Origin of the sequence: Methylopila musalis (assembly GCF_042679725.1) — a bacterium.
GTDB lineage: Bacteria > Pseudomonadota > Alphaproteobacteria > Rhizobiales > Methylopilaceae > Methylopila > Methylopila musalis.
Window position 1 is genome coordinate 1 of sequence record NZ_JBHTMX010000008.1, and the last position, 44,225, is coordinate 44,225.

General features: G+C 69.0%; 38 protein-coding genes, 3 tRNA genes, 2 pseudogenes and 1 riboswitch. Of the genes and pseudogenes, 27 read left to right on the top strand and 16 right to left on the bottom strand.

Translation table 11 applies throughout. The features are described 5' to 3' along the window. Positions 1 to 1,074, top strand: a 1,074-nt coding sequence (locus ACFQ4O_RS02540; protein WP_378774074.1) for a hypothetical protein, incomplete at its 5' end; no start/stop codon positions are given. Between the two features lie 108 nt (positions 1,075 to 1,182). Here ACFQ4O_RS02540 and rpsI read toward each other — a convergent pair. Together rpsI and rplM are read right to left on the bottom strand one after the other, a co-directional pair. Next, a complete protein-coding gene (rpsI, locus tag ACFQ4O_RS02545; protein WP_378774075.1) occupies positions 1,183 to 1,659 on the bottom strand; it encodes a 30S ribosomal protein S9 in 477 nt (158 codons plus the stop codon). 2 nt (positions 1,660 to 1,661) lie between these two features. Next, the gene (rplM, locus tag ACFQ4O_RS02550; protein ID WP_378774076.1) at positions 1,662 to 2,141 is read right to left on the bottom strand and encodes a 50S ribosomal protein L13; all 480 of its coding nucleotides are present in this window, start codon (positions 2,139 to 2,141) and stop codon (positions 1,662 to 1,664) included. A gap of 352 nt (positions 2,142 to 2,493) precedes the next feature. On the opposite strand from rplM, the gene ACFQ4O_RS02555 reads away from it, so the two are divergent. Next, positions 2,494 to 3,192 (top strand): hypothetical protein, encoded by a 699-nt coding sequence (locus ACFQ4O_RS02555; RefSeq protein ID WP_378774077.1) that lies wholly within the window; start codon positions 2,494 to 2,496, stop codon positions 3,190 to 3,192. A gap of 582 nt (positions 3,193 to 3,774) precedes the next feature. Here the strand turns inward: ACFQ4O_RS02555 and ACFQ4O_RS02560 are convergent. From ACFQ4O_RS02560 to aroA, 6 genes are all read right to left on the bottom strand, one after another. Continuing rightward, the gene (locus tag ACFQ4O_RS02560) at positions 3,775 to 4,122 is read right to left on the bottom strand and encodes a LapA family protein (RefSeq protein WP_378774078.1); all 348 of its coding nucleotides are present in this window, start codon (positions 4,120 to 4,122) and stop codon (positions 3,775 to 3,777) included. Next, positions 4,119 to 4,430: an integration host factor subunit beta gene (locus ACFQ4O_RS02565; RefSeq protein ID WP_271203657.1), complete on the bottom strand. Its 312-nt coding sequence runs from the start codon at positions 4,428 to 4,430 to the stop codon at positions 4,119 to 4,121. The genes ACFQ4O_RS02560 and ACFQ4O_RS02565 overlap by 4 nt, the downstream gene beginning before the upstream one ends. Positions 4,431 to 4,480: 50 nt before the next feature. Then, a complete protein-coding gene (gene sppA / locus ACFQ4O_RS02570; protein WP_378774079.1) occupies positions 4,481 to 5,443 on the bottom strand; it encodes a signal peptide peptidase SppA in 963 nt (320 codons plus the stop codon). A 136-nt stretch (positions 5,444 to 5,579) separates the two neighbouring features. Next, complete coding sequence (gene rpsA, locus ACFQ4O_RS02575; protein ID WP_378774080.1) at positions 5,580 to 7,286, bottom strand: 30S ribosomal protein S1; 1,707 nt, start codon at positions 7,284 to 7,286, stop codon at positions 5,580 to 5,582. Positions 7,287 to 7,609: 323 nt separating this feature from the next. Beyond that, positions 7,610 to 8,242 carry a (d)CMP kinase gene (locus ACFQ4O_RS02580; RefSeq protein WP_378774081.1) on the bottom strand — a complete coding sequence of 211 codons (633 nt, stop codon included), beginning with the start codon at positions 8,240 to 8,242 and terminating at the stop codon, positions 7,610 to 7,612. Continuing rightward, positions 8,239 to 9,588 carry a 3-phosphoshikimate 1-carboxyvinyltransferase gene (gene aroA, locus ACFQ4O_RS02585; protein WP_378774082.1) on the bottom strand — a complete coding sequence of 450 codons (1,350 nt, stop codon included), beginning with the start codon at positions 9,586 to 9,588 and terminating at the stop codon, positions 8,239 to 8,241. The genes ACFQ4O_RS02580 and aroA overlap by 4 nt, the downstream gene beginning before the upstream one ends. A 169-nt stretch (positions 9,589 to 9,757) precedes the next feature. Here aroA and ACFQ4O_RS02590 point away from each other — a divergent pair, with 169 nt between their 5' ends. From ACFQ4O_RS02590 to ACFQ4O_RS02635, 10 genes and pseudogenes are all read left to right on the top strand, one after another. Continuing rightward, complete coding sequence (locus ACFQ4O_RS02590; protein WP_378774111.1) at positions 9,758 to 10,159, top strand: TIGR02300 family protein; 402 nt, start codon at positions 9,758 to 9,760, stop codon at positions 10,157 to 10,159. Positions 10,160 to 10,321: 162 nt separating this feature from the next. Then, positions 10,322 to 10,397 (top strand) — tRNA-Ala (locus ACFQ4O_RS02595). 164 nt (positions 10,398 to 10,561) lie between these two features. Beyond that, positions 10,562 to 10,637: transfer RNA gene (locus ACFQ4O_RS02600), tRNA-Ala, on the top strand. A gap of 172 nt (positions 10,638 to 10,809) precedes the next feature. Then, positions 10,810 to 11,305 (top strand): annotated as a pseudogene (locus ACFQ4O_RS02605) (IS3 family transposase); the annotation flags it as partial. Between the two features lie 314 nt (positions 11,306 to 11,619). After that, positions 11,620 to 12,483, top strand: coding sequence for an ABC transporter ATP-binding protein (locus ACFQ4O_RS02610; RefSeq protein ID WP_378774083.1), 864 nt, complete (start codon positions 11,620 to 11,622; stop codon positions 12,481 to 12,483). Then, positions 12,480 to 13,256, top strand: coding sequence for an ABC transporter permease (locus tag ACFQ4O_RS02615; protein WP_378774084.1), 777 nt, complete (start codon positions 12,480 to 12,482; stop codon positions 13,254 to 13,256). Before ACFQ4O_RS02610 ends, ACFQ4O_RS02615 begins: the two co-directional genes overlap by 4 nt. Continuing rightward, positions 13,253 to 14,224 (top strand): ABC transporter substrate-binding protein, encoded by a 972-nt coding sequence (locus ACFQ4O_RS02620; protein WP_378774085.1) that lies wholly within the window; start codon positions 13,253 to 13,255, stop codon positions 14,222 to 14,224. Before ACFQ4O_RS02615 ends, ACFQ4O_RS02620 begins: the two co-directional genes overlap by 4 nt. Positions 14,225 to 14,318: 94 nt before the next feature. Beyond that, a complete protein-coding gene (locus ACFQ4O_RS02625) occupies positions 14,319 to 15,488 on the top strand; it encodes a metallophosphoesterase (protein WP_378774086.1) in 1,170 nt (389 codons plus the stop codon). Beyond that, a complete protein-coding gene (locus tag ACFQ4O_RS02630; protein WP_378774087.1) occupies positions 15,485 to 16,270 on the top strand; it encodes a Crp/Fnr family transcriptional regulator in 786 nt (261 codons plus the stop codon). The genes ACFQ4O_RS02625 and ACFQ4O_RS02630 overlap by 4 nt, the downstream gene beginning before the upstream one ends. A gap of 44 nt (positions 16,271 to 16,314) precedes the next feature. Then, a pseudogene (locus tag ACFQ4O_RS02635) lies at positions 16,315 to 16,431 on the top strand (transposase); the annotation flags it as partial. Positions 16,432 to 16,745: 314 nt separating this feature from the next. Here ACFQ4O_RS02635 and ACFQ4O_RS02640 read toward each other — a convergent pair. From ACFQ4O_RS02640 to ACFQ4O_RS02650, 3 genes are all read right to left on the bottom strand, one after another. Further along, positions 16,746 to 17,864: a ribonucleotide-diphosphate reductase subunit beta gene (locus tag ACFQ4O_RS02640; RefSeq protein ID WP_378774088.1), complete on the bottom strand. Its 1,119-nt coding sequence runs from the start codon at positions 17,862 to 17,864 to the stop codon at positions 16,746 to 16,748. 194 nt (positions 17,865 to 18,058) lie between these two features. Beyond that, positions 18,059 to 20,926 carry a ribonucleoside-diphosphate reductase subunit alpha gene (locus ACFQ4O_RS02645; RefSeq protein WP_378774089.1) on the bottom strand — a complete coding sequence of 956 codons (2,868 nt, stop codon included), beginning with the start codon at positions 20,924 to 20,926 and terminating at the stop codon, positions 18,059 to 18,061. Positions 20,927 to 21,045: 119 nt separating this feature from the next. Continuing rightward, positions 21,046 to 21,256: riboswitch (cobalamin riboswitch) on the bottom strand. Between the two features lie 75 nt (positions 21,257 to 21,331). Beyond that, positions 21,332 to 22,750, bottom strand: a complete 1,419-nt coding sequence (locus ACFQ4O_RS02650; RefSeq protein WP_378774091.1) for a short-chain fatty acyl-CoA regulator family protein — start codon at positions 22,748 to 22,750, stop codon at positions 21,332 to 21,334. A 161-nt stretch (positions 22,751 to 22,911) separates the two neighbouring features. Between ACFQ4O_RS02650 and aceA the strand changes: the two genes are divergently transcribed. From aceA to ACFQ4O_RS02675, 5 genes are all read left to right on the top strand, one after another. Next, positions 22,912 to 24,213, top strand: coding sequence for an isocitrate lyase (aceA, locus tag ACFQ4O_RS02655; RefSeq protein WP_378774092.1), 1,302 nt, complete (start codon positions 22,912 to 22,914; stop codon positions 24,211 to 24,213). Further along, positions 24,210 to 24,488 (top strand): hypothetical protein, encoded by a 279-nt coding sequence (locus ACFQ4O_RS02660; RefSeq protein ID WP_378774093.1) that lies wholly within the window; start codon positions 24,210 to 24,212, stop codon positions 24,486 to 24,488. The genes aceA and ACFQ4O_RS02660 overlap by 4 nt, the downstream gene beginning before the upstream one ends. A gap of 105 nt (positions 24,489 to 24,593) precedes the next feature. Next, the gene (gene prpC / locus ACFQ4O_RS02665) at positions 24,594 to 25,775 is read left to right on the top strand and encodes a bifunctional 2-methylcitrate synthase/citrate synthase (protein WP_378774094.1); all 1,182 of its coding nucleotides are present in this window, start codon (positions 24,594 to 24,596) and stop codon (positions 25,773 to 25,775) included. Then, the gene (locus ACFQ4O_RS02670) at positions 25,772 to 26,305 is read left to right on the top strand and encodes a GlcG/HbpS family heme-binding protein (RefSeq protein WP_378774095.1); all 534 of its coding nucleotides are present in this window, start codon (positions 25,772 to 25,774) and stop codon (positions 26,303 to 26,305) included. The genes prpC and ACFQ4O_RS02670 overlap by 4 nt, the downstream gene beginning before the upstream one ends. Then, on the top strand, positions 26,232 to 26,966 hold the full coding sequence (locus tag ACFQ4O_RS02675; protein ID WP_378774097.1) for an iron chelate uptake ABC transporter family permease subunit: 735 nt from the start codon (positions 26,232 to 26,234) through the stop codon (positions 26,964 to 26,966). Before ACFQ4O_RS02670 ends, ACFQ4O_RS02675 begins: the two co-directional genes overlap by 74 nt. 259 nt (positions 26,967 to 27,225) lie before the next feature. Here the strand turns inward: ACFQ4O_RS02675 and nikR are convergent, their stop codons facing one another. Continuing rightward, positions 27,226 to 27,762, bottom strand: a complete 537-nt coding sequence (nikR, locus tag ACFQ4O_RS02680; protein WP_378774098.1) for a nickel-responsive transcriptional regulator NikR — start codon at positions 27,760 to 27,762, stop codon at positions 27,226 to 27,228. A gap of 59 nt (positions 27,763 to 27,821) precedes the next feature. Between nikR and ACFQ4O_RS02685 the strand changes: the two genes are divergently transcribed. The 7 genes from ACFQ4O_RS02685 to ACFQ4O_RS02715 all read left to right on the top strand — a co-directional run bounded on the left by ACFQ4O_RS02685 (position 27,822) and on the right by ACFQ4O_RS02715 (position 33,405). Continuing rightward, entirely contained in the window at positions 27,822 to 28,799 is a 978-nt protein-coding gene (locus tag ACFQ4O_RS02685) for an ABC transporter substrate-binding protein (protein ID WP_378774099.1), read from the top strand. A 5-nt stretch (positions 28,800 to 28,804) separates the two neighbouring features. Further along, a complete protein-coding gene (locus ACFQ4O_RS02690; protein ID WP_378774100.1) occupies positions 28,805 to 29,812 on the top strand; it encodes an ABC transporter permease in 1,008 nt (335 codons plus the stop codon). Beyond that, complete coding sequence (locus tag ACFQ4O_RS02695; protein ID WP_378774101.1) at positions 29,809 to 30,696, top strand: ABC transporter ATP-binding protein; 888 nt, start codon at positions 29,809 to 29,811, stop codon at positions 30,694 to 30,696. Before ACFQ4O_RS02690 ends, ACFQ4O_RS02695 begins: the two co-directional genes overlap by 4 nt. Continuing rightward, entirely contained in the window at positions 30,696 to 31,469 is a 774-nt protein-coding gene (locus tag ACFQ4O_RS02700) for a creatininase family protein (RefSeq protein WP_378774102.1), read from the top strand. Before ACFQ4O_RS02695 ends, ACFQ4O_RS02700 begins: the two co-directional genes overlap by 1 nt. 36 nt (positions 31,470 to 31,505) lie before the next feature. After that, positions 31,506 to 32,837, top strand: a complete 1,332-nt coding sequence (glnT, locus tag ACFQ4O_RS02705; protein WP_378774112.1) for a type III glutamate--ammonia ligase — start codon at positions 31,506 to 31,508, stop codon at positions 32,835 to 32,837. Between the two features lie 130 nt (positions 32,838 to 32,967). Next, the gene (locus tag ACFQ4O_RS02710) at positions 32,968 to 33,192 is read left to right on the top strand and encodes a hypothetical protein (protein WP_378774103.1); all 225 of its coding nucleotides are present in this window, start codon (positions 32,968 to 32,970) and stop codon (positions 33,190 to 33,192) included. A gap of 138 nt (positions 33,193 to 33,330) precedes the next feature. Then, a tRNA-Gln gene (locus ACFQ4O_RS02715) sits at positions 33,331 to 33,405 on the top strand. A gap of 246 nt (positions 33,406 to 33,651) precedes the next feature. Here the strand turns inward: ACFQ4O_RS02715 and ACFQ4O_RS02720 are convergent. The 4 genes from ACFQ4O_RS02720 to ACFQ4O_RS02735 form a co-directional block, all read right to left on the bottom strand. Further along, positions 33,652 to 35,625: a sensor histidine kinase gene (locus ACFQ4O_RS02720; protein WP_378774104.1), complete on the bottom strand. Its 1,974-nt coding sequence runs from the start codon at positions 35,623 to 35,625 to the stop codon at positions 33,652 to 33,654. After that, a complete protein-coding gene (locus tag ACFQ4O_RS02725) occupies positions 35,618 to 37,000 on the bottom strand; it encodes a sigma-54-dependent transcriptional regulator (protein ID WP_378774105.1) in 1,383 nt (460 codons plus the stop codon). Before ACFQ4O_RS02725 ends, ACFQ4O_RS02720 begins: the two co-directional genes overlap by 8 nt. A gap of 119 nt (positions 37,001 to 37,119) precedes the next feature. Beyond that, positions 37,120 to 38,751 (bottom strand): OFA family MFS transporter, encoded by a 1,632-nt coding sequence (locus tag ACFQ4O_RS02730; protein WP_378774106.1) that lies wholly within the window; start codon positions 38,749 to 38,751, stop codon positions 37,120 to 37,122. 384 nt (positions 38,752 to 39,135) lie between these two features. Further along, positions 39,136 to 40,422 carry a hypothetical protein gene (locus ACFQ4O_RS02735; RefSeq protein ID WP_378774107.1) on the bottom strand — a complete coding sequence of 429 codons (1,287 nt, stop codon included), beginning with the start codon at positions 40,420 to 40,422 and terminating at the stop codon, positions 39,136 to 39,138. A gap of 249 nt (positions 40,423 to 40,671) precedes the next feature. On the opposite strand from ACFQ4O_RS02735, the gene ACFQ4O_RS02740 reads away from it, so the two are divergent. The 3 genes from ACFQ4O_RS02740 to ACFQ4O_RS02750 all read left to right on the top strand — a co-directional run. Beyond that, positions 40,672 to 41,304: a hypothetical protein gene (locus tag ACFQ4O_RS02740; protein ID WP_378774108.1), complete on the top strand. Its 633-nt coding sequence runs from the start codon at positions 40,672 to 40,674 to the stop codon at positions 41,302 to 41,304. Positions 41,305 to 41,422: 118 nt separating this feature from the next. Then, positions 41,423 to 42,949 (top strand): acyl-CoA carboxylase subunit beta, encoded by a 1,527-nt coding sequence (locus tag ACFQ4O_RS02745; RefSeq protein ID WP_378774109.1) that lies wholly within the window; start codon positions 41,423 to 41,425, stop codon positions 42,947 to 42,949. 155 nt (positions 42,950 to 43,104) lie between these two features. Next, a partial coding sequence (locus ACFQ4O_RS02750; RefSeq protein WP_378774110.1) for a glycosyltransferase occupies positions 43,105 to 44,225 on the top strand: 1,121 nt, incomplete at its 3' end.

Here is a 44,225-nt window from a genome sequence, read left to right on the forward strand (position 1 = left end):
GGCGGCGTCCGCCCGGAGCGCGGCCCGGCCGATGGTCGCGAGCGCGGCTTCAGCTACGGCGGCAGCTTCACCGGCCGCATGAACCTGATCGGCCCCGAGGCCACCAAGGCGCCGGACCTGCTGTCGCCCCGGCCGCAGCTGGCCCCTCCCCCGCTCGGCGGCCGCAGCCTGCGCCCCAACGCGCAGGACCCGCTCGGCGGGCTGAACCTTCCCAAGATCGCGCCCCAGCCGAAGACCGGCGCGCCCGCTTCCCCCATGGCGCCCGCCGCGCCGTCCGGCGTCGCGACGCTGCCCCCCGCCACGGCCGCGCCGATCCTCAAGCAGACGCTCGCGCTCCGCGCCGCCTTCGACGCCAAGGGCGGCCGCATTCCGAACGGGCTGAAGTGGCGGGTGTTCACCGACCGGCCGGACGCCAATGGCGAGCACATGCTGGTGGCCGAATCCTCCGCCGCCGCGCCGCGGTTCGATCTCGATCCCGGCGGCTACATCGTTCACGCGGTCTACGGGCTGGTGAGCACCGCCCGCTACGTGGTGGTGGGGCCGCGCGCAGGCCGCGAGGAGACCGTCGTCATGCCGGCCGGCGCGGTGCGGCTGACCGCGCTCGTGGGCGACGTGAAGATCCCGGCCGACCGCATCACCTTCACGCTCACCCGCGACGAAGGCGGCGTGACGCGCACCGTGACCGACAAGGCGCCCCCCGGCGAGGTTCTGCGCCTGCCCGCGGGCGCCTATCACGTGGTCTCGTCCTACGGCGACGCCAACGCCATCGTGGAGGTGGATCTGGACGTGCCGGCGGGCAAGTTCGTCGAGGCGCAGCTGCACCACAAGGCCGCGCGCATGACGCTGAAGCTGGTGGACGCGCCCGGCGGGCCGGAGCTGTCCGACACGTCGTGGACCATCCTGACGCCGGGCGGCGACGTGATCCGGGAATCGATCGGCCAGCTGCCGCCGATCGTGCTGTCGGAGGGCGAATACACCGCCATCGTCCGCCGCTACGGCCACACGCTGCAGAAGACCTTCGAGGTGCGCGCCGGCTTCGACGCGACCGTGGAGATCCAGGCCGCGGACGGCTGACGGCCCGGCAGAAGCCCCTTGGCCGCCGTCCCCGCCGTCGCGCATAAAAAAAAGGCCGCCCCGAAAGGCGGCCTTTTCCGTAAACCGTGGACCCGAAGGGTCCGCCGATCAGCGCTTGGAGAACTGGAAGCTCCGACGCGCCTTGGCGCGGCCGTACTTCTTGCGCTCGACCACGCGGCTGTCGCGGGTGAGGAAGCCGCCCTTCTTGAGGACGCCGCGCAGCTCCGGCTCGTAATAGGTCAGAGCCTTGGAGAGGCCGTGACGCACCGCGCCCGCCTGACCCGACAGGCCGCCGCCGGCGACGGTGACGGTGATGTCGTACTGGTCCTTGCGGTTGGCGACGCCGAGCGGCTGCTCGAGGATCATGCGCAGCACCGGGCGCGCGAAATAGACCTCGAGCGGACGCTTGTTGACGGTGACCTTGCCGGAGCCCGGACGGATCCAGACGCGGGCGACGGCGTCCTTACGCTTGCCGGTCGCGTAGGCGCGGCCCTGGGCGTCGACCTTCTTGACGTGCTTGGGGGCTTCGGAGGACGCGGTCAGCGCGCCGCCCAGATCGCCGAGGGACTGCAGGTTCTCGGCCATGATCAGGCGCTCCGGCTGTTCTTGCGGTTCAGGGACACGACGTCCAGCGCGACCGGCTGCTGAGCCTCGTGCGGGTGGCTCTCGCCGCCGTAGACGCGGAGGTTGCCGAGCTGCTTGCGACCGAGCGGGCCGCGCGGGAGCATGCGCTCCACAGCCTTCTCGACCACGCGCTCCGGGAAGCGGCCGTCAAGAATCTGGTGCGCCTTGCGCTCCTTGATGCCGCCCGGATAGCCGGTGTGCCAGTAGTAGGTCTTGTCCTGGCGCTTCTTGCCGGTGAACACGACCCGGGACGCGTTGATGACGATGACGTTGTCGCCGTCGTCCACGTGCGGGGTAAAGGAGGGCTTGTGCTTGCCGCGAAGACGCATCGCGATCAGAGAGGCGAGACGGCCGACGACCAGGCCCTTCGCATCGATCACGACCCACTTCTTCTCGACCTCGGCGGGCTTGGCCACATAGGAGCGGGCCAGTTGGGGTCGCATGGGATCAACCTCGATTGGAAACGAAAGCGCGCGAAGGCCAGGCTCCGCGCGACGGCGGTTTGATACCGAACGGCCGATCAAAAAGCAACTGCGGCATGACACAATAAACCGTTCGAAAACAACGACTTATAAAAATGGTATCAATTTACCCCTCTCAACGCCCCTGAATCTCTCGGCTTACGGGCGTCGATCGACCGTCGCTGTCGTACACAAGCGCCGCGTGCGCGAAAGAAGCCCCGCGCCCGTGGCATTTCCGTCATGGCCGCGCCACGCGCGAGCGGGCATAGTCTCGAATCGAACGAGGCCGCCGCGCCATCTCTTGGGGCAGGCGCGCACGTGTCTGGAGGACGTCATGCTCATCGCCGCTCCGCGCCGCGCGCTCCGCGTCGCCTTGCTCCCCCTCCTGCTCGCAGGCGTCGCCGCGCCCGCGGCGGCCCTTGAGCAGCAGGCGCCTGCGGCGGAGCAGTCCGCGGCCGACGGCGCCGCCGCCGTGGAGCTTGAGCCGAAGCAGATCCCGCTGACGCCCGCGCTGGTGGAGGCGTTCCTCGCCGCATGGCCCGAGTTCGAGACGCTGCGCGAGAAGCTCGCGGCGCAGGAGCCGGAGTCCAAGGCGCAGGACTCCAACCCGAAGGACCAGCCGGAAAGCGACGAGGCCGAAGTCGGCGAGGCCGAGGATCCGGTCGGCGCGCTGGCGGCTTATCTCGACAAGCCTGAAACCAAGGCCGAAATCGACGCCGTGCTGAAGAAGCACAACTTCGCGGCTTACGCGGACTGGGCCAACACCGCCCAGTCGGTGCTGCTGGCCTTCGGCGCCAGCGACCCGGAGGGCGGCGAGACCGACCTCGCCGCGGAGAAGCGCAAGGTCCAGTCCGAGATCGAAAACGACGCCGCGCTGTCCGACGACGAGAAGCAGGCGGCGCTGAAGGATCTGGACGAACAGTTCGCCGCGCTCGAAAGCTTCCAGCCCATCCCCGGCAACGTGGACGTGGTGAAGCCCTACATCGAGAAGATCAAGGCGCTGTTCGGCGAAGACGAGCAGAACGCAAACTGACCGCGGCGCGCGGGGCGGGCCTCAGGCCCGTCCGCCCGCGCGGAGCGACAACGTCGCAAACACCGTGCGAGCCCCGCCACGGCCAAACGCAGCGCGCCTCTTGTCCCGGCCTCGAGCCGGGACCTAGAGACGTTTGCGCTTCAGAACAGGACGCGACAGCCGGGCCGCTTGAACTCCCACACGTCGGCGTCTCTGGGTCCCGGCTCAAGGCCGGGACAAGGGAAGATGGCGGTCACCGCGTCCTTTGTTCGAATGTTTTGAGAGATCGCGTCGCATGCGGCGCGCAATTCCGTCAGTAACCGGACGCTCCGCCCCTCTTGTCCCGGCCTTGAGCCGGGACCCAGAACCTCTGAGCTCTCAGAACAGGACGCGACGGCAAGGTCGCTCAAAACCCCACACGTCGGCGTGTCTGGGTCCCGGCTCAAGGCCGGAACAAGGTTTTCCCGCCTCAACCATTGGGAAGCCCAAAAGCCCCGACGGGCGAACGCCATCCTGCGGCTCGCTCCGCACGTGCTGTTTCAGCGCTGACGCGAAAACACCGTCCGCCGCACGACCCGCGGCGGAGCATCAGACAGGCTAGTGTCAGGCCGCCTTCTGCGGCGACGGGAGGGCGGCACGGGCCACGGCAACGTCGCGATGGGCGCGCTCGTTCTCGTTCTCGAGCCGGGTGACCTCGACGCGGCGGTGCTTGGCCTCCTTGCGCCACTTGCCCTGCCGCAGCCAGGCGGCGACGCCGCCCACCAGCACGCCGAGCATGACCGACAGCAGGATGACGGCGAACAGCGGCAGGCTGAACGCCAGCGCCGGCGCCTCCGCCGAGAACGGATCGAAGTTCACCGACACGGGCCCACGATTCGCCACCGCGAACAGCACCAGCAGCAGGGCGAGCGGAAGGCCGATCAGGCCGGTCAGAAGCCGCCGGAAGCTCATGCCGAGGCCTCTTCAGCCGCCGCCGGATTGTCCTTGTTCAGCCTGAGACGCATTTCTTTTCCCGTCTTGAAGAAGGGCGCCGCCTTGCCCTCCACCGAAACATGCTCGCCCGTGCGCGGGTTCCGTCCGACGCGCGCCGGGCGCGTCTTGACCGAGAAGGCGCCGAAGCCGCGCAGCTCCACCCGATCGCCCCGGGACAGCGCCCCCACGATCTCGTCGAGGATCGCGTTGACGATGTTCTCCACGTCCCGCTGGTAGAGATGGGGGTTGGCGGCGGCGATGCGCGCGACAAGCTCGGACTTGATCATAAGGCGCTCCGCAGGGCCGAGGGCCCTTAAGTCACGGTATAATCTGATTATTATTGGGCGGCAGGTTGCCAGACGGCCAACAGCCCGTCAAGGACGAGCCCATCCTGTCCCGCGCCGCGCAGGGCGGCGCCGAGCGCCGGCGCGCCGAGGCCGTCCGCGAGGCTCGCCGCCGCCGAACGGGCGAGGCCGAGCGCGCCGAGCCCGGAGCCTTCCGGCTTCCACTCCCGCACCGGCAGGCCGGCGTCCACGCCTTTGGTGGCGAGCCAGGCGATGGCCTCGTCCTCGCCGCCGAGCTCGTCCACCAGCTTCAGCCCGATCGCCTGACGCCCGGTGAACACCCGGCCGTCGGTCACCGCGGCGAGCTGCGGGCCGGACAGCTTCCGGCGCTCGGACACCAGATCCTTGAACCAGGCGAAGCTGTCGAGGATCAGCGCCTCCAGCGCCTTGCGCGCCTCGGGGCTGGTGGGCTCCACGCCGCTCGGCGCGGCCTTCAGCGGCGACGACTTCACGGACTCCACCTCGACGCCGAGCTTGTCGAGCAGGCCGGAGAAGTTCGGATACTGCGCCAGCACGCCGATGGAGCCGGTGATGGAGTTCTGCCGCGCCACGATGTGATCGGCCGCGATCGCCGCGATGTAGCCGCCGGAGGCCGCCACCGTCTGCACCACCGCCACGACGGGGCGCGTCTCGGCGATCTTGCGCACGGCGACATAGATGTCTTCGGAGGCGGTGACGCCGCCGCCGGGGCTGTTCACCACCAGCAGCACGCCCTTGGCCTCGCTCTTGTCGAGGCTCTTGAACAGCTTGGCGCGCTTCTCGTCGTCCATGATGACGCCGGAGAGCTCGACCCTGGCGATGTGGGCGCTGCGCGGCCCGGGCTTGCCGGCGCCTCGGCTCGCAAGGGCGCCGACGGCGAGCGCCACGCCCACCAGCACGATGGCCGCCACCCGCCAGAACGCCACGCGGCGCCGCAGGGAACGTCGCTCGAGTATCGCTTCGGCGTTGAGGGCCATGGCGGTCTTCCGGATGCGGATCAGCTGGACCCGTCCCTAACACGACGAAGGCCCGCGCGGAACACCCGCGCGGGCCTTCGAAATCGCTGCTCCCGCGACCGGCGGAGACCGCCGGCCGCGCAAGGTTTCCGAGAGATCAGTCCTCGGAGCCTTCCGAGCGCTTCTTGAGCGCGGCGCCGAGGATGTCGCCGAGCGAGGCGCCGGAGTCGGACGAACCGTACTGCGCGACGGCCTCCTTCTCTTCCGCGATCTCCAGAGCCTTGATGGACACGGAGATCTTGTGCGCCTTCTTGTCGAACTGGGTGATGCGGGCGTCGAACTTCTCGCCGACCGAGAACCGCTCGGGGCGCTGGTCGTTGCGCTCGCGGGCCAGATCGGCGCGGCGGATGAAGGCGGTCAGGTCGGTGTCCTGAATGCGGACCTCAAGACCACCTTCCTTCACCTCGACCACCTCACAGGTGACCACGGCGTTCTTGCGGATCTCGCCGGTCTCCACGAACGGATCGCCGCCGAGCTGCTTCACGCCGAGCGAGATGCGCTCCTTCTCCACGTCCACGTCGAGGACCTGGGCGCGAACGATGTCGCCCTTCTTGAACTCCTCGATGACCTGCTCGCCCGGACGGTTCCAGTCGAGATCGGACAGGTGGACCATGCCGTCCACGTCGCCGTCGAGGCCCAGGAACAGGCCGAACTCGGTCTTGTTCTTGACCTCGCCCTCGACCTCGGAGCCCACCGGATACTTCTCGATGAAGGCTTCCCACGGGTTCTGCATGGTCTGCTTCAGGCCGAGCGAGATGCGGCGCTTCACCGGATCGACCTCGAGCACCATCACCTCGACCTCCTGGGAGGTGGCGACGATCTTGCCCGGGTGCACGTTCTTCTTGGTCCACGACATCTCGGAGACGTGGATCAGACCCTCGATGCCCGGCTCCAGCTCCACGAAGGCGCCGTAGTCGGTGATGTTGGTCACGCGGCCGGTGAACTTCACGCCCGCCGGATACTTGGCCTCGATGCCCTGCCACGGATCGGCGAGCAGCTGCTTCATGCCGAGCGAGATGCGGTGGGTCTCGTGGTTGATCTTGATGATCTTCACCTTCACCTGCTGCCCGATCTGGAGCAGCTCGGTCGGGTGGTTCACGCGGCGCCACGCGATGTCGGTGACGTGCAGCAGGCCGTCGATGCCGCCGAGGTCCACGAACGCGCCGTAGTCGGTGATGTTCTTGACGACGCCCTCGATGACCTGGCCCTCTTCGAGGTTCTGGACCAGCTCCTGGCGCATCTCGGCGCGGGACTCTTCAAGCACGGTGCGGCGCGACACGACGATGTTGCCGCGGCGGCGATCCATCTTGAGGATCTGGAACGGCTGCGGCGTGCCCATGAGCGGGCCGACGTCGCGCACCGGACGGATGTCCACCTGGCTGCGCGGCAGGAAGGCGGTCGCGCCCTCCAGGTCGACGGTGAAGCCGCCCTTGACCTGGTTGAAGATGACGCCTTCGACCTTCTGGTTGTCGTTGAAGGCCTGCTCGAGCTTGACCCAGCTCTCCTCGCGGCGCGCCTTGTCGCGCGACAGCACGGCCTCGCCCAGCGCGTTCTCGACGCGCTCGAGATAGACCTCGACCACGTCGCCGACCTTCAGCGGGTTGTCGCGGCCGTGGCCGGTGAATTCCTTGACGGCGACGCGACCCTCGGTCTTCAGGCCGACGTCGATGACGGCCATGTCCTTCTCGATCGCGGTGACGGTGCCCTTGACAACGGAGCCTTCGGCGACGTCGGCGGTCGCAAATGACTCTTCGAGCAGCGCGGCGAAATCATCGCGCGAGGGGGCGGCGGCAGTGGCGTTCATGAAATCTCCTGCCCGATCTTCGGGCGTTCTAAGCGCCGGCGTTGGTGTGGGTCGAGAAGCGCCGCGCGGCGGCGGGTCGGTTGCGCGCCGTCCGGCCCCTGAGAGGCGCGAACGACGGGCCGGCGCCTGGACGCCGCGACCGCGGAAGCTTCATCCGTTCGGGGAAGACGCCCACGGGGACCTGCGACACGCCTCATGCGGGCGCGCACGGCCGCCCACATGAAGCGCGGGCGAAGCCGGCAGGTCCCGGCGACGAACACGCCCCGGACCGGAGTGCGGCGGTGGTTAGCAGATCAAGGCCTTGGGCGCAATCGCCGGCGCGCTCAAACCGTCTTGAGCGCGCGGGCGTCCACGATGGCGGCCGCGGCGGCGAAGGCGGCGTCCGCGTCGAGCGCGGTGGTGTCGAGCAGCGCGGCGTCGGCCGCGGGCTTCAGGGGCGCGGCCGAACGGTTCATGTCGCGCTCGTCGCGGGCGCGGATGTCGGCGAGGATCGCGGCCTCGTCCACGGCCTCGCCGCGACCCAGCAGCTCGCGCGTTCGGCGCCGGGCGCGCTCCTCCGGCGAGGCGGTGACGAAGATCTTCACCTCCGCCTGCGGGCAGATGACCGTGCCGATGTCGCGGCCGTCGATGACGGCGCCGGGAGGCGTCGCCGCGAACTGGCGCTGGAAGTCGAGCAGCGCGGCCCGGACCGGCGGATAGGCCGAGACCACCGAGGCCCCCGCCCCCGCCGCTTCGCTGCGCAGCGCCGGATCGCCGAGCGCCGCCGCGTCGAGCCCGCGGGCCGCGGCCTCCGCCTGGCCTGCGTCCTCGAGCGCCACGCCGCGGGCGATCAGCGACCACGCCACCGCCCGGTAGAGCAGCCCCGAATCCAGATGCGGCAGGCCGTAGGCGGCCGCGATGCGCCGCGCGAGCGTGCCCTTGCCCGACGCCGCCGGTCCGTCGATCGCGATGATCACGCCTTGGTCTCCATCTCGGCGCCGAGGCCGGTCATCAGGGGCAGGAAGGTGGGGAAGCTGGTGGCGATCATGGTGGCGTCGTCCACCGTCACCGGCGCGTCGGCGCCGAGCCCCATGACGAGGAAGCTCATGGCGATGCGGTGGTCGAGATGGGTGCGCACCGGCGCGCCGCCCCCGGGCGCCCGCGCCTGGCCCCGCACGATCAGATCGTCGCCCTCGATGCGGGCGTCGACGCCGTTGGCGACGAGCCCGGCGTGCACGGCGGCGAGGCGGTCGCTCTCCTTCACCGTCAGTTCGTGCAGGCCCCGCATGCGGGTCTCGCCTTCCGCGAAGGCGGCCGCGACCGCGAGGATCGGATATTCGTCGATCATGGTCGGCGCGCGCTCGGGCGGCACGTCCACGCCCTTGAGCGGCCCGGCGCGGACCACGAGATCGGCGACCTCCTCGCCGCCCTCCTCACGCAGGTTCTCGGCCGTGATGTCCGCGCCCATCTCCGTCAGCGTGAGCATCAGCCCGGTGCGCAGCGGATTGGTCATCACCCCTTCGAGCGTCACCTTGGAGCCCGGCGCGATCAGCGCCGCCACCAGCGGGAACGCGGCCGAGGACGGGTCCGCCGGCACGCGCACCTCCGCGGGCTTCAGTTCGGGCTGGCCCACGAGACGGATGAGCCGGCCATGGGCGCCATGCGGCTCCACCGTCACCTCGGCGCCGAAGGCGCGCAGCATGCGTTCGGTGTGGTCGCGGGTCGCCTCGCGCTCGATCACGGTGGTGACGCCCGGCGCGTTGAGACCGGCGAGCAGCACCGCCGACTTCACCTGCGCCGAGGGCATCGGCGTCTCATAGGTGATCGGTAGCGCGGTTTCAGGCCCTTTCAGCGTCAGCGGCAGCCGGCCGCCCTCGGCGCTCGCCGTCACCTCGGCGCCCATCAGCGCCAGCGGATCGAGGATGCGGCGCATGGGGCGGGAGCGCAGCGAGGCGTCGCCGTCGAAAGTGGCGGAGATCGGATGGCCGCCGACCACGCCCATCATCAGGCGCGAGCCCGTGCCGGCGTTGCCAAAATCGAGCGGCGCGTCCGGGCTGCGCAGCCCGCCCACGCCGACGCCGCGCACCCGCCAGCTGCCCTCGCCGAGACGCTCCACCTCGGCGCCCAGCGCCGCGCAGGCGCGGGCGGTCGCGAGCACGTCCTCGCCCTCCAGCAGGCCCTCGATTCGGGTCTCGCCCACCGCCAGCAGGCCGAAGATCAGCGCCCGGTGGGACATGGATTTGTCGCCCGGCGCGCGCAGGCGGCCCTTCAGCGGACCAGAGCGGCGGGCGACGGCGACGAGGGGTTCGGAAACCGAGGACACGGACGCGACAGGCTCCCCCAGATGGCGCGAAAACGACGGCCGGGCGCGACGGATCGCGCATGTCTCCGCAGCCGCCGCGGCGGCCCGGACGGGCGTTTGGCTCTTGACAGCCCTGCCCGCCCGCGTCAATCCACCGGCTCGTTTTCTCGACCACTGCAGGATGAACGCCTTGGCCAAGCCTGAACTCGGCGTTAAGCGCGTGTGCCCCGAAACCGGGCGCAAGTTTTACGACCTTAACCGCGACCCGATCGTCTCGCCCTACACCGGCGTCGCCTACCCGGCGAGCGCCTTCGAGCCGATCACCTCGAAGAAGCTGCGCGCCGTCGCCGACAAGGCGGCCGAACGCGCCGACGCGGACGACGACGAGGAGGTCGCCGAGGACGTCGACACCATCTCGCTCGAGGACGCCGACGCGGAGACCTCCAGCGGCAAGGAGAGCGCCGACGACGACGCGGACGACGTGGACGTCGACGGTGACGACGACGCCGAAGCTTTCCTCGAGGCCGACGAGGATTCCGACGACGACGTGACGGAAATCATCGGCGATCGGGAAAAAGACGAAGAGGCTTGAACCGCGCATCGAATCGTGGTTCTAGGAGCGCCGCCCCGGTCCACATGGGGCGGCGGCCTCGCCGGCCTTAAAGCCCAGGCGAGGCGCTTCCCGTTTCGGCGGGACGCACTGACTGTCCGGTCCGCGGCTCAATCCCAACGCCGCAGCGGACCGCACCCCGGTGGGGCCATAGCTCAGTTGGGAGAGCGCTTGAATGGCATTCAAGAGGTCGGCGGTTCGATTCCGCCTGGCTCCACCACTTTTCCGTCACGCCCTCGCAAGAGGCTGACTTGAGGCGGGGACCGCTAAGGTTCACGCTTGCGGCTCCGACTTCGCCGACACCCGGCGGCAACGGAGCCGACTGCGAGTTCTACGTCCGGTCCGCGGCTTAAATCCCAACGCCGCAGCGGACCGCACCCCGGTGGGGCCATAGCTCAGTTGGGAGAGCGCTTGAATGGCATTCAAGAGGTCGGCGGTTCGATTCCGCCTGGCTCCACCAAACACTCCCTGCGAACTCCGAAATTTTCAGGCTGGGCAAGTTGTCCTGTCTTTCCCGCGACTTAGCGGACGGGTGGCCCGACCTTTTCGTCTCTCGCCCGCGTCGAACACTGGCGCCCCCTGAGAAGGGGTCCTCCCTGCTGTACGGCTTTTGGCCAGTGGAGGACTGTTTGATGCCGAGGAGGAGGCGCGCGCCTGAAGAGATCGTCGCGAAGCTGCGGCAGGTCGAGGTTCTGACGGCGCAGGGTCGTCCGGTCGCTGAGGCGATCCGTTCGATCGGCGTGATTGAAGTCACGTCTACCGCTGGCGCACCGAGTATGGCGGCCTGAAGGGCGACGCGGAAGGTCCCAAGACGGCCCGAAGACGAGGCCGCGTTTACCGCTGACATCGTGACGCTCGCCGTCCAGTAGAGCCGCTACGGCTACCGGCGGATTGCGGCTCTGCTGCGCTTCGCCGGCTGGAGCGTGAACCTGACCCGCGTCGAACGGATTTGGCGACGGGAGGGGCTGAAGGCCCCGGCGAAGCAGCCCAGGCGCGGGAGACTGTGGCTCAACGACGGCTCGTGCGTCCGGCTTCGTCCGGAGCGACCCAATCACGTCTGATCCTACGACGTTCGAGGATCGCACGCACGACGGCCGCAAGTTCAGGATGTCCACCGTGATCGACGATCGAAGGCTGGCGGCGGCACTACAACGCCGTAAGCCCACACTCGGCGCTCGGCTAAAGGACGCCTGCGCCCGAGGTCGCGCTGTGGCCGGCTGCGCAACCCCGACCAGCTCCGCCAGCCACTCCAGCTGTCGCGTCAGCGTCGGTCATGAACCAACATTGATACCGGACCGCTCGATGGGGGCCGGCCATGACCACGGAACGCCGGGCGTCCGAAGGCAATTTATTGTCATTCTATGGACGAAATAGGTTTATCGGGATCGGCTGCGTCTCTAAGAGTGAGCTCAGAGCGACGACACGTCGCGTGACGAGCGATCATGAACGCCCTGCCAGCCCCAACGCCATCATCGGCGGCTCCTCTCTCCGAGCTCCCCGTCACTGAGGATCGCGGGAGCGGGCGCATCGCCGGGACAGATCTGACGGTCGCCTTCAAGAGCCGCGCGGGGCGGAACACGGCTCTGGAAAATGTCTCATTCGCGGTGGGCGGGGGCGAATTCGTAGCCCTGCTTGGTCCCTCGGGATGCGGAAAGTCGACGCTGCTGAACGTCATCGCGGGGATCGTTCAGCCAACCGGCGGCTCCGTCGCCATCGACGGCGTCGCCGTCTCCCGGCCGCAGCCCAAGTGCGGCGTCGTCTTTCAGCAGCATTCGCTGTTTCCGTGGATGACCGTGCTGGAGAACGTGGCCTTCGGGCCGCAAATGCTCGGCTTCGCCGATCCTCTCGGCGCCGCCCGCAAGCTCCTCAGGACAGTCGGCCTGGAAGGCTACGAGGCGGCCTGGCCAGAAAGCCTTTCAGGCGGGATGAAGCAGCGGGTCGGCATCGCCCGCGCGCTCGCGGTCAATCCTCCCGTTCTCCTGATGGACGAGCCGTTCGGAGCGCTCGACGCCCAGACGCGCTCCATCATGCAGGAGGAACTGCTCAAGCTCTGGTCCGAGTTCCACTCGACGATCGTCTTCGTCACCCACGACATCGACGAGGCGATCTTCCTGTCGGACAGGATCCTCGTCATGAAGACCTCGCCGGGCGGCATCCGGCAGGAGATCGTCGTCGACATCCCGCGTCCACGCGGTCCCGAGGTCATCGGATCTGAGGCGTTTCGCAGGATCAGACAGAGAATCTTCGGCCTCATCCGGGAGGAAACCCTGAAGGTGTTCCGCGCAGGCGGCGCGTCGGGGTCATGAGCGGCTTCGCTCGATCCCGGGACCTCGTCGCGCGCCTGGCTTGGTCGGCTGCGGGCGTCGCGCTGTTCGTAGCGCTCTGGAGCGTGGCGTCGGTCGGCCTGGGCAACGCCGTGCTGCTGCCGCCGCCGAGCGAGGTCGCGGTCGGCTTCGCCGCGCTGCTGGCGGACGGAACGTTGCTGGCCGACGTCGCCGCGTCGCTCAAGCGCGTCGTCGGCGGGTTTGCGATCGCCGCGTCGATCGCCGTGCCGCTCGCGCTGACCATGGCGTCGTTCCGTCCCCTCAGCCTGCTGTTGTCGCCCATCGTGCTCTTTCTGCGGCCGATACCGCCGATCGCGTGGATCCCGATCGCGATCCTCTGGTTCGGCGTGGGCGACCCGCCGAGCCTGTTCATCACGGCGCTCGCAGCCTTCTTCCCGATCTTCATCAATTCCTACGCCGGAGGCGCATCCGTCCTGCCGCAGCACGTGCACGCCGCGCGCACGCTCGGCGGCCGGGGGCGCCATCTTCTGCTGCGGATCTACCTGCCGTCGGCGATGCCGATGATCGCCACCGGGCTCCGCATCGGGCTCGGACAGTCGTGGATGGCGGTCGTCACGGCCGAACTGATCGCCGCCCATTCCGGCCTTGGCTACATGATCCAGGCGAACCGGCTGGCGCTGGAGACCGGCTACGTCCTGGTCGGCATGTGCGTCATCGGCCTGCTTGGCGCCGCCATGTCCCTGCTTCTCGAGGCCATCGAGCGCCGCGTGCTCGTGCCTTGGAAAAACGTATGACCCTCCACACGTCCACGAGCCTCGCCATGCGCACATCACGTCTCTTCCGGGGCGCCCGCCTCATCGCCCTCGCGTTCGCCCTGACCGCCGCCGGCGGCGCCGGCGCCGAAACCAACCAGATCCGGATCGCCTATCCCAGCGGCATGAACGGCCAGATCGTCGTGACGATGGAGAAGGCCGGGATCGCCAAGAAGGTAGGTCTCGACGCCACCTTCACGCCGTTCCAGTACGGCCCGCCCATGATGGAGGCACTCGCCGCCGGGTCGATCGACGCGGTCGTCACGAGCGTCCTTCCTGTGGCGGCCTATACCTCGAAGCTGCCGGGCGACGTCAAGATCGTCTCCATCCTTGGCCAGTCGAGCCATTCGCTTGTCACGGCGAAAGACAGCCCCATCAAAAGCGCCCCCGACGTGTCGGGCCGAAAGCTCGGCGTGTCGTTCAACTCCGACAGCCACCTCGACACGCTGATCTGGCTCAAGGAAGAGAAGCTGGAAGGCAAGGTCTCGCTCGTCAACATCGCGCCGAGCGAACTCGCGGCCGCGCTCTCCAACGCGTCCGTGGACGCCGTGGTGATCCGGCAGCCGCAGGTCTTCCGGCTGCAGCAGCAGACCGGCGCCCGCGTGGTCCACACCTGGCCGATCAAGTTCGTCGGCATCGTGAAGGCCGACTATCTCGCCAGGAACCCGGAGACGGTGGGGAAGTACCTGACGGCGCTTCGCGACTCGATCTTCTACATCGGCCAAAATCGCGAGCAGGCCGCCGGCTGGTTCGGCGAAGCGCTTCGCGTTCCCGCATCCGTGGTGAGCGAGGTCTCGAAGGAAGATCCGAACTACGACGCCAAGACGGTCGAGGACATCAACGTCGCCGTCACGCCGGCCGAGCGGACCGCCATCGAGATCCGGGCCGCCGCCGCCTTTGAGAACGGCCTGATCCGGGCCAAGGCCGATACGAGTCGGCTGTTCCAGTAACCGCCTCTGCGGCGCGGCCGGGATCATCCGGGAGGCGCCGCGCCGCCCGGAAGCGCGATCGGCGCGGCGACGCCGTTTTTTCAGGACATCCGATATGACGAGTTCATCCAGGCCGGCGAGCCGAACCTTCGCGCTCTGGGTCTTTTCAGACGCTCACGTCGCGACGGACAAGGCGGTCTCCGCTGCGATCCGTCACGGCATGTCCTTCACGCCGCCCGCCGGTTATCCGGAAAGCTTGGCGACGGCCTTGCGCCAGTCGGAGGAAGGCGGCGATCTCGGCGGCCCGCCGTTTCATTGGGAGATCGCCCTCGACCTCGGCGACAACGCGGGCCATTGGGACTTGCCCGACGACGAGCAGGGCGTCGAGGTGGTCCGGCAATACGGGGCGCTCCGCGCCCACCGTCGCGAGCAGATCTACCCCATCGCCGGCAACCACGACGCTTCGGCCGGGAGCGCGGCCTCCAGCCAGGGGAAGCCGGCGAACTGGTGGTTCCGCAAGTATGTCGATCCCCTGGGCGAATTCCCCGAGACGTCGGGAGTCCATGCGTCGCGGCGGCCCTATCCCGTCACGGGCGAATGGGACCGGTACGCGTTCCAGGTCGGCAACATCCGCTTCCTGATGATGAGCGACCGCAACGACCTGCCCTATCCCGTCGGCCGCCAGGATTTCGGCGGAGGCTCGCCCGCCGGCGCGGTCACCGGCGAGACCTGGGAATGGTGGCGCGACGAGGTGGAGGCGGCCGGCCGGCGCGGCGACGTGGTCGTCAGCTGTCACCATCACATGCTGCGGGAGACGACTGTCGGCTCCGGGGACTATGAGGGCGTGTCGCGCTATCCGGACGGGCGCTACAGGCACGGTCTCTACCACGGCGTCGACGGCGTCCCGGAAGGCGCGTCTTATCTCTATTTCGTCGACGACGAGCCGAAGGCGCAGCGGTTCGAGCGTTATCTGGAGGCCAATCCCGGCGCCGTAGACCTTTGGCTCGGCGGCCACACCCACACGTATCCGGACGACGTCGTTTCCGGCCGCAGTCACGTCGAGCGGCGCTGGGGCACGAATTTCGTCAACTGCGCGCAGCTCTCAAAGTACCACTCCTTCGTGACATGCCCTCCCATGAGCCGGCACTTCACGTTCACCAATGGGTCGCCGCTGGTGCGTGTTCGGTGCTACCTCCACGATGACAGCCACGCGGCCCAGGGCTGGTATCCGCCGGCGGAGCGCGTGCTGGAGCTCAACCGACCGTTCCAGATCGAAGCCGAATGATAGGCACAGACGCTGGCGGGGACGGCAAGGCGACGCAGCTCGCGGTCGAACGAAAGCCTGGACCCAAACAGGGCCCAGGCGACCGACGCGCGCTGATATTATCGAGCGCAGGAGGCGTCGATGATCCACGCGCGAGCATCTTCGGCCGGCTGACGGAAAGCGAGCGTCTGGCCGTTGCGCCGTATTGCGAACATCGCCTCGCGCGGCGTCATTCTCTCGTTTTCCGCCAGGGACAGCGGCAAGACGGTATTTTCATCATACAATCCGGCGGCGTGCGGGTGTTCTTTGAGGCGGACACTGGCCGGAGGATCACACGCGCGATCTGGTTCACCGGACACTTCATCGGGGGGCCCGACGTCTTCGGTCACAACCCCCACATGTGGTCAGGTATCGCCATCCGAGACACCAGTCTGGTGTTTCTACCTACGGACACGCTCCAAATGCTATGCGGGCGGATTCCGAACCTGGCTTTGGGCCTGATTGATGCGCTCGCTTTCAAGGGCCGATGCTACGCGGCAATGTCCCAGGCGCTCGGCACGCGCTCGGCCTCGGAGCGCATCAGCGGTCTGCTCGAGCATCTGGGCGAGCTTTATGGCGTTAGGACCGAACACGGCCTGGAGATCCAGTTCCCGATCACCGGTTCGGAGATCGCCGACATGGTCGGCGTGAGCCGGCAATGGGTCACGATGGGTCTCAAGAAATTGCAGGCGGCAGGAGCGATCGAGCTTCAACGTGGCAAGATTACGATCCTGGACCACGCGGCGTTGGCGGCTCGGTCCTGACCCCATAACGGTGGCGCTACGATCCGAGCAAGGCCGAGTGGCGGCTGATAGAACCGCTGCTCCCGAACAAGCCACGGGGCGTCGCCCGGCTCCACGACCGGCGGCTGATGAACGGCGTCTTCCACGTGCTGCGGACCGGCTCGCCTTGGCGCGACCTGCCAGCGGCGGACTCCTCGCGTAGCCTCGAACTGGGCACGTTCACCGCCATCGCGATCACGTCGAGCACCGGCACGGTCGGATTACCGAGCTGTTGGTCGGCGATCAGATCGACAGCCAGTCTCATCGCCGCTTCATCCTCGTGTCGCGCAAGCAGTCGATCGCCGGTCAGGACGGCGGCGGAGGCCGTTGGTGCATCTCTCCATCAACCCGGATGGCGCCCCGACCCTCGTGGAGGCAAAGCGGTCGAACGACACAGGCATTCGCCGCGAGGTCAGCCGACCGGCGCCGTCCTCCGATCGCGTCGTGGTCGTACGCTTCAGTCCCACGCCAGCGCGCCGCCGTTCTGGTATTCGATCACCCGGGTCTCGAAGAAATTCTTCTCCTTCTTGAGATCCATCGCCTCGGACATCCACGGGAACGGGTTCTCCGCCGCCTCGAAGGCCGGAGACAGGCCAAGCTGCGCGCAGCGGCGGTTGGCGATGAAGCGCATGTACTGCTCGCTCGACGCCGCGTTGAGCCCGAGGAAGCCCGTAGGCATCGTGTCGCGCGCATAAGCCGACTCAAGCTCGGCCGCCTCGCGCAGCATGGCGCGGATCTCGTTCTGGAAGGCGCTCGTCCAGAGATGCGGGTTCTCCGCCTTGATCTGGTTGATGACGTCAACGCCGAAGTTCAGGTGGATGCTCTCGTCGCGCAGGATGTACTGATACTGCTCGGCGACGCCGACCATCTTGTTGCGCCGCCCGAGCGACAGGATCTGCGCGAAGCCCGTGTAGAACCACATGCCCTCGAACACGACATAGAAGGCCACGAGATCGCGCAGGAACGCGGTGTCGGCCGCGGGCGTGCCGGTGCGGAAGTCCGGATCGTCGAGATGCTGGGTGTGCTTCAGCGCCCAGGCGGCCTTGTCGGTGATCGACGGCACCTCGCGGTACATGTTGAACAGTTCGCCCTCGTCGAGGCCGAGGCTCTCGACGATGTACTGGAAGGTGTGGGTGTGGACGGCCTCCTCGAAGGCCTGTCGCAGCAGATACTGGCGGCATTCCGGGTTGGTGAGGTGGCGGTAGATCGCCAGCACGATGTTGTTGGCGACAAGGCTCTCCGACGCCGCAAAGAAGCCGAGGTTGCGCTTGACCATGCGGCGCTCGTCGGCGGTCAGCCCGTCGCGCGACTTCCAGAGCGCGATGTCGGCCTGCATCGAGACTTCAGTTGGCATCCAGTGGTTGTTGCACCCGGCGAGATACTTCTCCCACGCCCATTTGTACTTGAGCGGAAGAAGCTGGTTCACGTCGGCGCGGCAGTTGATCATCCGCTTCTCGTCGACCGAGACGCGGCCGCCCGAGCGGTCGATCGCGCCGAGCCCGGTGGGGTCGGCGGAGGCCTGCGGGAGCGGGATCGTGCGGGCCGGTGTGGCGGAGGGTTCGGACCAGTCGAGCATGGGACGTCTCACTTGCGTTTCGAGCGACGGACGCTCTGAAAGGGAGGATCAGTCATGCCCGGCGGAGCCGGGTATCCACGACTTGGACGTCGAACGGCGGCGACCGGAGAGAAGTCGTGGATGCCCGCGAAGACTGGCATGACGGCGTTGCGATTTCGGGTCCCGGCTCAAGGCCGGGACAAGAAGCGCTGGACCTACTGGCAGGCCTCGCAGGTGGGGTCGTCCATCGAGCAGACGGCTCCTTCGCGGATCATGATCGGCTGGGCCGCCACGCCCACCGAGGTGACGGCGTTCAGCCGCCCGTCGACGCCCTTGAGGGTCGACTTCTCCACATGGGTCGCCGAGCGCGAGCGCAGGTAGTAGGTGGTCTTGAGACCCCGCTTCCACGCGAGCCGGTAGAGCGCGTCGAGCGCCTTGCCCGAGGGGCTCGCGATGTAGAGGTTGAGCGACTGCGCCTGGTCGATCCACTTCTGACGGCGCGACGCCGCCTCGATCAGCCAGGAGGATTCGATCTCGAACGCGGTGGCGTAGAGGGCTTTCAATTCGCCCGGCACGCGGTCGATCGCCGAGAGGCTGCCGTCGAAATATTTCAGGTCAGAGACCATCACCTCGTCCCAGAGGCCGCGGGCCTTCAGGTCGCGGACGAGCGCCGCGTTCACGACCGTGAAGTCGCCCGACATGTTCGATTTGACGAAGAGGTTCTGGTAGGCGGGCTCGATCGACTGCGACACGCCGCAGATGTTTGAGATCGTCGCGGTCGGGGCGATCGCCATGCAGTTGGAGTTGCGCGTGCCGACGGTCCTGACCCGCTCGCGCAGCGGCTCCCAGTCGAGCGTCGCCGAACGGTCCATCTCGAGGCCGCCGCGGGCGTCCGACAGCAGCTCGATCGAGTCGATCGGCAGGATCCCTTTTGACCAGAGCGAGCCCTCGAAGCTCGGATAGCGGCCGCGCTCGGCCGCAAGGTCGACCGAGGCCGAGATGGCGTGGAAGCTCAGCGCCTCCATGCTCTGGTCGGCGAAGCGCACCGCCTCGTCGGAGGCGTAAGGAATGCGCAGCGTCTGCAGCGCGTCCTCAAAACCCATGATGCCGAGCCCGACCGGGCGGTGGCGCAGGTTCGAGCGGCGCGCCTCGGGGATCGTGTAGAAGTTGATGTCGACGACATTGTCCAGCATCCGCATCGCGGTCGCGATCGTGCGCGCGAGCTTGACGACGTCGAGGCCCTCGGCGGTGACGTGCGCCGCGAGGTTCACGGAGCCCAGATTGCAGACCGCGACCTCGTCGTCCGAGGTGTTGAGCGTGATCTCGGTGCAGAGGTTCGAGGAATGCACCACGCCGACATGGCCCTGCGGCGAGCGGATGTTGCAGGGGTCCTTGAAGGTGATCCAGGGGTGCCCGGTCTCGAACAGCATGGTGAGCATGCGCCGCCACAGGTCAAGCGCCCGCATCGACTTGTGGACCTTGAGCTCGCCGCGGGCGGCCTTGGCCTCGTAGGCCTCGTAGGCAGCCTTGAACGCCGGGCCGTAGAGATCATGCAGGTCCGGCGTCTCATCGGGCGAGAACAGTGTCCATTGGCCATCCGCCTCGACACGCTCGAGGAAGAGGTCCGGAACCCAGTTCGCGGTGTTCATGTCGTGGGTGCGGCGGCGGTCGTCGCCGGTGTTCTTGCGGAGATCGAGGAATTCCTCGATGTCGACGTGCCAGGTCTCGAGGTAGGCGCAGACCGCGCCCTTGCGCTTGCCGCCCTGATTGACCGCGATCGCGGTGTCGTTCGCGACTTTCAGGAACGGCACCACGCCCTGGCTCTCGCCGTTGGTTCCCTTGATGTGCGCGCCGAGGCCGCGCACGCGGCTCCAGTCGTTGCCGAGGCCGCCGGAATACTTCGCGAGCAGCGCGTTGTCCTTCACGCCCTTGAAGATGCCGTCGAGGTCGTCGGCGATCGTGGTCAGGAAGCAGGAGGAAAGCTGCGGGCGCGTCGTGCCCGAGTTGAACAGGGTCGGGGTGGAGGCCATGAAGTCGAAGCTCGACAGCAGGTCGTAGAACTCGATCGCGCGCGCCTCGCGGTCGATCTCGCGGAGCGAAAGGCCCATGGCGACGCGCATGAAAAATGCCTGCGGCAGCTCGATGCGCTGTCCGCCCGTGTGCAGGAAGTAGCGGTCGTAGAGCGTCTGGAGACCGAGGAACTGGAAGTCGAGGTCGCGCTCGGGCTTCAGCGCGGCGGCGAGCCGGGCGAGGTCGAAGCGCTCAAGTTCGGCGTCGATCAGCCCGGCGGCGACGCCCGCCTTGATAAAGGCCGGGAAGTAGTCGGGATAGGCCTCGGCCATGTCGGCCTGCGTGGCCGAGATCGCGCGGCCATGGACCGCCGACAGGCCCTCGGTCCGCAGCATGTCGAGCAGCAGGCGCGCGCTGACATAGGCGTAGTTCGGCTCGGTCTCGACCAGCGTGCGGGCCGCCATCACGGGCGCCTGCTGCAGCTCTGTCGGCGAGACGCCGTCATAGAGATTGCGGCGGGTCTCGGCCGCGACCGCCTCGGTGGAGACGCCCTCAAGGCCTTCGCAGGCCTCGGCGATGATCAGCGCCAGACGGCGTTCGTCGAGCGGGACCATCGAACCGTCGGCGTGGCGAACATGGAGCGAGGGCGTCGCGGTTTCGGCAGGCGCGGCCTTTGCGCGCCGGGCCTCGGCCCGAGCCTCACGATAGAGCACATAGGCGCGGGCGACCTTCTGGTGGCCGCCGCGCATCAGCGCGAGCTCGACCTGATCCTGGATGTCCTCAATGTGCAGCGCGCGGTCGGCGTCGGCGCGCCGGGTGAGCGTCGCGACAACGTCGGCTGTGAGCGCCTCTACCGCCTCATGGACGCGCCGCGAGGCGGCGGCCCCGGAGCCCTCGACGGCCAGGAACGCCTTGGTCACCGCGACCGCGATCTTGGAGCCGTCGAACGGCGTCACCGAACCGTTGCGGCGGATGACGTGGAACGCGGGCGCGGCGACCTTTCCGGGCCGCTCGGCGTCGGTGAAGACCGGCGCGCCGGTGGCGGCGCGATCCTGGGAGATGGAGAGAGACATCGGCTTCAGACCCCGAAAACCTGTTGGGGACGAGGCCACGCGGACGCGAGAGGTCGTGAGGGTTCCCGACAGGCGGGACGGCCGACCGCAAGCGATCCACCGGGACACCCCGCCCGAGGACGTTTCATTCGGTCGGGGCAGGTCTCCTGGCTCGCGGGTCAGCGCCGTCGGTCCTGTCTTCCCGAGGCTCTCGCCCCAGTGACGTTCGGTGGACCTTGGCTCGCCGCTTACAGTTGCGGGGGCAGCGCCGGCATCGCCCGAAGGCTCACCGGCTTCCCTCTTAGCTCCCGCATCTTGCGACTTGGGAGAACCTCGACGACTAGATATTGGGTCTGAGCGCCTGCAAGCGTCAATCCGCCGATGCGGTTATCCCCAATGTCCCCACGGAGCCCGGAGCGGACAGGCTCAGCCCGAGGCGTATGGCGCCACGCTGCGGCTGGCCTCGTCGATGACGAGCTTTCTTCCGACCGGCGGAAAGGCCCTCTGGGGGCAGCGTGGACGTTCGCACACTTTGCAGCCGGCGCCGATCGGGGTCGCGGCCCCGGGATCGGACAGGTCGAGGCCTTTCGAATAGACGAGCCGCTCCGCATGGCGGAGGTCGCAACCGAGTCCCACCGCGAAGCTCTTGCGGATGGCGCCGTACCGTCCCGCCGAACGTTCGACCGTCCGGGCGACCCAGAGGTAGGAGCGCCCGTCCGGCATCTGCGCGACCTGCGTCAGGATGCGTCCGGGCTGGGCGAACGCCTCGTAGACGTTCCAGAGCGGGCAGGCGCCGCCGACGCGCGAGAAGTGGAAGTCGGTCGCCGACTGACGCTTCGAGATGTTGCCGGCGCGATCGACGCGGATGAACACGAACGGCACGCCGCGCGCGTTCGGGCGCTGCAGGGTCGAAAGGCGATGGCAGATCGTCTCGAAGCCGACGCCGTAGCGCTCGGCGAGCGCCTCGATGTCGTAGCGCCCGGTCTCCGCGGCGTGGAGGAAGGGGCGATAGGGCATGAGCAGCGCCCCGGCGTAGTGATGCGCGAGCCCGATCCGGGCCAGCGACCGCGTCTCGGCGCTTCCCTGCGCGGCCTCGTCGGCCAGCCGGTCAATCGCCTCGCCCTGCTCGAAGTAGGCGAGCTGCGTCGCGATCTGAAACGCAATCTGGCCCGGACGCATCCGGCTCGACAGATGGAGCGCGTCGGAGCTGCGACGGAACAGCTTGGCGTCGGCTCGATCGTCGGCTTCGTCCGCCACGACGACCCGCACGCCGTGGCGGCGCTCGAGCAGATCGGTCAGCCGCCCCGCAGCGCTGGCCCCGAATGCGCCGAGCTCGCCCGCGAGGCGCTCGGCCGCCTCATCGAGCTCGCCGAAATGGTTGTGCCGGGCGTAGAAGAAGTCGCGGACCTGCTCGTAAGGGGTAAGGGGCGCGAGGCCTGCCGCTTCGGCTCCCGGCGACAGCCCCGCGGCGAGCGCCTCGGCCTGTTCGGCGGCGTGACGATAGCGCCGGTGCAACGTGACGATCGCGCGACCGACCGCCGGCATCGCGCCTGCGATCTCCCGAAGCTCGCTGGTCGACACCGTCTCGACGGCGGCAGGGTCGGCGAGCGCTTCGCGCAGGTCGGCGATGAGCCGCGCCTCGTCGTCCTCGGCGAAGAGCTGCACGTCGAGGCCGAACACGCCGTTGAGCTTCAGCAGCACCGGGACGGTGAGCGGGCGCTGGTTGTTCTCGATCTGGTTCAGGTAGCTCGGCGACAGATCGAGGGAGGCTGCGAGCGCGGCCTGCGTCATGCCGCGCTCTTCTCTGAGCCGCTTGAGCCGCACCCCCATGAACGTCTTGCGCATCGCGTCGTCCTTCGCGCCGCGCGAATTTGCAAACTTCGCAAATTCGCAAATTTCACTTCGCAAACCTTCGCTTTTTCAGTGGTTTTCTCGGGGTTTGCGTTTGTGAATATTGCGACCGTCACACGACGGCGCAAGCGCGCCTTTCGCTGAGGAAAGATCCGATGACCGCTTTCGAGAAGCTCGTTCCCAACACGCCCTCCGGCCGCTTCGACGGCGTCGAGCGTCCCTATTCGCCCGCCGATGTGGAGCGCCTGCGCGGTTCGCTGCAGGTCAGCCACACGCTCGCGATCTACGGCGCGAACCGGCTCTGGCACATGCTGAGGAACAGGCCCTACGTGCACTCGCTCGGCGCGGTCACCGGCAACCAGGCCATGCAGATGGTTCGCGGCGGCCTCGACGCGATCTATCTTTCGGGATGGCAGGTCGCCGCCGACGCGAACGTCGCGGGCGCGATGTATCCTGACCAGAGCCTTTACCCTGCGAATTCGGGCCCTGAGCTCTGCCGCAAGATCAACCGCACGCTCCAGCGCGCCGACCAGATCGAGCATGCCGAGGACAAGCGTTCGGTCGACTCGTGGTTCGCCCCGATCGTCGCCGACGCCGAGGCCGGCTTCGGCGGTCCGCTCAACGCGTTCGAGATCATGAAGGCCTATATCGAGGCGGGCGCGGCGGGCGTGCACTTCGAGGACCAGCTCGCCTCGGAGAAGAAGTGCGGCCATCTCGGCGGCAAGGTTCTGATCCCCACCCAGGCGCACATCCGCAACCTCGTGGCGGCGCGGCTCGCGGCCGACGTCATGGGCACGCCGACCCTCGTGATGGCGCGCACCGACGCTGAATCGGCCAAGCTCATCACCTCCGACATCGACGAGCGCGATGCGCTGTTCATCGAGAAAGGCGAGCGCACGCCGGAGGGCTTCTATCGCTACAAATGCGGCGTCGAGGCCTGCATCCAGCGGGGCCTCGCCTACGCGCCCTACGCGGACCTGCTGTGGTGGGAGACCTCGAAGCCGAACCTCGAGGAGGCGCGTCTCTTCGCCGAGGCGATCCACGCCAAGTTCCCGGGCAAGCTGCTCTCCTACAACTGCTCGCCCTCGTTCAACTGGGAGCGAAACCTCGACAAGGACACGATCGCGAAGTTTCAGCGCGAACTCGGCGCCATGGGCTACAAGTTCCAGTTCGTGACGCTGGCGGGCTTCCACCAGCTCAACCACGGCATGTTCGAACTCGCCCGCGGCTACGCGGCGCGCGGCATGGCGGCCTATTCGGAGCTGCAGAACGCCGAATTCGCCTCCGAGGCGAATGGCTACACGGCGACGCGCCACCAGCGCGAGGTCGGCACCGGCTACTTCGACGCCGTCTCCATGGCGATCACCGGCGGCGCATCGTCCACCACGGCCATGGATCACTCGACCGAGACCGACCAGTTCGAGGACAAGGCCAGCGTCCGGGAGGCGGCGGAATGAGCGTCGAGGCCATCGACTTCCTGGCGCCGACCGCCGTCGGCCCGACGCCGCCCGGTGAATTCCGGAAGATCCGCCCAGTCGACGAGACGGAACAGGACCGGGCGCTCCGACGTGTGGCGGACGCCGTTCACCGACTCAACCTCGCGATCATCAAGACCGTGGAGTCCGGCCTGTCCGTCGAACTGACGCGGGTGTCCCGCTATCACAACGGTTCCGGCAGCTGGGGCGACCAGATGGTTCCCATGGTCCGGGACACGCCCCGCAACGGACGCTAGATCGCCGACGACGCGGAGGCCGCCGCCCACACGGACCGGCGGCCTCCGACGCCTCGCAGCCGCACGCTTCAACCCCGCCCGCATTCGACGTGGAGAAGACGCAAAATGGTCCTCGCCATCACTGACGCCGCGCGCCCCGCGCCCAAGAAATCCGTCGCTCTGTCGGGCGTCGTCGCCGGCCGCACGGCGCTGTCGAGCGTCGGTGGCGCGGAACTGCGTTATCGCGGTTACGACGTGGTCGACCTCGCCACGTCCTGCGCGTTCGAGGAGGTCGCGCATCTCCTGATCCACGGCGACCTGCCGAATGAGGCGGAGCTTCAGGCCTACAAGGCGAAGCTCAAGGCGGCCCGTGGCCTGCCGGACGCGGTGCGCCGTTCGCTCGAGGCGCTGCCGGCCTCCGCGCATCCGATGGACGTGCTCCGGAGCGGCGTCTCGGCGCTCGGCTGCGTGCTGCCCGAGCCGCTCCGCTCCAACCCGCGCGGCGCGACCGACGTCGCCGACAAGCTCGTCGCGAGCATGGGCTCGATGCTCGCCTACTGGCGGCACTTCGCGCATGGCGGACGCCGGATCGAGGTCGAGACCGACGACGACAGCGTCGGTGGCCACTTCCTCCACATGCTGCGCCGCTCGGCTCCCTCGCGCGCCGAGGTCGCGGCGCTGCACGCCTCCTTCGTCATCTACGCCGAGCACGAGTTCAACGCCTCGACCTTCACGGCGCGCTCGATCGCCGGAACCGGAGCGGATCTCTATTCCTGTATCGGCGGCGCGATCGGCGCGCTCGGCGGCCCGAAGCACGGCGGCGCCAACGAGCAGGCCTTTGTGGAGATGTGCCGCTACCTCACTCCGGACGAGGCCGAGGACGGCGTGCGCGAGCGCATCGACCGCAAGGAGGTCGTGATGGGGTTCGGGCACCCGGTCTACGTCGCGGGCGACCCGCGCAACCAGGTCATCAAGGACGTCGCAGCGCGGCTCGTGGCGGACGGCGCCTCGTCGCGGCTGTTCGACATCGCTCAGCGCATAGAGGCCGTGATGGCCGACGCCAAGAGCATGTTCCCGAACGTCGATTGGTACAGCGCGCTCGTCTACCACATGCTCGGCGCGCCGCAGTCGATGTTCACGGCGCTGTTCGCCATGGCCCGAACCGCCGGCTGGTGCGCGCATGTGATCGAGCAGCGGTCCGACAACAAGATCATCCGGCCGGCGGCGGAGTACATCGGTCCGGAAGCGCGCGCCTTCTCACCTCTCGCAGCGCGTGGAAACGCCCCGAGAAAGGCCCGAGCGGCATGACCGGCTCCGCCTTCACCCGCCCGAGGCGCGTCCTCACCCATGCCGCAGCGCTGCGCATGCTCGCCGCGGCGGCCGAAAGGGCCGATGCGATCGGCGCGCCGCAGAACGTCTCGATCGTGGACGAGGGCGGCAACCTTCTGGGCTTCCTGCGCACCGACGGCGCGAAGCTCGTATCGCGGGAGACCTCTCTGTCGAAGGCGATAACAGCGGCCTCGCATCGGCAGCCCACGGGTCGGTTTTCTCCGGAAATGGAGCCGCGCCTCGCCAGCGCGTCAGGCGGGCGCCTGACCAACCTCGCGGGCGGCCTGCCCATCCTGATCGACGGCGAATGCGTGGGCGGGATCGGGGTCGGGTCCGGGACCCCGGACCAAGACGTCGAGGTCGCCAAGGCGGCGCTTCTCCGGCGCGTTGCTCGCCTATGCGGGCGTTCTCCTGCAGCGCCTCACCGGCAACCCGATGGCGAGCCCAGAACTGCTCGGGGTCTCGTCGGGCGCAGCTCTCGGCCTGATCGGGGTGGCGCTCTTCTTTGAGATCAACCGGCTGTCCGTGACCGCCGGAGCCGCCGGCGGCGCCCTCTTGGCGATCTCCGCCGTCCTGGCGCTTGGACGACGGTCGTCCTTCGCGCCGGACCACATGCTGCTCGCAGGCGTCATGCTGGCCGCGCTGCTCGGCTCGGCGAGTTCGGTCATCGTCGCAAGCGGCGATCCGCGCGCCGGCCTGCTGCTCACATGGCTCGCCGGATCGACCTACCGCGCGACCATGGAGGACGCTTTCGCCACCGCGCTGGCCGCCATTCTCGCGCTCGCTTCAGCGCCGCTGCTTGCCCGTCAGCTCGCCATCCTGCCGCTCGGCGCCGACGTGTCCCGGGCGGTCGGCGTCCCAATGCGCGGCGCCCGCGCCGCGCTCATGGCCGCGGCCTCGCTCGCGACGGCCGTCGCGACACTCGCCGTAGGTCCTTTGAGCTTCGTCGGCTTCATGGCCCCGCATGCGGCGAGGATCATCGGCCTCCAGACGGCCGCCGCTAACCTCGTCGGCGCAATGGCGATCGGCGCCGGGCTCATGGTTTTGGCCGACTGGCTCGGACGAATGATCGCGTTCCCATGGCAGATTCCAGCCGGGCTCGTCGGAGCGATCATTGGGGGAGTCTACCTGACTTACGTGCTCTCCAGGCCTGATCGCCGTCGAGGATGACAGTCCTGAAGCTTAGAACGATGGCGCGCGATGGACCGCACGCTGGCGCCGTGACCGCAGCATACGCTCACGCCTATGCGAACCGGCAGGACAGGTAGATTGCATGGTCCCCTCTCCGAGTCAGCGGACCGGTCGTCGGACCTTCCCGTCTCTCGCCCGCGTCAAACATCCCCGATAGGCCGCAGAACGGCTGGCCGTCTCCGCTCTCAGGACGCCATGTCGTAATCGAGCCTGCAAAACGTCGACTTGTGTTCCGGTCTCACGTCGGGATGAACGGATGCAGCTGCGGGATGATCGCCCCCACGACCTGGAGATGGCCCGACACCACGCCGCGAAGCGTGGTCATTTCGTCGGCAATTGCCTGCAGTTTGCGCGCGGGTCCCTGAACCAGCAGCACCTCAAGCGTCCGGTGATTGGTCAGGTGGACGTGGAACGACGAGATCACCTCGTCGATATGCGCGCGCTGAAGGTCGGCCAGCCGCTGCTCCACGCCCGTCGACAGGTGGTCGTAAAACAGCGTGATGGTGCCGACCATCACCTCGTCGCCGATCTCGTAGTGGTGGTCGGCGAGAGACCGCATCAGGATCTCGGCCACCGCCTGTGAGCGGCTGGCGAATCCGCGCTTCGCCGCCATGGCGTCGAGGTCCGCCACGAGCGCCTCCGGCAACGACAGGCTGACCCGCCCGACAAGCGGCCGGCGGCCCTGCGGCGCGGCCGCGGAGGCCCCGCCGGCGGCCGTCGTCGCGCGCTCCCGTTTGTTCGTCATGATCTCGTTCCCGCTGTTGGCATGCCGCATGCATGTATGATCGGTAATACGATTGTTTCATTTCGTATTACCGTCAACAGGAGATCCGCATGCGCTCTCTCATGAGGTTCATCCGCGCCGCGTCGCTGGCGGCGCTTGCGTTCGTGCCCGGGGTCGCGGCGGCCGAGCCGCTGAAGGTCGGCTACAGCGACTGGCCGGGCTGGGTCGCCTGGCAGGTCGCGATCGACAAGGGCTGGTTCAAGGAAGCGGGCGTCGACGTCCAGTTCGAGTGGTTCGACTACTCCGCCTCGATGGAGGCCTTCGGCGCGGGCAAGATCGACGCCGTGACCGTCACCAACGGCGACACGCTGGTGATGGGCGCCGGCGGGTCGAAGGGCGTGATGATCATGCTCACCGACTATTCGAACGGCAACGACATGATCGTCGGCAAGCCGGGCCTCAAGACCCTGAAAGACCTGAAGGGCAAGAAGGTCGGGCTCGAGAGCGGACTCGTCGAGCATCTGCTGATCCTCAACGGTCTCGAAAAGGCCGGCATGAAGGACACCGACGTCGAGATCGTCAACGTCAAGACCAACGACACCCCGCAGGTCTTCACCGACGCCGCCATCTCGGCCGTCGGCGCGTGGCAGCCGGTGGCGGGCCAGGCCATGAAGGCGGCGCCCGGCGCGCGGCCGCTCTACACCTCGGCCGACCAGCCGGGCCTGATCTACGACGTCGTCACGGTCTCGCCCGCGAGCCTGGCGGCGCGCAAGGAGGACTGGGCGAAGTTCGTGGCCGTCTGGGACAAGGTCGTGGCCTTCATCTCCGATCCGAAGACGCAAGGCGAGGCCGTGAAGATGATGGCGACCCGAAGCGGCGTGCCGCCCGAGGAGTATGTCCGCTTCCTGAAGGGCACCAAGCTGCTCAGCCTCGCCGACGGCGCGAAGGTGTTCAAGGACGCCGACGGCTTCGGCTCGCTCTACGGCTCGTCGCGCTACGCCGACGCCTTCAACGTGAAGTTCGGGGTCTACAAGGACGCGCAGGACGTGAAATCCTACATCGACCCCTCGATCGCCCAGGCCCACTGAGCGTCATGACGGCCGACGCGCCCATGTCGCCGAAGGTCTCCCGCCGCCGCGCCGCGGCGTCGGGAGGCTGGTTCGCGGTCGGACGGGCCCCGACGGCGCGGGCGCGGCTCGTGCTCGGGGTTCTCTCCTTCGCGCTGCCGCTCGCGCTGTGGTGCGCGGTCTCCTACGCGCCGTTTCTGTGGCATCCGCTGATCGAGATCACGGATCCCGGCGACGTCGCCTATTTTCAGACGGGCATGCGCGCTCCGAAGGCGACCTTCGCCGAGGAGATCGAGGCCGCGAAAGTCGCCGGGTCCGTACCCCCGCAGGGCGTGCCCGCGAATCCCGTCTATCTGCCCGCGCCCCATGAGGTCGCAGGCGCGCTCTGGAGCGCCGCGACGCCCGCCGCCGACACGCGCGACGAGTTCCGGTTGGGCGTCAGCCTCTGGCGCTCCATCCAGATCATCTTCTGGGCCTTCCTGATCTCCTCGCTGATCGGCGTGCCGCTCGGGGTGCTGTGCGGCGCCTACAGCACGATCGGCCGGCTGACGGAGCCCTTCATCGAGTTCTTCCGCTACCTGCCGGCGCCGGCCTTCGGGGCGCTCTGCGTCGCGGTGCTCGGCATTTACGACGCGCCCAAGATCGCGATCGTTGTGATCGGCACCTTCTTCCAGCAGGTGCTGATCATCGCCGCGACCACGCGCCGGATCGACCACGCGCTGCTCGAAGCCGCCCAGACGCTCGGCGCCCGGCGGGGCAAGCTGATCGGCTCGGTGGTGACGCCCGCGATCCTGCCGGACCTCTACAACGACCAGCGCATCCTGCTCGGCTGGGCTTGGACCTATCTGATCGTCGCGGAACTGGTCGGCGCCTCCTCGGGCATCACGTTCTTCATCACCCAGCAGGCCCGCTACCAGCACTTCGACAACGTCTACGCCGCGATCCTGGTGCTCGGCGTCGTAGGCTTCGGCAGCGATCTCGCGCTCGCCCGGCTCGGGCGCTGGCTGTTTCCGTGGCGGAGGACCACGGCATGAGCGACCTCGCCCACGACGACGCGGTCGCGGCCCGCTTCGCACGACTGAAAGCCCGCGAGCGGATCCTCGAAGTCTCCGGCCTCGTCAAAACCTTCGACGGCAAGGACGGCGAGCGCACGGTGCTCGGCGGGATCGACCTTGTGACCCATCGCAGGGAGTTCCTCTGCGTGGTCGGACCGTCCGGCTGCGGAAAGTCGACGCTGGTCCGCGCGATCGCGGGGCTCGAGACGATCCAGGGCGGCGAGATCAAGGTCGCCGGCCGGCGGGTCGAGGGGCCGGGGCCGGACCGGGCGATGGTGTTCCAGGGCTACACCCTGTTCCCGTGGCTCACCGTGCTGCGAAACGTCTCGTTCGGCCTCCGGATGGCGGGCGTCGGCAAGGTCGAGGCCGACCGGCAGGCCGGGCAATGGCTCGACCTCGTCGGGCTGGAGCCTTACGCCGGCGTCTATCCCGCGCAGCTGTCCGGCGGCATGAAGCAGCGCGTCGCGATCGCCCGCGCGCTCGCGATCCAGCCGCGCATTCTCCTGATGGACGAGCCCTTCTCCGCGCTCGACGCCAAGACCCGCGCCCGGATGCAGACCTACCTGATCGACATCTGGCGCAAGATCGACGTCACGGTGGTGTTCATCACCCACGACCTCGACGAGGCGGTGCTGCTCGCCGACCGCATCCTCGTGCTGAAGGCCAATCCGGGCGAGGTGGTCGAGCTGATGGAGGTTCCGGCGCTGCGGCCGGCCGGCGGGCGCAGCCTCGACGATCCGGCGCTGAAGGCGACGCTCACACGACTGGAACAGATGATCCACCGCCACGAGCCGTCCGACGACGACCGCGAGGCCGGCGCGCCGGTGGTGAGGCTGGCGGCGGCCGGCGACGAGGTGGACTGATGATCTGGGCGGAACGCACCTGGACCGAGCTTCCGGGCGACCTTTCGGCGGTCAACGGCGCGGCGATCCTTCCCGTCGGCGCGACCGAGCAGCACGGGCCGCATCTCGGCTGCGGCATGGATTTCGTGCTGGCGGACGCGCTCTGCCGGGCGGCTTCGGCCGCCACCGGCGCCGTCATGCTGCCGACGCTGCCCTATGGCTGCTCGCTCGGCCACAGCCGGCGCTGGCCGGGCACGATCGCGCTCGATCCCGTGCTGACCACGCAGCTGGTCGCGGCGATCGGCGACGGCGCCTACGCCTCCGGCGTCCGGCGGCTGTTCATCGTCAACGCCCATGTCACCAACGCCGCGCCGCTGCGCTCGGCGCTCGAACTGCTGCGGGCCCGCCACGACGACCTCCTGGTCGCGCTCGTCAACACCGCGACCCTGAGCGAGCGCGTCCGCGCGGCCCATTTCGCCGACGCCGACGACTGGCACGCGAACGACGCCGAGACCTCGCTGATGCTGGCGGTCGCCCCGCATCTCGCGCGGCCCGAGCGGTTCGCGGAGGCCGACGATCCGGACCGGACCGCGGGCCTCGTGTTCTCGCATCCCGTGAACCGCACCAGCCTCAACGGCGTCACCGGCCGCCCGAGCCTCGCGAGCCTTGCGAAGGGCGAGGAGCTCTTCGCCTGGATGGTCGAGGACCTCTCGGGCCTCATTCGCAGGGGCGTCGCCGAGACGCCGCCGCTTCCGCACGGCTTCGACGAGCCGGCTCAACACCAGCCTAAGTGAGTTGCGATGAAAGCCTCCGAGGACGTCAAAGCCGTGATGGACGAACTCCGCGCCAAGGGCGTGAAGTACTGCATCGGGGCCTATGTCGACATCCATGGCGCCCAGAAGGGCAAGGTGGTGCCGCTCGATCACCTGCCGCAGATGGCGGCGGGCTCGGAGCTTTACACCGGCTATGCGGTCGACGGCCTCGGCCAGGCGCCGAACGAGGACGAGTTCGCCTCGGTGCCGGACATCACGCGCTTCATCCAGCTGCCCTGGGAGCCGAAGATCGCCTGGGCGCCGGCCGACATCGCCCTCAAGGGCGCGCCCTATCCGCTGTCGACCCGCGTGCTGCTGAAGAACGTGATGGCGGAAGCCGCCAGCATGGGCTTCGGCTTCAATCTCGGCATCGAATGCGAGATCTTCCTGCTGCGCCAGCTCGCCGACGGCTCGCTCGCCATTCCCGATCCCGACGACAAGCTCGTCAAGCCTTGCTACGACGTCCGCGGCTTCCTCTCGAACTTCTCCTGGGTCGACCGGGTGGCCGAGACCATCAACGATCTCGGCTGGGACCTCTATTCGCTCGACCATGAGGACGCGAACGGCCAGTTCGAGTTCGACTTCGCCTATTCGGACGCGCTGACGACCGCCGACCGGCTGACCTTCTTCCGGCTGATGGCGAAGCAATACGCCAAGGACGAAGGCCTCATCGCCACGATGATGCCGAAGCCGTTCGCGAACCGCACCGGCAACGGCGCGCATTTCAACATGTCGCTCTCCGACATCACGACGGGCGCGAACCTGTTCGCCTGCGACCCCAAGGACGACCCGCGCGGCCTCGGCCTGTCGGAGACCGGCTACCACTTCGTCGCCGGCATCATCCGCCACGGGCGGGCGCTCTGCGCGGCCTTCGCGCCGACGGTGAACAGCTACAAGCGCCTGACGCGGCGCGGCGACATGGCGACCTTCTCCTGGGCGCCGGTGTTCAACTCCTACGGCTCCAACAACCGCACCAACTCGATCCGCATCCCCATGGGCGGCGGCCGCTGCGAAAGCCGCAACGCCGACGGCGCCGCGAACCCCTATCTCGCGGCCGCGCTCGCGCTTGCGGCCGGCCTCGAAGGCGTCCGCGAAAAGCTCGATCCGGGCGCTCCGAACGAGGACAATCTCTACGAGCTGACCGAAGCGGAGCGCGCCTCCCGCGGGATCGAGTTCCTTCCCCAGACCCTCGCAGAGGCGGTCGACGCCTTCGAGGCCGATCCGCTGGTCGAAAAGACGCTCGGCGTGTCGCTGCGCGACGAGTTCGTCACCTACAAGCGCGAGGAATGGCGCGAGTACCACGCGACGATCAGCCCTTGGGAGACCGCCCGCTACAGCCACATGTTCTGAGGGCCAAGGCGGCGTCGATCTTCACCGAAGCTCGAGGTCTTCGGCGCGGGCGTCGAGACGCGACGCATCGCTCGTCTCACGTCGCGTCGAGACGCTCCCGCCTCCTCTGCGATTTGGAGCTCGCGCCTCGGTGTCCGCCCTCATCTCTTACGGCGGCGGAACTGACGCCGCCGAGCCCTTCCAGCGCAAGCAGATCGTGATTTCACTCATTGAGGAGACCGCAGCGGACGTTTCTACGCTCGTCGGAACGCGGATGAACCGGGTCGGCGAACGGACGATCTTCCGCGTGCCGGCAATGTCGATCGAGACGGGCCGGAACACTGGCCGCGACCGCCGCGGGTCGATCATGGTCTGAGCGTTCGGCGCCGCCATCACGACCGTCAACCTTTCGCACTGTCTGGACGGAGCCGACCGCTGGCTGGGATTTCGCGCGAAGCAGTTGCGGCCGCGGGCCGGTTCCGGCTATCCATCCGGCTCGCGTCGCAGCATGCGATGGGGCGTCGCCAAGCGGTAAGGCAGGGGATTTTGATTCCCCCATGCGGAGGTTCGAATCCTCCCGCCCCAGCCACCTAACCCCAAAAGCGCCTTGGGGTTTGTGGTCGCGACACGTTGGGCAAGCCGGAACAGGCGGCGCACATGCGACCCCCAATGGCCGGCGCAGTCCGAGCCGCCGTGTTCGCCGCGCGTTCCCTCCCCGCGAGTAGGCCGTGATGGCGCGTTGCGCCGAAAAGACGGCCGTCTCGATCCGTAAGACGATCAAGGAAAACCGTGGCGCGCTCCGAGCGTGCGGCCCGCGCGGAAGCGGCGCGCGGCCTCACGCGTCCGGCGTTCGTCCGGCGTCCGTCTCGACCGGCAGCCAGACCGCGAAGACCGAGCCACGTCCGACCTCGCTCTCCACCGTGATGGCGCCGCCGTAGCGGGCCACCAGCGTGTAGCTGATGGAGAGGCCGAGCCCGGTGCCGCCGTGCCGCCCCGCGGTGAAGAACGGGTCGAAGATGCGGTCGAGCTTCTCCGGGCCGATGCCGACGCCGGTGTCGGCGACGCGGATCGCGACGCCCGGCGCCCCGGCGCGGTCCTCGTCGCGCGTGGAGATGGTCAGGGCGCCGCCGTCCGGCATGGCGTGGATGGCGTTGACCATCAGATTGATCAGCACCTGCTGAAGCTCGGTGCGGCTGACCTCGACCACGCGCTGGGCGGCGTCCTCCGTGCGGACCGCGATGTCGGCGCGCTCCAGCAGATGGCGCACGAGCACGAGGCAGTCCGTCACCACGGCGCCCGGCGCCACCGTCTCCACATAGCCGGCGTATTCGTCCGGCCGCGCGAACTGCAGCAGGCGGGTGACGATCATGTTCACCCGTTGGACCTGCTGGTCGATCAGGTCGAACTCGGTCGAAACCTCCCGGGCGGCGGAGCCGAGCACGTCGCGGGCGACCTCCAGATTGCCCTGGATCACCGCGATCGGGTTGTTGATCTCGTGGGCGACGCCGGCGGTGATCTCGCCGATGGAGGCGAGCTTTTCGGACATCACCAGCTGGCGCCGCGTCTCCTCGAGCTGGCGGGTGCGCTCCGCGACGCGGGCGTCGAGCTCCGCGCCCCAGGCCCGCAGCTCCGCGTCCCGCGCCTGGAGGCCGTCGAGCAGATCGTTGAACCGGTGCGCCACGAGGCCGATCTCGTCGTCGCAGGGCACCGCGCCGGTGCGGGCGCCGAGGTCCCCGGCGTCCACGGCCGCGATCGTCTCGCTCATGCGCTCCAGCGGCCGGAAGATCGCCCGGGCGAGGCCGAGCAGGAACGGCACGGTGACCGCGACCGCGAGCGCGAAGGCCGCGACCACGGCGCCGATCATGGTCCAGCGCGCCTCGCGGAACGGCTGTTCAGGAAAGCCCACATAGAGCATGCCGACCCGCTGTCCCTCGCCGTCCACGATCGGCTCGTAGGCGGAGATGTAGCGGTCGCTGACCACGAAGGCGCTGTCGAGCCAGGTGCGCCCCTGCCCCAGCACCGCGTCCCGCACCTCGCGCGACACCCGCGTGCCGAGCGCGCGCCGGTCGCCGAACAGGCGGACGTTGGTCGCGATCCGCACGTCGCCCAGGAACAGCGTCACGGTGCCCTGCCCGCCGGCGGGCAGGCTCGAACGGGCGTAGATCAGGTCATTGATCGTGTCCACGAAGCCGAGATTGCCGTTGAGCAGCGTTCCGCCCACGAGCGCGGCCGGCCGGCCGTCGGGTCCCGTCGCCGGGGTCGCGGAGTGGATCACCAGCCCGCGCGGCTCCACGGCCCGGTCGGTGTCGGCCGCGTTCGGGGTCGGCACCAGATAAGTCCGCGCGCGATCGGCCATGCCGGGCGCGAGCCACGCCATCTCGTCGGGCTCGAACAGATCGAGCGCGCTCTCCGCGCGGCCCGCGAGCGCCGCCTCCACCACCTTGCGCTCCGGCGCGGAGGCGTCGCCGTTCTCCACGAGGCGCAGGAAGTCGAGTCCGAGCGCCATGCGCCGGCTCTCCAGCAGGCTCTCGATCCGGCCGTCCCGCGCGGCCTCCGCGAAGGCCGCGGACTGGGCGAGCGCGGACAGCTGCTCCGCGCCCTTCTCCTTCAGGCGGCTGAGATACTGCCGCGCGACGATCAGCTCGTCATTCGCTTTGGAGACCAGCAGCGCGTCGAACTGGGCGAGCCACCAGAACAGCGCGAAGCCGAGCACCACCGGCAGCACCACCACCATGGGCAGCAGCGCGATGGCGAGCAGCCGGGAGCGGACCGAACGCAGCCGCCAGCCCGAGGGCGGACGCTCAGGCATTCCACTCGGCGCATTTGCGGTCGAGCGTCTTGCGGGAGACGCCGAGCCGCCGGGCGGCCTCGGCGCGGTTGCCGCCGGCCGTCTCCAGAACCCGCAGCATGTGGCGCTTCTCCACCTCCGCGAGGTCCTCCGTCTCGTCCTGCGGCGCGCCCTCGTCCTCGCCCACGTCGAACGCGCCGAGGATCAGGCCGCGCTCCACCCGGTTGCGCAGCTCACGCGCGTTGCCGGGCCAGGGATAGGCCTCGAAGCGCCGCAGGGTGTCGCGGTCGAACGGCAGCGGCGGCAGGCCGAGCTGGGCGGAGATCTGCTCCATGAACATCCGCGCCAGCGGCTCGATGTCCTCGGGCCGCTCGCGCAGCGGCGGCAGGTGGATGCGGAACACGTCGAGCCGGTAATAGAGGTCCGCACGGAACCGGCCCGCCTCCACCGCTTCCGTGAGATCGGCGTTGGTGGCGGCGATGAGCCGGACGTCGATCGGCACCTCGCGGTCGGAGCCCACGGGCCGGACCTTGCGGTCCTCGATCACCCGCAGCAGCTTCGCCTGCAGGGACAGCGGCAGCTCGGCCAGTTCGTCGAGGAACAGCGTGCCGCCCTGCGCATAGAAGAACAGCCCCTCGCGCGAGGACGCGGCGCCGGTGAAGGCGCCCTTCACATGGCCGAACAGCTCGCTCTCGATGATCTCGGCCGCGATCGCCGCGCAGTTCACCGGCACGAACGGCTTGGCGGCGTAGGGCGACTGCTCGTGCAGCGCCCGGGCGGTGATCTCCTTGGCGGTGCCGGATTCGCCGGTGATCAGCACCGTGGTCGGGGTCGCGGCCGCGCGCGTCACCATCTCGCGGATGCGCGCCATCTGGGGCGAGGTCCCGACCAGCCGCCCCGGCGCCTCGGGCTTCGCCTGCGCGCCGAGCTGGCGGCGCAGCACGAAGTTCTCCCGGCGCAGCGCCGCCCGGTCGAGGCAGCGCGCGATGGCGTTGAGGATCTGCTTGGTGCGGAACGGCTTCAGCACGAAGTCGGCCGCGCCCGCCCGGAGCGCCTCGATCGCGGTCTCGAGATCCGCGAAGGCCGTGATCAGGATCACCTCGGTGAAGAAGCCGTCGCGGCGCAGGTCGCTCAGCCATTCGAGGCCGGTGCGCCCGGCCATGATGTTGTCGAGGATGATGAGATCGAAATGGCTGGCGTCGATCAGCCGGCCGGCGGAGGCCGTGTCGCCCACCGCCTCCACCCGCGCGCAGCGGGGCGCGAGCGTGCGGGTGAGGAAGTTGCGCATGCCCGGCTCGTCGTCGACCACGAGGATGTGGGCGCGCGCGAGCCAGGGATCGGCCGGGATGTCGGCCGGCGCATCCGTCGTGTCGGCCGCAGCGCTGTCGTGGCTCATGGAACCGCCGTCTGGGGCGCAAAGGACCTTCGCGCTCACACCTGCTTAGAGCATCGCCGGGCGCGACGCGAAAGACCCGCCGGCGGTCGGCCGGCGGGTCTCGAACGCGCGCGCGTCGCTCAATGCAGCAGGATGACCGCCTTCTGCAGCGTGATGAACACGCCGACGGCGAGCGGGACGCCGACCGCCGCCCAGGCGAGGCCGACGAGAACCGGCGAGGCGGCGGCGGGCGCGGTCGGCGTGTCGCCGAGCGAGACCGGGGACGCGGCCGTCGCGACCTTGGCGGACGTGTCCTCGGGCATGTGGTGGCGGGCGGCGACCGGACGGACCGCGAGGTTGCAGACCATGCCGAGCACCAGCAGGCCGGCGAGGATGTACATGGTCTGGTTGTAGGCCTCGGCGGCGGGCAGGCCGGCGGCGAGCTGGTGCTCGCGCAGGTAGTTCACCAGCACCGGCCCGAGGATGCCGGCCGTCGCCCAGGCGGTCAGCAGGCGGCCGTGGATCGCGCCCACGTAGCGCGTGCCGAAGATGTCGGCGAGATAGGCCGGCACGGTCGCGAAGCCGCCGCCGTACATGGAGATCGCGACGCCCATGGCGAGCACGAAGAACAGCGTGGTGCCGAGCCCCGCCAGCGTCGGCGCGGCCACATAGAGCGCGAAGCCGACCGTGAAGAAGATCGCGAAGGTGAGCTTGCGGCCGAGCTTGTCCGACGAGGTGGCCCAGGCGAAGCGGCCGCCGATGTTGCACAGGCTGAGCAGGCCGGTGAAGCCGGCGGCGATGGCGGCGATCTGCGCCTTCTGGACCGCGGTGAGGTCGCCGAAAGCGACGTCTAGTCCGATCAGCTTGCCGCCGAACACCTCCTGCAGCATGGGCGAGGCCATGCCGATGACGCCGATGCCGGCCGAGACGTTGAGGCAGAGCGCGGCCCAGATCAGCCAGAACTGCGGCGTGCGGGTCGCGACGTCGAGATGCACGTTGGCGGACGACACCATGGCGCTCTTGGAGGCCGCGGGCGGCGTCCAGCCGGCGGGCTTCCAGCCGTCGCGCGGCACGCGGTAGCCGAGCGCGCCGGCCACCATGAACACGGCGTAGATCACGGCCATCGCGACGAAGGTCTGCCACACGCCGACGGAGGTTTCGGTCGCGAACTGGCGCATCAGCCAGTCGGCGAGCGGAGCGCCGATCATCGCGCCGCCGCCGAAGCCCATGATCGCCATGCCCGTCGCCATGCCGCGACGGTCGGGGAACCACTTGATCAGGGTCGAGACCGGCGAGATGTAGCCGAGGCCGAGCCCGATGCCGCCGATGACGCCGGAGCCGAGCCACAGCAGCCAGAGCTGGTGGGTGTAGACGCCGACCGCCGAGATCAGCAGGCCGCCGCACCAGCAGGCGGCGGAGACGAGCCCCGCCTTGCGCGGCCCGGCGCGCTCCAGCCAGCCGCCCCAGATGGCGGCGGAGCAGCCGAGCAGGACGAAGAACAGCGTGTACATCCAGCCGAGCTGGCTGATCTTCCAGTCGCAGCCGGTGGCGACCAGCGAGGCGAAGAAGCCCATGTCCGCCGGACAGGCGATCGGCTGCGTGACGCCGACCGCGCGCGACAGCGGCAGCCAGAACACGCTGAAGCCATAGGCCATGCCGATGCAGAGATGGATGGCGAGGGCTGCCGGCGGCACCAGCCAGCGGTTGAAGCTCGGCGCGGCGACGGTGCGCTCGCGGCTGAAGAAACTGGCGTCGGCGATGGTAGCGGACATGGGCCCTCCTCGTGATCCTCGGTCGCACGGTCTCCGCCGCGCCTCTCCCGCTGATCAGCAAGGTCCGGGCCATTCCGAATTCATGAGCGTTTTCAAGGCGCAGGCTGTTCAGGTCGTGCAGAGACATGGACAAAATGTCCAAACAGCCTGTGACGCGCCGTCGCACCGTGGACAAATTGTCCGACGCAGTCTGAGCCTAACGTGGGACGCAAGGCGGGCGTGCGAGCACGAACGACCGCGCGCGCCGCGACGGGCCAAGGAGCGCGCGCCTGCGCGCTCGCGCCTACCGCCTCATATGACGTTGGCGATGCGTTTCGTTTGCAATGGACCAAAGCTTGAGCGGCTGTCCGACGTCGCGCAGCCAGCCTGGCCGTCGTCGACCGCTCACGCCACGTCGTCACGCCCCATTTGCAGGCGGGCCTCCTGAAGCCGTGGATGGTCGGGCGCCAGCGTCGCCGCCAGCCGGAAGGCCCTCTTGGCGTAGCGGTGATCCAGCGTTCCGCCGTGGGCGAGAATGAGGTTGATCCAGGGGCCGGCGTCGCCCTGCGGCAGGCCGAAGGCGATCTTCATGAAGCGATGGGCCTCGTCCGGCCGGCCCGCGGCCAGCGCCACGTCCGCCACCGCCACCGCGGTCTGGACCTTCCGGTTGTAGCGATAGCCCGCGATCGCAACGGTCAGGGCCTCGTTATGCTCGCCCGCCCGGCCGAGCTGCCTGGCCAGCAGCGCATGCGCCTCGTAGGACGTGGGGTTCAGCTCCAGCAGCCGACGGGCCATCCGCAGCGCGGTCTTGCGGTCGCCCTTGGCCTCCAGCGTGTTGAAATAGGGCTTCACCACCGGCCGCAGCGCCGATTTCAGCTCCATGGGCACGCCGGTCTTCAGCCGTTTCACGAACATGTCGCTGGCGCGCTTGCGGACCGTGCGGTGCATCGCCCCCTTGGCGCCGCGCCGCTCCAAGCGGTGCAGCAGTCCCGACAGACAGACGAAGCTCGACCGTCGCTTGCTACGGATGTCGGCGTTGAGCGCCGCCACGTCGCCGCCGCCCGTGAGATAGGCCAGCGCGAAGCCGGACAGCAGGCCCATCTCCACCAGCGCCGGCCCAACGGGATGCAGGCTGAACGGCACGCGCAGCGCCTCGAACGGCGTCACCGCGCCAATCGCTTCCGCATGGCGGCGGTCGAAGCCGTCATAGGGATCGTAGGCCACGGTGATCCGGGCGTCGTGCGCGGCCTCGTCCTCGTAGCGGTAGAGCTCGTCGAGCGTCGGCCAGCGCGGGCGCCACAGCGCGCCGCGGCCGTTGACGGCGAACTGCGGCGACAGCGCAAGGACCTGGGTGGCCTCGACCCGGCGGGCGAACAGCAGCGCCCCGTGGCCGCCCATGCTGGAGCCGTAGGTGGTGACGTGGCGGTGACGCGCGCGCAGACCGAGCGCGCGGATCGCCTCCAGCGCCGGCTCCATCTCCGGCGTCTGCCACCAGTGATTGCGCTGGGAGATCACATGGACCGCGGAGAGGCCGCGACCGGCGAGGAAGGCCTCGGCGTAGCCCCCTGCGCGGTGACTGCGGTCGGAGAACGGCGTGAAGGTGACGGCGACATCGGCGGAGCCCGGCAGCAGCCGCTCCACCACCACCACGTCCCTGCCGCGATACAGCTCCCGACGCTCGTCCGCGCTCACGTGGTTCCGGCCCTCCGCCATGCTGCTGCGGCGCAGTCTATAAACCGATCCGTCCTGCCGCCAGCGTCTCGTCCCGCGTTCACGGCCCGACCGTCGGTGGATCGCGCCCTAGCGCGCCATGGTTGTGCCCCTTGGGTGACAGCGGGACGCGGATCGCGCGCGAGGCGCGAAACGGTACGTAGTTTCCCGCATGCGGCGCGCGGCGGCGGGCGGTACCCGGCTCCTGTTCATCGCCTTGTGGAGGCTGTCATGCGATTCGCTCCTCTCGCCTCGGTCGCGCTGCTCAGCGCCGGCCTCGCCGCCTGCGTGTCCCACCCGCCGATCGTGGAGAAGACCGCCCGGGTCCAGCATCTGGAGATCACGGCGCCGGCGACCGCGAACGCCTCGACCTCCTTCACGGACGCGCTGCGGGTGAAGACGCTGCGGGAATCCACCCGCTACGGGTCGGCGGCCGGCGCGGGCAAACGGCTGCACGTGGTGGTGACGGATCTGCACTACAAGAACCCGGCGCTGGCGCTGCTGGTCGGCGACGCCAATCGCGCCAACGCCAAGGTGACGGTGGTGGACGTGGCGACCGGGCGCAGCCAAGGCGAGTTCGACACGGTCGCCATCGACCAGGCCGCGATCAACGGCGTGGCAGGCGCGGTGATCGCCGTGGCCCAGGACCGGCAGGCCGCGGACCTGCGCCTCGCCGAGGGGCTGTCGCTCGCCGTGATGGAGCGCGTCTACGGCTCGGAGGAGTTCAAGGCGGCGCGGGCGCGCCCGCTCGCTCCGATCGAGGTTCCGGCCGCCCACCCTGCGGCGCAGCCCGCGCCGGCGTCGTCCGCGCCCAAGGGAACGCCCCGCCGGGCCGAGCCCAAGGTCTCGCTGCTGGCGGAGTGACGCGGCGCTCCGGGGGCGTTGAACCGCCTCGCCCCCGGACGTTCGTCGACATTGCGGCGCCGCAACGGGCGCGCTACGCCTCGCCTTGCGTTTGCGAAGGGACGGAGCCGCCTCGACCATGAAGCACATTCTCGACGAGCTCGAAACGCGCCGGGCCACCGCGCGCGCCGGCGGCGGGCAGAAGCGCATCGACGCCCAGCACGCCCGCGGCAAGCTGACCGCGCGCGAGCGGCTGGAGGTGTTCCTCGATCCCGGCTCGTTCGAAGAATACGACATGTTCGTCGAGCACCGCTCGAACGACTTCGGCATGGAGAAGCAGAAGATCCCCGGCGACGGCGTGGTCACCGGCTGGGGCACGGTGAACGGCCGCAAGGTGTTCGTGTTCGCCAAGGACTTCACGGTGTTCGGCGGCTCGCTCAGCGAGACACACGCCCAGAAGATCATCAAGATCCAGGACATGGCGATCCGCAACCGGGCGCCGATCATCGGCCTGTTCGACGCCGGCGGCGCGCGCATCCAGGAGGGCGTCGCGGCGCTCGGCGGCTACGGCGAGGTGTTCCAGCGCAACGTGCTGGCCTCGGGCGTGATCCCGCAGATCTCGGTCATCATGGGCCCCTGCGCCGGCGGCGACGTCTACTCGCCGGCCATGACCGACTTCATCTTCATGGTGCGCGACCGCTCCTACATGTTCGTCACCGGCCCGGACGTGGTGAAGACCGTCACCAACGAGACGGTGACCGCCGAGGAGCTCGGCGGCGCCAAGGTCCACACCTCCAAGTCGTCCATCGCCGACGGCGCATATGACAACGACGTGGACGCGCTGATCGAGATGCGCCGTCTGCTGGACTTCCTGCCCGGCAACAACAAGGAGGGCGCGCCCGAGTGGCCGTCCTTCGACGACCCCGAGCGCTACGACGAGTCGCTCGACACGCTGATCCCGGACAATCCGAACAAGCCCTACGACATCAAGGAGCTGATCCTGAAGACGGTCGACGAGGGCGACTTCTTCGAGATCCAGCCGGACTTCGCCAGGAACATCGTCACCGGCTTCGGCCGCATGGACGGGCGCACCGTGGGCTTCGTGGCGAACCAGCCGATGGTGCTCGCCGGAGTGCTGGACTCGGACGCCTCCCGCAAGGCGGCGCGCTTCGTGCGCTTCTGCGACTGCTTCGAGATCCCGATCGTCACCTATGTGGACGTGCCCGGCTTCCTGCCCGGAACGGCGCAGGAGTATGGCGGCCTGATCAAGCACGGCGCCAAGCTGCTGTTCGCCTATGCGGAAGCGACCGTGCCTAAGGTCACCGTCATCACCCGCAAGGCCTTTGGCGGCGCCTATGACGTCATGGCGTCCAAGCATCTGCGCGGCGACGTGAACTACGCCTGGCCGACCGCCCAGATCGCCGTCATGGGCGCCAAGGGCGCGGTGGAGATCATCTTCCGCGGCGCGGACGCCGAAGGCATCGCCGCGAAGACCAAAGAGTATGAGGACCATTTCCTCACGCCCTTCGTGGCGGCGGAGCGGGGCTACATCGACGAGGTCATCAAGCCGCGCTCCACGCGCCGCCGGGTGGCGCGCGCGCTCGCCATGCTGCGCAACAAGCGGCTCGAAAACCCCTGGAAGAAGCACGACAACATTCCGCTCTGACATCCCGGCGGGGCGCTTTTCGCGCGCGGACGGACACGTCCGGGCTGCTAGTCTGCCCGGATGGCGACGGGGCGGAATCGATTGGGTGAGGACCTGACGGCGGCGGGCCACGGCTTCGCCGCCGTGCGCGTTTCCGGCGGCCGGGGCGGAGCGCCATGCGCGTCCTGATCGCGGCGGTCGGCACCATCGGCGACGTGCTGCCCTTCGTCGCGCTCGGCCTCGCGCTCGAACGGCGGGGACACGAGGCCACGCTGCTCGCCCCCGCCCCGTTCGAAGCCCTCATCCGACGCGCAGGCCTCGCCTTCGAGCCGCTGCTGTCGGAGGCGGATTACACGGCGAGCTTCGGCGATCCCGCCACGTGGCGGCCGCTGCTCGGCGCGCGGCGCCTGTTCGCGGCGCTGCCGCTGACGCTCGATCCGGTCTTCCGCGCGGCCGAGCGCTTGAGCACGGATGGCGCGCGGCCTGTGATCGTGGCCTCCACGCTCGCCATCGGCGGGCGGCTCGCCTTCGAGGCGCTGGGCGGCCATCTGGTCACGGCGCATCTGTCGCCGAGCGCGCTGCAAAGCCGGCACGACGCGCCGCGCCTGCCCGGCCTCCCGCTGCCGAAACGTCTTCCGCCGGGGCTGAAATGGTGGCTTCAGCTCGGCGCGGACGAGCACATGATCGACCCCGTGGCGCTGCCGCGGCTGAACGCGGTGCGGGAGCGCCTCGGCCTCGGCCGCGTCAACCGGCTGCGCCACTGGTGGAATTCGCCGCAGGCGGTGGCCGCGCTGTTCCCGGACTGGTTCCAGGCGCCGCAGCCAGACTGGCCCGCGCGCACGGTTCAGCTCAGCTTTCCGCGCGTCGGCCATTTTGGCTCGGACGCGGACGCGCCCGACGCCGCGTTGGAGGCCTTTCTCGACGGAGGCGAGCCGCCGGTGGTGGTGACCTTCGGCTCCACCCGGCGGCGCACGGAGGCGCTCTATCAGGCGGCGATGATCGCCTGCGCCAAGGCCGGCCGGCGCTGCCTCGCGCTGTCGCGCACGGCGCTCGACATTCCAGAGCCGGCCGCCGGGTCCACCTTCGTCGCGCCATACGCGCCGCTGGAGCGGGTGCTGCCCAAGGCGCGGGCCGTGATCCACCACGGCGGCGTCGGCACCACGGCGCAGGCCTTCGCCGTCGGCCTGCCCCAGATCGTCGCCCCGCTCGCCTTCGACCAGTTCGACCACGCCGCCCGGGTCGCGGCGCTCGGCTGCGGCCTCTGGTTCCGGCCCGGGCCGCTGGAGCGGGCGCGGCT

Excerpts from the sequence above, each read along its gene's own strand:
- rpsI (WP_378774075.1), bottom strand. The coding sequence starts at position 1,659 with ATGGCCGAGAACCTGCAGTCCCTCGGCGATCTGGGCGGCGCGCTGACC.
- rplM (WP_378774076.1), bottom strand. The coding sequence starts at position 2,141 with ATGCGACCCCAACTGGCCCGCTCCTATGTGGCCAAGCCCGCCGAGGTC.
- ACFQ4O_RS02555 (WP_378774077.1), top strand. The coding sequence starts at position 2,494 with ATGCTCATCGCCGCTCCGCGCCGCGCGCTCCGCGTCGCCTTGCTCCCC.
- ACFQ4O_RS02560 (WP_378774078.1), bottom strand. The coding sequence starts at position 4,122 with ATGAGCTTCCGGCGGCTTCTGACCGGCCTGATCGGCCTTCCGCTCGCC.
- ACFQ4O_RS02565 (WP_271203657.1), bottom strand. The coding sequence starts at position 4,430 with ATGATCAAGTCCGAGCTTGTCGCGCGCATCGCCGCCGCCAACCCCCAT.
- sppA (WP_378774079.1), bottom strand. The coding sequence starts at position 5,443 with ATGGCCCTCAACGCCGAAGCGATACTCGAGCGACGTTCCCTGCGGCGC.
- rpsA (WP_378774080.1), bottom strand. The coding sequence starts at position 7,286 with ATGAACGCCACTGCCGCCGCCCCCTCGCGCGATGATTTCGCCGCGCTG.
- ACFQ4O_RS02610 (WP_378774083.1), top strand. The coding sequence starts at position 11,620 with ATGAACGCCCTGCCAGCCCCAACGCCATCATCGGCGGCTCCTCTCTCC.
- ACFQ4O_RS02615 (WP_378774084.1), top strand. The coding sequence starts at position 12,480 with ATGAGCGGCTTCGCTCGATCCCGGGACCTCGTCGCGCGCCTGGCTTGG.
- ACFQ4O_RS02620 (WP_378774085.1), top strand. The coding sequence starts at position 13,253 with ATGACCCTCCACACGTCCACGAGCCTCGCCATGCGCACATCACGTCTC.
- ACFQ4O_RS02625 (WP_378774086.1), top strand. The coding sequence starts at position 14,319 with ATGACGAGTTCATCCAGGCCGGCGAGCCGAACCTTCGCGCTCTGGGTC.
- ACFQ4O_RS02630 (WP_378774087.1), top strand. The coding sequence starts at position 15,485 with ATGATAGGCACAGACGCTGGCGGGGACGGCAAGGCGACGCAGCTCGCG.
- ACFQ4O_RS02640 (WP_378774088.1), bottom strand. The coding sequence starts at position 17,864 with ATGCTCGACTGGTCCGAACCCTCCGCCACACCGGCCCGCACGATCCCG.
- ACFQ4O_RS02645 (WP_378774089.1), bottom strand. The coding sequence starts at position 20,926 with ATGTCTCTCTCCATCTCCCAGGATCGCGCCGCCACCGGCGCGCCGGTC.
- ACFQ4O_RS02650 (WP_378774091.1), bottom strand. The coding sequence starts at position 22,750 with ATGCGCAAGACGTTCATGGGGGTGCGGCTCAAGCGGCTCAGAGAAGAG.
- aceA (WP_378774092.1), top strand. The coding sequence starts at position 22,912 with ATGACCGCTTTCGAGAAGCTCGTTCCCAACACGCCCTCCGGCCGCTTC.
- ACFQ4O_RS02660 (WP_378774093.1), top strand. The coding sequence starts at position 24,210 with ATGAGCGTCGAGGCCATCGACTTCCTGGCGCCGACCGCCGTCGGCCCG.
- prpC (WP_378774094.1), top strand. The coding sequence starts at position 24,594 with ATGGTCCTCGCCATCACTGACGCCGCGCGCCCCGCGCCCAAGAAATCC.
- ACFQ4O_RS02670 (WP_378774095.1), top strand. The coding sequence starts at position 25,772 with ATGACCGGCTCCGCCTTCACCCGCCCGAGGCGCGTCCTCACCCATGCC.
- ACFQ4O_RS02675 (WP_378774097.1), top strand. The coding sequence starts at position 26,232 with ATGGCGAGCCCAGAACTGCTCGGGGTCTCGTCGGGCGCAGCTCTCGGC.
- nikR (WP_378774098.1), bottom strand. The coding sequence starts at position 27,762 with ATGCGGCATGCCAACAGCGGGAACGAGATCATGACGAACAAACGGGAG.
- ACFQ4O_RS02685 (WP_378774099.1), top strand. The coding sequence starts at position 27,822 with ATGCGCTCTCTCATGAGGTTCATCCGCGCCGCGTCGCTGGCGGCGCTT.
- ACFQ4O_RS02690 (WP_378774100.1), top strand. The coding sequence starts at position 28,805 with ATGACGGCCGACGCGCCCATGTCGCCGAAGGTCTCCCGCCGCCGCGCC.
- ACFQ4O_RS02695 (WP_378774101.1), top strand. The coding sequence starts at position 29,809 with ATGAGCGACCTCGCCCACGACGACGCGGTCGCGGCCCGCTTCGCACGA.
- ACFQ4O_RS02700 (WP_378774102.1), top strand. The coding sequence starts at position 30,696 with ATGATCTGGGCGGAACGCACCTGGACCGAGCTTCCGGGCGACCTTTCG.
- glnT (WP_378774112.1), top strand. The coding sequence starts at position 31,506 with ATGGACGAACTCCGCGCCAAGGGCGTGAAGTACTGCATCGGGGCCTAT.
- ACFQ4O_RS02720 (WP_378774104.1), bottom strand. The coding sequence starts at position 35,625 with ATGCCTGAGCGTCCGCCCTCGGGCTGGCGGCTGCGTTCGGTCCGCTCC.
- ACFQ4O_RS02725 (WP_378774105.1), bottom strand. The coding sequence starts at position 37,000 with ATGAGCCACGACAGCGCTGCGGCCGACACGACGGATGCGCCGGCCGAC.
- ACFQ4O_RS02730 (WP_378774106.1), bottom strand. The coding sequence starts at position 38,751 with ATGTCCGCTACCATCGCCGACGCCAGTTTCTTCAGCCGCGAGCGCACC.
- ACFQ4O_RS02740 (WP_378774108.1), top strand. The coding sequence starts at position 40,672 with ATGCGATTCGCTCCTCTCGCCTCGGTCGCGCTGCTCAGCGCCGGCCTC.
- ACFQ4O_RS02745 (WP_378774109.1), top strand. The coding sequence starts at position 41,423 with ATGAAGCACATTCTCGACGAGCTCGAAACGCGCCGGGCCACCGCGCGC.